Genomic DNA, 57,671 nt, shown 5'->3' with positions numbered 1-57,671 from the left:
AGTACTGGTGCGCATGGTAGTGCAGCTGGGCGCGCAAGGCCTGCAGTTGCACGTACTCGGGAGTGGGGTCCGGCGTGGCCGGCTCGGAAGAAAACAAGTCCAGCGTCGCCATACCTGACCCAGAAAAAAAATTAGCTGAACAAACGCCGTGCCAACGGTGACCCGGCGGCCAGGTCACGCTGCTCCAGCGTGTCGTACAAGGTTTGCAGCTCGGTGCCAATCACGTCCATGGTCTGCGCGGGCAGTGGCTGGCCGTTGTCGTCGGTCACCACGCCTTCCATGGCCTGGGCTAGGGCGGCGGCCGATTCGCGCATCCGCTCAAAGGCATGCTCGGCGCGGTCCACCTGCGCCACATCCAGGTGCAGGCTGATGTCGCGGATGGCCGATTGGGCCGGGTCGTCTGCCAGCGCGGCCTGCGAATCAAAGCCCAGCACCAGCACAGGTGGCAGGCCTTCCTGCGAGGCGGGCAGCACCATACGGCCTGGAATCACGCCTGGCACAAAACCCAGGCGTGCGGCGTTCTGGTGGATGTAACCGGGGCTCCACGAGGCATTGCGGGCGCGAATGGTAAAGCCCAGCTGCGCATCGTGCGCGCTGGCAAACTGGTCCAGTTCGCGGGCACGCGCCACTTCGTCCAGCATCTCGGGGAACTCGGGCGTGGCGTTGATAGCGTCGGCGAAGGCCTGGGTCTTGACCACGAACTCGGAGTATTCGATTTCGTTGAGCGCGCCCGAACGGTTGGCCAACTGCACACCGGCCTGGAAGCCGCCGTAGCGCTGACCGGGCATGGGAGATTCCCACACCATGCTGTGGAGGTTGTAGCCCTCAATCGAAAAAGGCTTGGTACCAGCACGCCGGGTGGTGGGCATGGCGGCCAAGGCCGCTTCGCCCGACACCGCAGGCACACTGGGGTCCAGCGCCACCGTGGCAATCACGTCAATCAGCGAATCCATCACCGGGCGACGCGGGGGTTGCGGCAGCGAGAAGGCGGGCGCCTCCAGTCCACTGTCAGACAGCGTGGGCTCCTGGTCCACCGGGCTGGGCGTGTCTTGCAGGGGTTCGGGTTGGGCCTGGCGCGGCGCGTTGCGGCGCGAGGTCCAGGCGCTGTGGGCCACCACGGCGGCCAGTACCACGCCACCTGCAATGGCCAGTCCGAGTTGTAAGTTGCTCATCGTTGGAATCTTGTATGGGTTGCGGGAGAGGCGCTCCGCAGGTCAGGCCAGTTCAGCCAGGGTGACAGCGGACTCCATGTCCACGGCCACGATACGGGAAACGCCCTGCTCCTGCATGGTCACGCCAATCAGTTGCTCGGCCATTTCCATGGCAATCTTGTTGTGGCTGATGAACAGGAACTGCGTGCTCTTGCTCATGCTGGAGACCAGCTTGGCATAACGTTCGGTGTTGGCATCGTCCAGCGGCGCGTCCACCTCGTCCAGCAAACAGAACGGCGCGGGGTTGAGCTGGAAGATGGCGAACACCAGCGCAATCGCGGTCAGCGCCTTTTCGCCACCCGACAGCAGGTGGATGGTCTGGTTCTTTTTGCCAGGCGGCTGCGCAATCACCTGCACGCCGGAATCCAGAATCTCGTCGCCGGTAATCACCAGGCGCGCATTGCCACCGCCAAATAGCTCGGGGAACATACGGCCAAAGTGCATGTTCACCTGATCGAAGGTGCCGGACAGCAGCTCGCGAGTTTCGGCGTCAATCTTGCGGATCGCGTCTTCCAGCGTGTTCATGGCCTGGGTCAGATCCACGTTTTGCATGTCCAGGAACTGCTTGCGTTCGCGCGCGGCGGCCAGTTCGTCCAGCGCGGCCAGGTTGACGGCACCCAGCGCGGCAATCTCGCGGTGCAAGCGGTCGATGTCGCCCTGCATGCCGAACAGGCGCACATTCCCGTCTTTGATGCTTTGCTCAATCGCTGCCAGATCGGCCTGGGCGTCCACCAATTGGGCTTCAAATTGCTCAAAGCCCAGGCGCGCAGCTTGTTCCTTCAGCTGGAATTCGGTGATGCGCTGGCGCAGCGGCTCCAGCTCACGCTCCAGTTGCATGCGGCGCTCGTCGCTAGCGCGCAGCTTGGCGGTCAGGTCGTCGTATTCGCTGCGCTTGGCACCCAGGGCCTGTTCGCGTTCCAGCTTCAGGGCCAGCGCGTTTTGCAGGCCAGCCTGGGCAGCGGCATCGGTCAGGCGCGCCATTTCTTCTTGCGCGCGTTGCTCTTCCGACAGAATATTTTGTGTTTGCTGTGCCGCCGTTTCAATGGCACGCGACAGTTCCGCGTTACGCGCCTGCAGGCTGCGCTGGGCAAACTGGGCCTCTTGCGCCTGGCGCTCCAGGCTGCGCTGCTGCTCGCGGCACTGCACCAGCTTGCGCTGGCCTTCGATCACACGTTCTTCCAACTGGGCATGGCGCTCCTGGCTGTCGGCCAACTGCATGTCCAGCGACTCGAATCGGCCCTCGGCCTCCACACGGCGTTCCTGCAGGTCGTCCAGCTGGGCTTCCACCTCGGCCATATCGGCTTCGATCTGCGCGCTGCGCGCCCGGGTTTGCTCCAGGATTTGGGTCAGGCGTAGCGTCTCTACCTGCAGCTCATGGGCGCGGCTTTGCGTTTCTGCGGCTTCGCGGCGCACGCCGACCAAGCGCTGGGCGCTCTCGGCATAGGCACTTTCGGCGCGGCTCAGGGCTACGCGAGATTCGTCGGCAATCAGCTGCTGGGCACGCAGCTGCTTTTCCAGGTTTTCAATCTCTTGCGCACGGGCTAACAGGCCTGCCTGTTCGCTGTCCTGCGCATAAAAACTCACGCTGTGCGCCGTGACCACATGGCCGGACTTCACGTAGATACTCTCGCCAGCCTGCAGCTTGTCGCGCTGGGCCAAGGCATCTTCAAACGTGGCGGCGGTGTAGCAGCCCTGCAGCCAGTCGGTCAACACGGCCTTTTGGCCGGCATCGTTCACCCGCAGCAAGTCGGACAGACGGGGCAAGGAACTGGCTCGCTCGGGTGCGGCAGCCGAGGGTGGGGTGTAGAAGGCCAACTTGGCGGGAGGCGCATCCACCGCAAAGGCGCGCAGCATCTCCAATCGCGACACTTCCAGCGCGCCCAGGCGTTCACGCAGTGCGCCTTCCAGTGCGTTTTCCCAGCCTTGTTCAATGTGGATGCGCGTCCACAGCCCCTGCAAATGGCCCAGGCCATGCTTGGCCAGCCAGGGTTGCAGCTTGCCGTCGGTCTTCACCTTCTCTTGCAAGGCTTTCAGCGCCTCCAGGCGGGCCGAGAAGTCGGCCTGCTTGGCAGACTCGTCGTTCACGGCTTGCTGCTGGGTGCGGCGGGCTTCGTCGAGTTGCGGCACCGACTCCTGCAACTCGTGCAGACGGGCATCGGCAATCTGGTTGGCTTCTTGTGCGGCTTCCAGCTGCTCCTGCAGGTTGACCAGGCGCGCTTCGTCGGGGGCGGACAGCGCGTTGCGGTCTGTCATCAGGCGGTCGCGGCGGGTGTTGAGCTGGCGGCTTTGTTCTTCGATGCTGCGTTGCTCCGCGGCCAGCACCTGGATCTGTTGCTGCACCTGCACCACGCTGCCACGCTGGTCGTTGGCAGCGCTTTGCGCCTTGGCCACGGCTTCTTCCATGTCCGGCAGCTGCATGGCTTGCTCTTCCACCTGGGCGGCCAGCAGCTCGGTTTGTTCTTCGCCCAAGGCGGCCAGTTCGGCCAGGCGTTCAATCTCGGCCTGTGCATCGTCGCGGCGCACGGCCCATTCAGCAATCTGGTCTTTCAGCGTCACCAGGCGCTGCTCCACGCGCTGGCGGCCTTCGACCACAAAGCGGATTTCGGCTTCCAGGCGGCCCACATCGGTGCTGGCTTCGTACAGCAGCCCCTGGGCCTGGTTGACCTGGTCACCGGCCGCGTAGTGGGCTTGGCGCACGGTTTCGAGGTCGGCCTCGATGTGGCGCAGGTCGGCCATGCGCGATTCGAGCGCGTTGACCGCTGCCAGCCCTTCGGACTGGACCTTGGCCTGGTCGGCCAGGGCTTCGGCACGCTTCAAGAACCATTGCTGGTGTTGCTTCTGCGTGACTTCGGATTGCAGCGCGTTGTATTTGGCGGCCACCTCGGCCTGCTTTTCGAGCTTTTCGAGGTTGGTATTGAGCTCGCGCAGGATATCGTCCACGCGGGTCAGGTTTTCGCGGGTGTCGGACAGGCGGTTTTCGGTCTCGCGGCGGCGCTCTTTGTATTTGGACACACCCGCGGCTTCTTCAAGAAACAGGCGCAGCTCTTCGGGCTTGGACTCGATGATGCGGGAAATCGTGCCCTGGCCAATGATGGCGTAGGCGCGTGGGCCCAGGCCGGTGCCCAAGAACACGTCTTGCACGTCGCGGCGGCGCACGGGCTGGTTGTTGATGAAGTAGCTGCTGGTGCCGTCGCGCGTGAGCACACGTTTGACGGCGATTTCGCCAAACTGGCCCCACTGGCCGCCAGCACGGTGGTCGGCGTTGTCAAACACCAGTTCCACGCTGGAGCGGCTGGCCGGCTTGCGCGTGGTGGTGCCGTTGAAGATCACGTCCTGCATGGATTCGCCACGCAGCTCCGACGCCTTGCTTTCGCCCAGCACCCAGCGCACCGCATCCATGATGTTGGATTTGCCACAACCGTTGGGGCCCACCACGCCCACCAGTTGCCCCGGCAACAGGAAGTTGGTGGGCTCCGCAAAGGACTTGAAGCCGGATAACTTGATGGAATTAAGGCGCACGGATCGGTGGTACCTGCTCTAAGCAGTTGATTTCATTGGATTAATCAGTCAGCGGTGGCTGACGAATGGCCCCCGATGATACTGTGTAGCAGGGGCGCCACCCGGCACGCCCGGGCTGGCAAACGTTACAGCCTGAAAACGGCGGCCTTGCCAGCGGCGCGCGGCCCGAACACGCCAGAGACTCAGGGGATAATGCCGCCCCATGAACCCGAATTTGTCGCGCCTGCAGGCGTACCCCTTTGAACGCCTGCGCCAGCTGTTCTCCGCCGTCACCCCCAACCCCGCTTACCACCCCATCAGCCTGGGCATAGGCGAGCCACGCCACCCCACCCCCGACCTGATCAAAGACGCCTACTGCGATGCCATCGGCAGTGCGGACGGCGGCCTGTCGGTTTACCCCGCCACCGCGGGTGATGCCAAGTTGCGCAATTCGATGGTGCGCTGGCTGGAGCGTCGTTATGGTTTGCAGTTGGACGCGGCCACCCAGGTGCTGCCCATCAACGGATCGCGCGAAGCCCTGTTTGCTTTTGCCCAGACCGTGGTGAACCCCGAGCTTGCCGACGCGGGCGGGCCCGTTCAAGTGGTGTGCCCCAACCCGTTCTACCAAATCTACGAAGGCGCGGCCTTGCTGTGCGGCGCCCAGCCCTACTTTGTGCCGTCGGTGCCCGAACGCAACTTTGCGCAGGACTGGGACAGTGTGCCGGCTGACGTTTGGGCTCGCACCCAGCTGCTGTATGTGTGCTCGCCCGGCAACCCGGCCGGTGCGGTGATGCCGCTGTCCGAATGGGCCAAGCTGTTTGCGCTGAGCGACCACTACGGCTTTGTGATTGCCTCCGACGAGTGTTACAGCGAGATTTACTTCCGCGATGAGCCGCCGCTGGGTGGCCTGGAAGCCGCGGCCAAGCTGGGCCGTAGCGACTTCAAAAATCTAGTGTCCTTCACCAGCCTGTCCAAACGCAGCAATGTGCCAGGCATGCGCAGCGGTTTTTGCGCGGGCGATGCCAAGCTGATCAAGCAGTTCCTGCTCTACCGCACCTACCACGGCAGCGCCATGAGCATGGTGGTGCAAACCGCCAGCGCGGCGGCTTGGGATGACGAGGCCCACGTGGTGGAGAACCGCGCGCAGTACCGCGCCAAGTTCGCTCAAGTGACCCCCATGCTGGCCGAAGTGATGGACGTGGCCCTGCCCGATGCCGGCTTTTACTTGTGGGCCAAGGTTGAGGGCAGTGATGCCGATTTCGCACGTGACCTGCTCGCTCAATACAATGTGACCGTTCTGCCCGGCAGCTACCTGGCCCGCGAGGCCCATGGCAGCAACCCGGGAGCGCAGCGCATCCGCATGGCGCTGGTGGCCGAAGCCGCCGAGTGCGTGGAAGCCGCGCAGCGCATCGTCCAGTTTGTGAAATCCCGAGTTTCCTGAGTCTTTCAACCCCTTTTCCCTTCTCAAAAGCCCTATGAGCCAACAACTGCAAACCGTTATCGAAGCCGCGTGGGAAGACCGCGCCAACATCTCCGTCGCCTCTGCCTCCGCCGAAGTGCGCGACGCCGTGGAGCATGTGCTCAACGAGCTGGACGCCGGCCGCCTGCGCGTGGCCACCCGTGAAGGCGTGGGCCAGTGGACCACCCACCAGTGGATCAAGAAGGCCGTGCTGCTGAGCTTCCGCCTGAAGGACAACGAAATCATCCAGTCCGGCGACCTGGGCTTTTACGACAAGGTACCCACCAAGTTTGCCGGCATGAGCGCCGAAGCCCTCAAGGCCACGGGTGTGCGCGTGGTGCCCCCCGCTGTGGCGCGCCGCGGCAGCTTCCAGGGCAAGGGCGTGATCCTGATGCCTTCTTACTGCAACATCGGCTCCTATGTGGACGAAGGCACCATGGTCGACACCTGGGCCACCGTGGGCTCGTGCGCGCAGATCGGCAAACATGTGCATTTGTCTGGCGGCGTGGGCATTGGCGGCGTGCTGGAACCCATGCAGGCCGGCCCCACCATCATTGAAGACAACTGCTTTGTGGGCGCGCGCTCCGAAGTGGTCGAAGGCGTGATCGTGGAAGAAAACTCGGTCATCTCCATGGGCGTGTACATCGGCCAGAGCACTCCCATTTACGACCGCGCGACCGACACCGTGAGCTACGGCCGCGTGCCTGCCGGCTCCGTGGTGGTGAGCGGCAGCCTGCCCAAGGGCGACGGCAAGTACAGCATGTACGCCGCCATCATTGTCAAGAAGGTGGATGCCAAGACCCGTTCGACCACCAGCCTGAACGACCTGCTGCGCGACTAAACCGTAGACCTGTTCCAAGAGAGGTACGCCATGGCCACCACCACACCCCAACCATCAGGAACGATGGAACGCATTCTTCGCCTGATGAGCGAGAAGAAGGCGTCGGATGTGTACTTGTCCGCGCACGCCCCGGCGCTGATCAAGATCAATGGCCAGTGTGTACCGATCAACAGCCAGACCCTGCCGGCCGACGCGCCCAAGAACCTGCTGGCCGAGGTGCTCTCGCCTGAGCACATGGCGCTGCTGGAGGCCGAAGGCGAGCTCAATGTGGGCTTTCCGATGGCGGGTGTGGGTCGTTTTCGCGTCAGCGCCATGCGCCAGCGCGGCTCCATCGCCGCGGTGATTCGTTACATCGCGGTGGACATTCCCAGCCTGGCCAACCTGCAACTGCCGCCCATTCTGGGCGACCTGATCATGGAGAAGCGCGGCCTGCTGCTCATGGTAGGCGCCACCGGTGCGGGCAAGAGCACCACGCTGGCGTCCATGATGGATTACCGCAACGAGAACGTCTCGGGCCACATCCTGACCATCGAAGACCCGGTGGAGTTTTTGTTCAAGAACAAGAAGTCGGTGGTCAACCAGCGTGAGATCGGCACTGACACACAGTCGCTGCAGGTTGCGTTGAAAAACGCGCTGCGCCAGGCGCCCGATGTGATTCTGATTGGCGAAATCCGCGACCGCGAAACCATGTCGGCAGCCGTGGCCTATGCACAGTCGGGCCACCTGTGCCTGGCCACCATGCACGCTAACAACAGCTACCAGGCGCTGAACCGCATTTTGAGCTTCTACCCCGTGGAAGTGCGCTCCACCATGCTGGGCGATCTGGCCGCCGCGTTGCGTGCCATCGTGTCGCAGCGCCTGCTGCGCACCACCGCGGGCTCGCGCATGCCAGCTGCCGAGGTGTTGCTCAACACCAAGCTGATTGCCGAGCTGATTGAAAAAGGCGACTTCTCGGGCGTGCGCGAGGCCATGGAAAAGTCCATGGCCGAGGGTTCACAAACCTTCGAGCACGACATTGCCCGCCTGATTGTGGAGGGTTCGGTCGACCGCAAGGAAGGCCTGGCCCACGCCGACTCGCCCACCAACCTGTTGTGGCGCCTGCAAAACGACTTCACCAAGGCGGCCAAGCCAGCTGCTGCGGTGGAAGAGGAAGAAGAAGCCTCGTTTACCGAAATTACCCTGGATGTGAAGCACTGATGAGCGTAGCGCTGAACCGTTTCAAGCAAGCTTGCGCCCCCTTGGGGGGCAGCGCCGCCAACGTAGTGGCTAGCGTGGGGGCTTTATGACCAAGACGTTGCAGCTTACTGAGCAGCTGCTTTCCATGGCGTCCGTCACGCCGAGCGACGGCGGTTGCCAAGCCTTAATTGCCCAACGCCTGGCGCCACTGGGTTTTGTCTGCGAGACCATCGAAAGCGGCCCGGCCGACTTTCGTGTCACCAATTTATGGGCAAAACGGGTTGCGGCACCCGTAGATACTGCGCAAGCAGCTACCAAATCAGTAGCATCCAAGACACTGGTGTTTGCTGGCCATACCGACGTGGTGCCCACCGGCCCGCTGGCGCAATGGGACAGCGCGCCCTTCGTACCCACGCACCGTGACGGCAAGCTGTTTGCCCGCGGCGCCAGCGACATGAAGACCTCACTGGCGGCGTTTGTGGTGGCCATTGAAGAGTTTCTGGCCACCACGCCCACCCCCGACCTGAACATCGCCCTGCTGCTGACCAGCGACGAGGAAGGCCCTGCCAATGACGGCACCGTGGTGGTCTGCAACACGCTCAAAGCCCGCGGCGAGGTGCTGGACTACTGCATCGTGGGCGAGCCCACCTCGGTGGAACGCACCGGCGACATGATCAAGAACGGCCGGCGCGGCACCATGAGCGGCAAGCTCACGGTCAAGGGTGTGCAGGGCCACATTGCTTACCCACACCTGGCCAAAAACCCCATCCACCTGGCCGCACCCGCGCTGGCCGAGCTGGTGGGCATTGAGTGGGACCGCGGCAACGACTTTTTTCCACCCACCACCTGGCAGGTCAGCAATATGCACGGTGGCACCGGCGCCAGCAATGTGATTCCGGGTCATGTGGTCATCGACTTCAACTTCCGTTTCTCCACCGAGTCCACGCCCGAGTCGCTGCAAAAGCGCTTGGCCAGCGTGCTGGAAAAGCATGAACTGGAATATGACCTGGCCTGGACCGTAGGCGGTCTGCCCTTCCTCACCACACCCGGCACATTGGTGGATGCAGTGCGCGACGCCATCCGCTCCGAGACCGGTATCGAGACCCAGCTTTCCACCACCGGCGGCACCAGCGACGGGCGCTTTATCGCCCAGGTCTGCCCCCAGGTGATCGAGATGGGGCCGCCGAACGCCACTATCCACAAGATCAACGAGTTTGTGGCGGTGGCGGATATTGAGCCCCTGAAGAACATTTACCGCCAGGTGCTGGTCAACCTGAACCGTCAGGCGCAGGCATGACCTTGTTGGAACTGGTGGCCCAGGCCACCCAGCAGCTCACGGACGCCCAGGTTTCCTTTGGCCATGGCACTACCAATGCGCGTGACGAAGCCGCCTGGCTGGTATTACATGCGCTGGGGCTGCCGCTGGATACGCCGTTGGACGCTGATGATTCAGAGTCAAATCGGCCTGTAGCCCCCGAGGAATATGCGCGAGCAGCTACGCTTTTAGGAGCGCGCATCAGCACACGCAAGCCTGCGGCGTACCTGACGAATGAGGCCTGGCTGCAGGGGGTGCCCTTTTATGTGGACGAACGGGTCATCGTGCCGCGTTCGCTGATTGCCGAGCTGTTGGTGGATGGCAGCATTGACTATTGGCTGAAAGAAAGCACGCACCGTGTGCTGGACCTTTGCACGGGCAACGGTAGCTTGGCTATCTTGGCAGCCATGGTGTATCCCGATGTGGAAGTCGCTGGGGCCGACATTTCTACCGATGCGTTGGCCGTGGCCCGCATCAATGTGGACAAACACAGTTTGCAGACGCGTGTGCAGCTCGTCGAGTCTGATGGCTTGACCGCCCTGCCCGGTCCGTTTGATTTGATTCTGTGCAACCCGCCGTATGTGAATGCGCAGAGCATGGCTGACCTGCCCGCCGAATACAAGGCCGAGCCTTTTATCGCGCTGGACGGTAACCAGTCTGGCGGGAGCGGGGATGGCATGGACTTTGTGCGCACTCTGTTGCAACAGGCACCGGCCCATATGGCGGACGATGCCGTGTTAGTACTAGAGATTGGTAACGAGCGCGCCTACTTTGAAGCTGCATTTCCTGCCCTGGAAGTGGTGTGGCTGGAAACCAGCGCTGGGGAAGACCAGGTGTTGTTGGTGACCAAGGAGGCATTGCTGCTTTAGCGCCTTTGCGCCGGGCTTAGGTCCTGGGCACGCAACAGGCCAGGGGCAGAGAGCTCCGTTCGTGTCCCCCGGCCTTTGGCCTCCTCCTTTACCTCACTGCGCTCCCCAACCCTACCCTGCCGCTACGAACGTATTTTTTCTTCTGGCGCAGACAATGCCACCTTTGGGATGGTGGATGGGGTATCTGGGCGCAGGCGCTGTTCGCGGTTGCCACAGCGTGTCCCCGCAAACCAAGGCGTTAACGAAATAACCACTGCGAACCCAAAGTGTTCGCCCGCGAGATGTGCCGGAGAACGGATGCCCCGTCCACCAGCCCTCACCACCATGCAGGCCTGAAACGCCTCCAAGAATTGAAAACTGAGTCTCCAACATGATTACCTTAAAAAACGTCACCCTGCGCCGCAGCGCCAAGGTGCTTCTGGACAGTGCTTCCGTCACCCTCAATCCTGGCGAAAAGGTCGGCCTGGTGGGGCGCAACGGCGCTGGCAAATCCTCGCTGTTTGCCCTGCTGAACGGTAATCTGCATGAAGACGCGGGTGAGTACTACATCCCTACCCAATGGCGCATGGGCCAGGTGGCCCAGGACATGCCCGAAACCGACCAAGGCGCGACCGACTTTGTGGTCGAAGGTGACACCCAGTTGGGCGCCGCACGTGCCGAAGTGGCAGCCGCAGAGGCCACCGACGACTACGACCGCATGGCCCACGCCTACACCGGCTTGCACGACGCCGGCGAGTACGACGCTGCCGCGCGCGCGCAGGCACTGATCCTGGGCCTGGGCTTCAAGACCACCGAGCTGGACAAACCGGTAAACAGCTTCTCGGGTGGCTGGCGCATGCGCCTGCAGCTGGCGCGCGCGCTGATGTGCCCCAGCGATCTGCTGCTGCTCGACGAACCCACCAACCACTTGGACTTGGACGCTCTGGTCTGGCTGGAAGCTTGGCTCAAGAAGTACGAAGGCACCATGGTCGTCATCAGCCATGACCGCGAATTTTTGGATGCGGTGACCAACGTGACGCTGCACATCGACGCGGGCAAGCTGGTGCGCTACGGCGGCAACTACAGCAAGTTCGAGGATTTGCGTTCCGAGCAAATGGCGCTGCAGCAGACAGCGTTTAGCAAGCAGCAAGACAAGATTGCCCACCTGCAGAAATTTATTGCCCGCTTCAAGGCCAAGGCCAGCAAGGCCAAGCAGGCGCAGAGCCGGGTCAAGGCGCTGGACCGCATGGAGAAGATTGCACCGCTGCTCAGCGAGGCGGATTTCACCTTCGAGTTCAAAGAACCCGCCAACCTGCCCAACCCGATGTTGTCCATGAGCGGCGTGAGCTTCGGCTACCCGCCGCCCGAAGATGCGCCCAAGGGCACACCGCCCACCACCATCGTGCACAACGTCAGCAAGTCGGTGCTGGCTGGGCAGCGCATTGGTATTTTGGGTGCCAACGGCCAGGGTAAATCGACCTTGGTAAAAACCGTCGCGCGTGATCTGCAGCCCTTGGGTGGCGACGTAACTGAAGGCAAGGGCCTGAACATTGGTTACTTCGCGCAGCAAGAGCTTGACGTGCTGCGACCCGACGAATCCCCGCTGGAGCACATGATCCGCCTGGTCCGCGAAATGACAGCTGCCGGCAAGATTGCCGGCCAGCAGACACGCGAACAAGACCTGCGCAGTTTCCTAGGCACCTTCAACTTCGGCGGTGACATGGTCAAGCAGGCCGTGGGCAGCATGAGCGGTGGCGAAAAAGCACGCTTGGTGCTGTGCATGATCGTCTGGCAACGCCCCAACCTCTTGCTGTTGGATGAGCCTACCAACCACCTGGACTTGGCAACCCGTGAAGCCCTGGCCATGGCGCTCAACGAGTTCGAAGGCACGGTGATGCTGGTGAGCCACGACCGTGCGCTTTTGCGCAGCGTGTGTGATGAATTCTGGATGGTGTCGCGCGGTGGCGTGGAGCCGTTTGATGGCGATCTGGACGACTACCAGCGCTACCTGCTGGACGAGGCCAAACGCCAGCGTGAGCTGGCCAAGGAAGAGGCCAAGTCTGACGCCATCAAGCCCGCGGTCGTGGCGCCGGTGGCGATTGTCAAAACCGGCCCCACACCGGAAGCGCTGCGCAAGCTGAAGAAGGAACTTGCCCAGGTGGAGGAGCGCATGGCGACACTCAACACCGAAGGTGCTGAGCTGGAGGGCAAACTCTCGACCAACCCGCACCCATCCGTGATTGCCGAAACCGGCAAGCGCCTGAAGGCCGTGAACAGCGAGCTGCAGGTGCTGGAAGAACAGTGGCTGGCACTGACCACGCAGATGGAGGGCTGAGGCCCTCTTTGGGCAGCGTCCAACACAACGCCCAATAAGAAAAAACCCCGCTACCAAAAAGATAGCGGGGTTTTCAGTATCTACGCAGTGTAGATGGTGGGAACTGAGAGATTCGAACTCTCGACCTACGGATTAAGAGTCCGCTGCTCTACCAGCTGAGCTAAATTCCCAAAAAATTTGGTGGGACCAGCGGGGGTCGAACCCACGACAAACGGATTAAAAGTCCGCTGCTCTACCAACTGAGCTATGGTCCCAACGGGATGTTGCAACATAGTTACATCATCCCGCGAAGCCTCAAATTATAGCGTGTTTTTTTCTTCCTCTTGCTCTCGCCGCGATATTTTGTCGATGATCCAGCCCGCGGCACACATACCAAAGGTGGCAGTGACCGTCACAAGCGAACCATAACCATGGCAATTGAGTGAGCCATCCGATTCCACTGCACAGGAGGCATCGGGCCCTGCGACCGCTTCTTTGCTAAAGACACAGGCAACACGCATTTTTTTGCCATTCTTGGGTGCGCTGTGCTCCTTGCGCAAACGGTAGCGCAGTTGTGCCAGCAGCGGGTCGTGGGTAGTTTCGCTCAGGTCGGCAATGTCCACGGCATGCGCCAAACGCTTGCCACCCGCAGCACCGACCGTGATGAACGGTGTTTTGGTTGTAACCGCCCATGCAGCCATTGCAGTCTTGGTACGCACTTGGTCACAAGCATCCAGTACGGCATCCACGCCCCCCGCAACGAGAGACGCCCAGTTGTCCGCGTCCGCAAAGGTATCCAGACAATGAACGTCGCAAGCGGGGTTGATGAGGGCAATGCGTTGTCGCATGGCCTCAATTTTGGACATGCCCAAGGTGGAAGACAGGGCATGCAGCTGGCGGTTGATGTTCGACTCGGAGATATGGTCCATGTCCACCAGCGTGAGCCGCCCCACCCCACTGCGCGCCAGGGCTTCGGCGGCCCAAGAACCAACGCCGCCGATGCCAACCACCATCACGTGGGCCAAGCGCACACGATCTGCAGGTGCCACGCCCAACAACCGGTCCAGGCCCGAGAAACGGCGCGCGAGATCTACAGACTCCAAGCTATCGGTCATGGAAAACGTGCGCGCCAGGCGCCTTACTTGAGACGCGCCAGGCGCTCTTTGGCTGCCGCAGCAGCCTCGGTGCCGGGGTGTTTGGCCAGCAACTCCTCTAGGGTCTTGCGCGCGGCCTTCACGTCCTTGATTTCAAGTTGGCAATTGGCAATGGCCAGGAGTGCCTCAGGGACACGCATGTGATCGGGTGTTTGCTGAACCAATGTGCGAAAGTTGGCCTGCGCCTCTTTGTAGTCCTTGGTTGCGTACTGCGCATTCCCCAGCCAGAACAACGCAGAGGGGCGATAACCGCTGGCACTGTAGCGATTCAGCAAATCGACAAATGACACTTGGGCTGCGGGGAAATCCCCTTTGCGAAAAACCGCCAGTGCGGATTCAAAGTCGCGTTTTTCCGCAGGTTCGGCAGAAAACTCACGGCCATCCACACTTACCCGGACGGGCTCCAGTTTGCGCAGGCGATCTTCCAGCGATTGCCCCGCATCCTTTTGATTGCGCTGAATCTCTGCCACGTCGCGGGCCAATTGCTCACTCTGCCCGCGCAGTTTGGCCATCTCCACTCGGCTGGCCTCCAGCTGGTTTTGCAAATCGAGCAAGGCTCGGCGTAACTGTGCAGCCTCTTCGGTTGCACGCTTGGTTTCTTCAGCCTGCTTTTGCTCCGACTCCTGCCTAAGCTGGTCAATGCGTTGGCGCAGGTCCAAGATTGCGCGGCGCGCTTCCTCGTCGTCAAACAAGCCCGCTTGCGCAAAACCTGCACTCGCCAACAACGAGAGCACCAACAGCCCTTGGCGAACCACAGCCCAAGCGGAGCGTTGTGTGACCATGGCTTAGCGGTAGCTGATTTCGGTGCGGCGGTTCTTTTCCAGCGCCGCTTCGGAATTGCCCAAAACCGCAGGCTTTTCCTTGCCAAAACTCACGGCTTCGAGCTGGTTGTCTGCCACACCTTGCAGTGCCAGTGCCTTGCGCACGGCTTCAGCACGTTTTTGACCCAGCGCCAAGTTGTATTCACGACCACCACGTTCGTCGGTGTGGCCTTCCAAAGTGACCTTGCGGGCTTTGTCAGACTTCAAGAACTTGGCATGTGCTTCGATGACGGACTGGAATTCAGAACGGATGACGAAACTGTCATAGTCGAAATACACGGTACGGGTGGTGGACTTCATGAAGGCGTCTTGATTGGCCTTATCCAGATCCACGGTGGTAACACCGCTCTTGGCAACACCACTGCCATCTGCCTTGTTGGCATCCGCAGCGGTGCCTACTGTAGCGCCAGATTTGTCTTCCACCGGCACGTTGTCCAGCTTGACAGAAGAACCGCAGGCACTGAGAACCAATGCAACTGCCAGGGACAAAACGATACGCTTCATTCAAAACTCCTTGTTAAATTTCAGATTATTTTTGGAAAGGGCCCCAATCGGGCTCCCGAATATCACCACTTTGGCCCGCCAATCGGGCCTTGATCCGTCCATCCAGGGTGCTGGTCATCAGCGCCTCGCGGCCTTGCTGCAAGGTGGCATAAATCACCAGTTTGCTGTTGGGCGAAAAACTGGGGTTTTCGTCCGCAGTAGTGTCGGTAATGGCGCTGACCGTGCCAGACACTATGTCCATCACATGCAACTTAAAGGCGCCATTCACCCGGGACACATAGGCCAGCCATTTGCCATCCGAGCTGACAGCCGGCGAAATGTTGTAACTACCAGAAAAAGTGACACGTTCGGGGTTTCCACCAGTGGCAGACATTTTATAGACTTGTGGTGAACCGCCCCGATCGCTGACAAAGTAGATCGTCTTGCCATCCGCTGTGTACACCGGTTCGGTGTCGATGGCACTAGACTGGGCCAACCGGCGTGGCTCGCCACCATTGGCGTCCATCAGGTACAACTGGGAGCCGCCATCTCGGCTCAAGGTCAGCGCAAGGGTCCGCCCATCCGGGGACCAGGCTGGTGCGCTGTTAGATCCTTTGAAGTTGGCCACCAGCCGACGACGCCCTGTGGATACATCATGGACATACACAACGGGCTTGCGTGACTCAAACGATACATAGGCAAGCTGGTTGCCATTGGGCGCCCAGGATGGAGAAATCACGGGCTCGGGGCTGTTCAGCGCACTCTGGGCATTTTCCCCATCGGCGTCAGCAACCCAGAGGTTGTAATTGCTACCCGCCTTGGTGACATACGCCACACGCGTGGAAAAGGTTCCTTTGTCACCCGTGAGCTTTTCATAAACAAAATCAGCGATGCGGTGCGCGGCCAATCGCAAATCTCCAGCAACCACGGCATGGCTTTGCGCGCCCAAGTCTTGGGTCCGTACCGCATCCCACAAACGAAAGCGAACATCAAAACGCCCATCGGCCAAACGTGTGATGCTGCCAGTGACCAATGCATCCGCACCTCTCTGGCGCCAGGCGGACATATCGGGGCGTGACACCTCATCCCAGAGACCCGCAACATTGTCTGTGCCACGGAACTGACCACTACGCTCCAAGTCAGCCATCACAATGGCGGACAGTTTTTGGGGTGATGATTCCTCGCCCTTGAAGCTGGGAACCGCTATGGGAATCTGGGTCAAGCCCACACCGGACACCTCGACGCGAAACTGTGCTGCGGCCTGCAGACTCACAAAACAAGTGATGACAGCAAGCAAAAATTTATTCGTCATGTTCCGATTATCCCCAACTGCGCACCACCACATGGGGAGCGTCTTTGCTTTCTTGGTAACCAATGGTAGAGCGTACTTGCCCTGTCTTCTGGCGCTGCCGAACCTTGTCGGCATTCACCCCTTCTTGCAGGCGGCTGGCCTCCGGATGCCACAGGTGGTAGACCTCCGTTGCACAAAATCCATTCTTGCGAATCAAGCCAGCATTGTGCAAACGAAGGACGAAATCAGCGTCTTCGTGTCCCCAGCCCACAAAACTCTCATCAAAACCATTCACCGTCAGGTAATCTGATTTCCAGACTGCCATATTGCAACTGCGTATGCCTTTCCACACAAACTGAGGCTGCAAACGGTACCGAAAATCGGGCAATCGCAGCAGACCCGTGAGTTTGCTGGCGTCTCCCCTCAAGCGCCTGCATAACCAATAGCCCGCAGATCGGGCACTGATAACGTTTTTACCAGCCAACAACTGCCTGGTAAAACTTTCACCAAGCAGGACCCGACTGCCATTTACAAAACAACCGAGCTGCATCAGCTGGCGATGGCGTGCAATAAAGTCAACATCGGGTATACAGTCGCCATCCATAAAGACGAGGTAAGCCCCTTTGGATGCAGCCACCCCTAGATTGCGTACCTGGGATGCAGTGAAACCGATATCCGGATGCCACACATGGGTGGCGGCAAGCCCTGAGGATGCACAAGCTTGTGCAACCCGGTCTCGGTGCGCCTGGGTAGAACCATCGTCCGCGACAACAATCTCAAACCCGCGATCCGTTTGCTGCTTCAAGCCATCCAAGACCAGCGCCAAGGCGTCGCTGCGGTTATAGGTGGTGATCACCACCGATATCGGATCGAAAGAAGACATTTTGGAATAGACTAGGCCGCTCGCGCGGAGGGTGTTGACAACACTTTGGCTTGCAGTAGAGCAAGCGCTGCAGAGAAAGTTCACAACACGGACGGATGTTATCACCCCATGCCATTGATTTCTGTTTATATCATCGCTTTCAACGAAGCAGAAAAGGTGCGTGCTGCGATTGAGAGTGTTCGCTGGGCGGATGAGATCGTGGTGGTGGACTCCTGGAGTACAGACGGCACTGCGGATCTGGCTGTCCAGCTCGGAGCCCGTGTCGTGCAGGTCGAATTCAAAGGCTTCGGCGACTTGCGCAACCAGGCCATTGCGGCTTGCACCCACCCCTGGATCTTCAGCCTGGATGCTGACGAGCGGTGCACGCCGGAGGCAGCAAAAGAAATCAGGCAATTGACCGAGAGTCCCGATGCGTTGGACGCTTACCATACGCCTAGACGTAATTTCTTCATGGGCCGCTGGATCAAACATTCAGGCTGGTATCCCAATTACCGCCAACCCCAGCTGTTTCGCAAGGGTGCCATGCGGTACGACCAGAAACCTGTGCACGAGGGCTACGTCCTCGAATCCGACAAGCCACTGGGCCACATGCGGCAGGCGATTTGGCAATTCCCGTTCAAGAACATGGCAGAAGTCATGCACAAAGCCAACCGCTACTCCAGCTTGGGCGCAGAAAAACTCAAGCATAAGAAGATCTCCATGTGGTCTGCACTGTTGCATGCCAAGTGGGCGTTCTGGAAACACTATCTTTTCAAGCTGGGATTTCTTGATGGATGGGCGGGTTTTGTCATCGCGGTCGGAAACTTTGAAGGCACGTTTTACCGCTATGTAAAGGCCATTGAGATTCAGAGTGGGAAAGCGTGGCGCGCCCCCACCAAGCCATCACTGTCCCAGCATGACTAAAGCAGATCGCACGCTGTATCTGCGGCTGCTGGGCTTTCTTCGCCCCTACTGGAAGGCCTTCTCTATCGCCGTGCTTTGCATGGTTTGTATTGCGGCAACTGAACCGGTGTTTCCTGCCATCATTAAGCATTTGCTCGACAGTGGATTTCGCACCACCGAAGCACGCATGGTGTGGCTGATACCTACCAGCATCGTGTTACTTTTTCTGGCGCGCGGGGTACTGTCTTTCGTGACCAACTACCTCATGACTTGGGTCTCGACTCGCTTGGTGGTAGACCTGCGGCGTGCAATGTTCGACAAGCTGTTAGGTGCCCCCACACAGATCTTTCACACCCAGCCCGCCTCGCAATGGATTGCGCGCCTGCTATACGACGTGGACAACATCAACCAGGCCGCCACCAATGTACTGGTGACGGCGGTACGCGAATCGTTAACTGCCGTGGCGCTGCTGTCCTATCTGCTCTACCTGGACTGGAAACTGACCTTGATCACGCTGACTGTGGGACCGGTAATTGCCGTTCTGATCCAAAGCTTTGGCCGCCGCATACGAAAGGCCAGCAAGGCGAGTCTGGAGTCGCTACGCGCGGTAGCCCACACCGTGGAAGAGACTACTGCGGCCAACAAGGTCATCAAGATCTATGGCGGCCAGGCGCAGCAGAAAGAGCGTTTCCACGCCGTCACCGAAAGCTTTCGCCGCAGCATGATGAAAGAGGCCGTACCCGCCTCGGCACTGACACCCATCACGCATATGACAGCCTCCATCGCCATCGCCTTCATTATCTACATGGCGCTGAGTCGCTCCATGGGCCAGGCCGGTGACACGGCGGGCGGTTTTGTCTCTTTCATCACCGCCATGCTGCTGCTGATCTCGCCGATCAAGCAACTCACCACCATCAGCCCCATCCTACAGCGCGGCCTGGCCGCCTGCGAAAGCGTCTTTGGGGTTCTCGATGCACCTGTAGAAGCCGATATAGGCCATGCCAGGTTGCCGGACTGTAAGGGTGAGATTCGCTTCGAGAAGGTGTCCTTCCGCTACCCCGGCAGCGACAAACTGGCACTGGACAAAATCACCCTCCAGGCGCAACCCGGCCAGACCATCGCCTTGGTAGGAGCGTCGGGCGGCGGAAAAAGCACGCTGGCGGCGCTGATTCCTCGCTTATACACGCCAGACTCTGGCCGCATCACGGTGGATGGCGTCGACATCGCCACACTGGCACTGACCAACCTGCGCGAACACATCGCATTGGTCAGTCAGGACATCGTCCTACTCAATGACAGCGTTCGCGCCAACATTGCCTTTGGCCAGTCGCGCGGTGCCGACGACACCAAAGTGCAAGAAGCGGCCGTTGCAGCCCATGCGTGGGAATTCATCTCCCAGCTTCCACAAGGATTGGATACGCTGACGGGGGAAAATGGTGCGGCTCTCTCTGGCGGCCAGCGCCAGCGTATTGCGATTGCACGAGCTCTACTGAAGGATGCGCCCATCCTCATCCTCGATGAAGCCACCTCGGCCCTAGATACCGAGTCGGAGCGCACGGTACAGGATGCGCTGGCTACCCTCATGCGCAACCGAACCACCCTGATCATCGCCCATCGCCTCAGTACAATTGAGCGCGCAGACCTGATTGTAGTGCTGGACCAGGGGCGCATCGTGGAATCTGGCAACCATGCCTCCCTGCTTCAACGCAACGGCTACTACGCCAACCTGCAGAGGTTGCAGACATGAAGATACCAATCCTGATGTACCACCAGATCGACGAGCCGCCACCGCGTGGCACGGCGCTGCGCGGACTCATTGTGGCGCCCTCCTCGTTTGCCTTGCAAATGCGCATGTTGCGCCTGATGGGCTACAAAGGCCTGTCCATGCGCGATCTGGAGCCCTATCTGCGCGGGGATCAACAAGGCAAGGTGGTGGGCATCACTTTTGACGATGGCTACCAGAACAACTTGGTCCACGCCCTGCCCACGCTAAAAGCCAACGGCTTCACCGCGACTTGCTATGGTGTCAGCAGCATGGTGGGAGGTACAAATGCCTGGGACGCAGGGAAAGTGGCGCAGAAGCCACTGATGACACAGCAAGACTGGCTGGCCTGGCACGGGGCTGGCATGGACGTGGGCTCGCACACGCAGACGCATGCCAACCTCACGGAGCTGTCCAACGAAGCAGCGCAGCAGCAGATTGTGCAATCCAAGGACGAGCTGCAACATGTGCTGGGCGCCGAAGTACGGCATTTCTGCTATCCCTACGGCTGGTTCAAACCCGAGCACGAAGACATGGTGCGCGCGGCAGGCTACGTGACGGCCACGAGCACACGCAGGGGCCGTGCGCAAGCGGGCGACAATCCCTATGCGCTCAACCGGATCATGGTGGCGCGGGCCACAAACCCGTTGCAGTTCGCTGCCAAAATCATGACGCGATACGAAGACTGTAGGCAATGAAGCCCTTTGCTCTCTATTGCAAGAGTTATCGCGTGGATGTCAAACGGGCCAAACGCTTGGCATTGACGATTGAAAAATACAACGCTGACGCCATTCCCTTCTATGTGTCATGCCCGCAAGCGGACCTTCCCCTGTTTCAGGAATACCTTTCCGAACTTAAGGTCACCCTGATTGCTGACGAAGACATCATCCTGAGCAACCCCATGCACACGCTTGATGCAATCAATGCAATCCCAGGGTATTTGTCGCAGCAAATAGTCAAATCCGAGTTCTGGCGCCTGGGCCTGGCCCAAGCCTACCTGTGTCTGGACTCCGACTGCCAGTTCATACGTCCATTTCATCAGCATGAGTTCTTGAATGTGCAGGGCGTGCCATACACCGTCGTCGATGAATGCCGGGAGGTACTCATTCCCGCCGCCATGGCGCGCAAACAAAAGGTCATCGACAACTTCCGCAGGGAGTCGATCCAGGTTCAACAAGAAATTGGGCGAGACGGCAAGTTTTATAATTTTGGCCCCAACTGTCCCGTATGGCATCGTGATGTATGGGCCAGTCTGGAAGAGAATTTCCTCAAGCCCCGCCAAATGAACTTTGCCGCGCTGATTGTGCAGCACCCAATCGAAATGCGTTGGTATGGTGAGGCGCTACTGAAGTACCGCGCTATTCCGCTCATACCATCACAGCCATTTTTCAAGATGTACGCCTACGCTTGGCAACTGCGCAAGGATCGTTCGGATGGTCTCAGCGAAACTGACCTCGCACAGTTTTATTGCGGCGTGACCTACCAATCTGCCTGGGAGCGCGAAATGGATTGGCCCAGCGAGGGCGGCCATCTGGCGTCCAGACTGGGGCGCAGGTTACGCCGCGCCCTAGGTCGCACCTAAGCAGCTCAAAACCATGGGTAACACAAAGATCTCCGGAGCTGTACTGGTATTTGCTGCCGCCGTCCTGTTGGCGATATGGCCTCTGCCCAACACAATGGGACTACGCCATCTTATGCTGCTCATTGGCTCCGTAGCCTCGCTATTCATCTTGGGCAAGCACTTTCAGCAACTTAAGACGCTGCAGGCATGGCCTGTTTACCTGCTGTTTTCATTTTTTCTCTGGCTTACTTTTCATATGTTGTTTCTTGCGGGCAACTATGAAGAGCAATGGCGCGAGTTAACCGGTGACTGGCTGCGCAACAGTCTGGCGGCCTGCATGGGGCTGGCCTTGGGCGTCCTAGTACGCAACCCCACACAACACCTGTCCCTTCGTCTGCAGCGAATCCACCAGTCCGTGCTGATTTGGGGCCTCGCGGGAACCACTTTAATTTTCTGCGTCCGCTACGCCTACGAGATAGCGCAAACAGGACAATGGGTACACACCAACTTCTACATGGCACCCTACTTGGGCAAGACACCACTGGTCATTTTTGGCAGCCTCTTGCTCCCCGTGATGTTCATCAAGGCTTTGTCTGCCCTGCAAAGAGCGGAGCGCCCGATCTGGTATCTGTACAGCTTTGCTGGGCTGATAGCAACCGTACTGATGTACTACTTCGCCAACACCAAGAATGGGTTTGCCATGTTCACCTTGCTGTCAAGTGGATTCCTCATCTCGGTATTGCGGCGGCGTACCCATGTCAAGATGCACCGCATAGGCCTTGGTATATCGATAATGATAGGTTTCTTGATCTTTGGTTATGCGGCCAACAAACACATTGAAACCAACCCTGCGTGGTCAAACTTGGTAGCTGATTACAAGATTAGCACCCAAATCGACCAACACAACAACTGGAAAGACAACACATCACCGTTCCCACACAATGAAAACGGCACTACGGTAGATATCAGCACCTACCAAAGAGTATCTTGGGCGCGGGCGGGGCTGGAACTGCTAAAAGACCATCCGCTGGGCTACGGACTCATCAACCACTCTTTTGGTGCGCTTGCAATCCAAAAGTGGAGTGACTTCCACAAACCCGATGGAAACAACCGAGGAGCCACACATAGCGGCTGGCTGGACTTCGCGCTTGGCTTTGGAGTACCCGGGCTATTGCTGGTTTGGGTGCCCTTGATCGCCAGCTACCTCCGAGCCCAAAAGCACACCGACTTCTGGAGCACCTATACAGTTTGGACCATTCCACTGATCGTCATCAGCTACCTCACCACCGAAGTCTGTACAGGCCATTTTATTGAACTGCTGTTTTTCCTAACCGCACTGTTCAGCGGCTTGACACTCCCCAGCGATCGCGAAACCAACGACGCAGGCGCCGACTGAACTTTAGATCTTTGATCTCATGGTCTGAGTACAGCTGCGTCGAAAGGTTTGTTTCCAAAATAGCATTTGGTGCTTGACGCTGCTCCAGCTGTGAGTAGAGCTTCTCAAGCTCGGCAAAGATGTTGTACTCATACAATATCTTGCGTTTGGCCTCCTGTCGCTGATCTAGGCTTGCATAGTCTAGTTCACTACGCAACACCTCCCGGATAGTGCCAATGGCTTGCTGCGGCTTGTCTAGATCAATGCGCGCATAACTACCTTCCGGGAAATAGTCGTCCAGATTTGGACACCCACTGTATATCGGAAAGCACCCTCGCAGGAAAGGGTCCGCCAGCTTCTCCGTCCAATAGTCCTGATGCACCGAGTTCTCCAATGCGATGTGAAATCGGTAGTCGGACAGGGCTTCATCCTTGTCTGCCATCGTCTTGGTTCCTCGACCAAAGAAATCAATCTGATCACCAAACTCCTGTTTCAATCGCTCTACAAATTCTATTCTTAGGCGATGCCCCCGTGTCACCGCATTACTAGAACAAACGACGGAACACAGCTTGGTCTTGACCGGATTACCTGCTTCAAAGTCCGAAAAATCCAACATCGATCGGAAGCGCTCAGCCCCGCCCTGGAAACGAACACCGGTAAACCAGTTGATCCCCGGTTGCATGAAGATTGCACCGGGATGTCGCGTTCCGCGCTGTGTGGTGATCACAGTCCCAAACTGCGCCAAGAACCGAGACTGATAGCGGTGAAAGCTCTCCGGCTCTCCGGCCACAAAGATGCGGCGATTGTGAGGCACCGATGTCAGCAGCGCCACATCCGGCCAAGCGGAATAGACCACCAACCAGTCATACCCCCTCGTACAATCGGTCGAGAACGTGTACGCACTCTGTCCCCAGGTGCCGCCCTCTTCTCGCAATTGCCTGCCCCAAGGCCAGGCGCCGCCAGACTCATCGACGAACAGCACCTTACGTTTTTTCATTGTTATGTCGCCCGTTTTTTCCATTGTGCTCTGCACCTACAACGCTCAGACCTATCTTGATGAATGCATCCAGAGCCTGCTCCAACAGACCTATGCCGATTTCGAGTTGATTATCGTAGACGATGGATCACACGACGGCACCTTAGCCTACCTGAATGCGCTGACGGACCCTCGCATACGCATCATTTCTCTCGAAACCAATCACGGATTGATTTTTGCGCGCAACAAGGGTTTTGATGAAGCCAGGGGCTCTTACATCGCCATCATGGATGCTGATGACATTGCGCACCCTAGGCGACTGGAGGCGCAGCTCAAAGTACTGCAGGGCGGCGCGGTCGATGTATGTGGTTCGTTTCACATCTCGCTGGATGGCCGAACTGGCAAACGGCGGGTGCGCCGATCTGCGACCTCCGACAGCGATATCCGGGCCCTGCTAAGCATTTACTGCCCGTTGTGCAACCCAAGTACCAGCGCCCGCGCCGACGTGCTGCGACAACACCGCTACAACACAGCTTACCCTCATGCAGAAGACTACGGTCTCTGGTGCGATATCGCTACCCATGGCGGCAGATTTCTCAACATTGCGCAGCACCTGCTCACATACCGCTTACATCCGGGTCAAATCAGTGTAGTAAAAAAGGAAACTGCCAATAACTCCTTTAAAACCATCCAAGCCCATTACGTACAGGCCCTCACCGGACAAGGTATAATACCTAAGTCTATGCCTGTGGCACAGAGATGGAAGCAGGCGACCGCCTTTATGCAAACCATCAATCGCAAAATACCCGGCATCTCATTTCGAACCAACTATGAGTTGTATGCGGAGTTTCAGTACCGGGGTAACGGCTGGCTCACACTCCTGACGCGCTTGGAACGTGCCATGATTGCGTGGTGGGTCACACAGTTAGGGCGTCGCGCCGGGCGCTGAAAGCCCAGGCCAGTCCGGGCCTAAGGAAGCAAACACTGTGCCTTGGTCAAGCGTGTAAGCTCTGTCAGCATCTTTTCATTAATCTCATCTTCCAACTCAAGCACCCTGGAAGCTCCACGGTAGGAGTGCCACATCCGTGGCACAAACTTGGTTTGCTCACCAAGCATGCCAGCCAGATGGGTCATGCCGCTTTTGGACCCCACCAGGATATCGGCACCAACCAGCACACGAAAGGATGCGACAAAAGGACTGTCAATCAGTTCTACAACCTTGCACCGGTCAGTTGGCAGGACACTCTGCCAATCCATTGCCAGCCCTCTCTCAGAGCAATAGCGACCATTCAAGCCTTCGCTCACGATATAAACCACGACGGGCCGCTCACCGCTAGCACCCAGGATCTGAACAAGGATGCGCTGATACCAAGCGTCGGGCAGCATGCGCTTGGACAAATCGTCAAACTGTCGCCCCGGCAGCAGATCTCCACGCCTGATATGTATGGCAACCTTCAATGCATGCGACAGACGGGGGGCGTATTGCGCAGGAAACTTGCTGCTACGAGCGGCATCGTAGCAGCGCCTGAACCAGGCCTTGCTAGCTTCGTATTCGAAGTCGCCTGTTCGCTTGTCCGGCAAACGGAATACGACACCGTCCTCGGGATGAGAGCGAATGACCGCATCCACAGCTCGATAGGCTTCGTCATCCTGTTGGGCATTAGATGGAATACTGATAGCTGTCTCTGGAAGAAGCACTAATTTGAGCGCCTTCTGCCGCAGCAAGCGCTCAACCTCGCGTCTGTCCTTGGTGTACTGCGCAAATGCAAACATCGCATTGATATCGTTTCCGATATCGTGTGTTTCATAAACCTGTCTTAACGTCAGACGACGCACCCACTGACGCAGCCGCCAACCCCAATGGCTCTTGCTGGATTTGCGAACCTGCGATTCGGCATAGGCAAACGTCAGGTCATGACGTAGACATATCTTGACTGCATTGTTGACATGGCCCAGCGAGTGCCCAATGCCTGCATCCGGATTCTCATAGTCCACCAAGTATCGACCAAGCCTACTCATGCCAATGCTTTCCCCGCACATTGCGGCACACACCTCTCTGAGGCCCTATTGAGCCCGCCCAAAGCATCATCCTATTGAAGTTCGTCATGTTCTGGACCTTAGATTCATTGCTAATCCGCTAACGAACTTGCTAGCAAAACCCATTCTATTAATGAGGCAGCGGCTGCGCCTGTGGTGTAAGGGCTCTGCTGTGTATTGTCCAGCAAGCCCCCATGGGACCAAAGTTCATACAGAGTCATCAGCATTGTGACCACACCCTTCGTTATCGGGTCACCCTGCATTTCCACCACGCTATGCCCCTGCCCCCGCAGCAGCTCTGCCATCTGCGCATTCCCATGCACTGTCGCCAAAATAGGCCGCTGCATCCATAGATATTCGTAGAGCTTGGACGGGATGTACTCGGCGCAAATAGGCTCGCTGCCGTGCAGCAGAAGCAGCACATCGGCACTGCGCATGCGGCGCAGGATCTGCTCTCGCCCGGAAAGCCCGGTCACCGGATCCGCCTCGATACGCCCCAGGTGGCGCACCAGATCACGCACGGGTGACTGGGCGATGGCGGCCTGGGACACTGCGTCCAGCGGCCCGCCGGTAAGCTGCAGCTCCAGCATGGAGCGCAACCCGGGGCGCCCGGCGACCAAGGACTCCAGTGCAGAAAGGATGGGTGTGAGGTTGCGTGTGGCAGACAGCGAGCCAAAATGCCCGATGACCATCTTGGGCCCCGGCACATACGGCGGCAACACCTTGAATGGCGCGTCAATGCCCGGCAGCATCATCTTGCCGCGTTCGCCCAGTTGCGGATGGCGACGCTTGGCACTGGCCAGGGCCTGTTCGGTGAACCAGATGGCCACATCGGCATCGGTGCAGATCTGGCGTTCCACCTCGGCCTGCATGCGCTCCTGCGCAGTCTTGGGCGTGCTGCCCGGCATCACCAGCGGGTCGTGCACCTCGGCCAGCCAACGCACACCCAGCGCCTGTTTCAAGGCGCGCCCCGCCACATGGGCAGCGAAGGCGCCACCGGTGGAATAGATGAGATCGAACTTGCGATGCCGGGCCAACGCACGCCCCTTGAGATAAGCACTGAGCCACCAGGACCATGAGCTTTCCACGGGCCGCAGCAGTTTTTCGACAAACATGAACGGCAGCAAGGGAATGGACAGCAGCACCATGACCAGGCGGTACACCTTGGGATGGGGCAAATGCTTGCGCAGCACATGGCGCAGCTCGAACCGACAGCCCGCCGCCCCCGCAGGCCAGAGTTGGTGGTGCTCGTAGTGGCGATCCTGATCGCCGGACACTCCACTCAACACGACCAGTTCAATGCCAGCCGCTTCCAAATGCGGCAACTTGTCAGTAATAGTCTGACTGGCGGCGCGACCATCCATGTTGAACGCATGGGACAGGATCAGCCAGCGCTGCACGTAGCGCTTCGCAATGCCCAAGTACATCGCCTCATACATACCCGCCGCGTGCTCCCAGGAGTGGGCTTGGGCGAATACCAGTGCTCGGGTGGACAAGTAGCCAACTAGGTCGGCATCATTTAGCAGGCGCTGCAAGGTGACAACGATCTTTGCCACATCCCGGGGATCTTTCAGCAACAACGCGTTCTCGCCATCCCGCATATCTTGCGCAATGCCGCTGTACGGCGTATCGCTCACCACCACAGGCAAACCATGCGCCATGGCCTCCAGCACCACCATGCCGTAGGCATCTTCCAGCGTGGGATGCACTAGTGCGTCTGCCGCGCGGTAGGCCAGCCCCATGTCCCGTTGGCTACCCAGAAAATGCACGCGTGCCGTCAAACCCAGCCGTTCGGCGAGCTTGCGCATGGCCAGCTCGCTCTCGGCCTTACCCACTACCGCCAACTGAGCCTGCGCTGGTAGTTGAGCCAAGGCCTGCAGCAGGGCTGGTAGCCCTTTCTTGACAAAGTCATTGCCCACGAACAACAACACGGTGGCCTCGATCGGCAGGCCCAGTTGCTCGCGGGCTGTAGCACGCTGCGTTGCAGACGCCCGGCCCGGCACCGCATCCACGCCCGGTGTCACCACTTCCAGCATCGATGCCGATGCAGGGTACGTAGCCTGCAGCACCGCCTTCAGCGACGACGAGGCGCACACCACACGTTTCTTCAGTGCCCAAGCGTAACGAAGATTTTCCAGCCACAGATAGGCCAGCAGCCGCGGACTTGTCAGCACCTTGAGCCAGCGCAGCGCCAGCGCGGCGCCCTGCCTGCCGGCAAACAGCGTGTGTTTCACCGGCAGCACATGCACGGTCTGCACATTGCCGTGCCAGGTGTTCTCATGCGAATGCACGATGTCAAAACCCGTGCGCGTGGCGCGCCAGGTCTTCCAGGCAAAGTAGATCTGGTTGATCCAGCGTGGCCGCTGTAGCGGCAGGGGAATGCGGTGGTAGCTGACGCCGGGAAAGTCGTGCGCAATCGTCTGCGCAAACACATGCACCTCGTGGCGCGCCGCCAGCTCTTCCACCAGCGCGATCGAATAACGCTCGGCGCCACCGCCCGTGGTGGCAAAGTTCCGGCTCAGTACGGCGATCCGCAAACGTTCAGTCACACGCCACCATCACAAGAGCACGATGTCGTACTGTTCTTGCGCCATGGCCGCTTCGCTTTGCAGCGACACGGGCTTGCCGATGAACTCGGAGAGACCCGCCAGGTGCTGGCTCTCTTCGTCCAGGAACAGTTCGATGACCTTGGGCGAAGCCACTACACGGAACTCGCGCGGGTTGAACTGGCGCGCCTCGCGCAGGATCTCGCGGAAGATGTCGTAGGCCACGCTGCGCGGGGTTTTGACAATGCCCTTGCCTTCGCAGGTCGGGCACGGCTCGCACAGCATGTGGGCCAACGACTCGCGCGTGCGCTTGCGTGTCATCTCCACCAGACCCAGCTGCGAGAAGCCACCGGCCATGGTCTTCACGCGGTCGCGTGCCAGCTGCTTGCGGAATTCGCCCAGCACGGCCTCCCGGTGGTCTTCGCGTGCCATGTCGATGAAGTCCACGATGATGATTCCGCCCAGGTTGCGCAGGCGCAGCTGCCGTGCAATCGCCTGCGCGGCCTCCAGGTTGGTCTTGAAGATGGTGTCGTCAAAATTGCGCGCCCCCACAAAGCCGCCCGTATTCACGTCCACCGTGGTCAGCGCCTCGGTCTGGTCCACGATGAGGTAGCCACCCGACTTCAGTTCCACCCGGCGCGCCAGCGCCTTGGCCACTTCCTCGTCGATGGAATACAGGTCAAAAATCGGACGCTCGCCCTTGTAGTGCTGCAGCTTCTCCGCTGCGGCCGGCATGAACTCCGAGCCAAAGGCCTTGAGCGCATCAAACTGCTCGCGCGAATCCACACGAATAGTCTGCGTGCCCTCGCCCACCAGATCGCGCAGCACGCGCTGCAGCAAGCTCAGGTCCTGGTGCAGCAGACTTTGCGCAGGCAGGCGCAGTGCTGCGTCCTTGATACGCGCCCAGGCCTTGCGCAGATAGGCAATGTCGTCACCCAGTTCGGTGTCCGATGCGTCTTCGCCATTGGTGCGCAGGATGAAGCCGCCGCCCTCCTTGCCCGCCAGCTTTTGCATACGGTTGCGCAGCTCGTCGCGCTGCGCGGTGGGAATTTTTTGCGACACGCCGATGTGGTCGTCCTGCGGCAGAAACACCAGCAGGCGCCCCGCAATGCTGATTTGTGTGGACAGGCGCGCACCCTTGGTGCCAATCGGGTCCTTGATGACCTGCACCATGAGCGACTGGCCCTCAAACACCTGCTTCTCAATGGGAATTTGTGGCTGCGAAGCACGCGACGCGCTCAGCGACTCACCCTCGGCCGGCGGGTGCCACACATCGGCCACATGCAGAAAGGCCGCGCGCTCCAGGCCAATGTCGATGAAGGCCGACTGCATGCCCGGTAGCACGCGCGCGACCTTGCCCAGGTACACATTGCCCACCAGCCCACGCTCCAGCGTGCGCTCCACGTGCAGTTCCTGCACCGCACCGTGTTCGACGATAGCCACCCGCGTCTCTTGCGGCGACCAGTTGATCAGGATGTCTTGTTGCATGCAAAGCCCACTTCGCGCAAGGCCTGCGCAGTTTCAAACAAAGGGAGGCCCATGATGCCAGAGTACGACCCCTCAATCCGCGCAATGAATGCCGCCGCCCTGCCCTGCACGCCATAGGCGCCGGCCTTGCCCATGGGCTCGCCGCTGGCCACGTAGTCGGCAATCTCGGCGTCGCTCATCTGGGCGAAGGTCACGCGCGATTCGCAGCAGGCCTGAGCCGTCTTGTCGCCCCAGCCGATGGTTATGGCGGTGAACACGCGGTGGGTCTGACCCGACAAGGCGCGCAACATGCGTTGGGCGTCCTCAGCATCCTCTGGTTTGCCCAGAATGGTGTCGCCCATCGCCACCGTGGTGTCGGCGCACAAAATAGGTCGATTTTGGCCTCCATCCCTTACCAGTCTTGCGCGAGCAGCTATTAATTTAAGAGCGGTTACACGCTGCACATAGACGTCGGGGGCTTCTCCTGGCAGCACCACCTCCAGGCTTTCCGCATCCTCGTCGGGCGTGGGCAGCAGCAGCTCATGCGCCACGCCAATTTGCGCCAACAGCTCACGGCGGCGCGGGCTTTGGGAGGCCAGATAGATGAAATCAGGACTGGGCATGCTCACTCGCGGTGATAAGGGTGGTTGGCGTTGACGGACCAGGCGCGGTAGAGCTGCTCAATCAGCAGCACGCGCACCATGGCGTGCGGCAGGGTCAGGTCAGACAAGCGGATACGTTCGTGGGCTGCTTGGCGAAACTCGGGGTCCAGCCCATCCGGCCCACCAATGACCAGGGCGATGTCTGTGCCGCCTAGCTGCCACTCCTTCAGACGCTCGGCCAGCGCCGTGGTCCGCAAGCTGGTGCCACGTTCATCCAGCGCCACAACCCGCGCGCCCTTGGGGATGGCTTCCTCAATGCGCTTACGCTCCGCCGCAACCAACTGCTCTACAGTTTTGGAGCCGCGCGGCTCGGTTTTGATGGCTTTGAGCTCGACCTTGAGCTCATGCGGAAAGCGCTTGGCGTAGTCGTCCCACGCGGTTTGCGCCCAATCCGGTACCCGCTGCCCGACAGCGATGATGACCAGCCGCATTGCCGGCCTCAGGCTTTACGGGGAGCGGCTTTCTTGGCGGGCGCTTTTTTAGCCGCTGCCGGCTTGGCGGCAGTCTTTTTGGCGGCTGGCTTCACTTCGGGCTTCACCACCACAGTTTTCACTGGGGCTTTGGCCGTCGCAGCTTTCTTGGCTGGGGCCTTCTTGGCCGGTGCTTTGGATGCTGCAGACTTCGCCGCGGCCTTCTTCAGTGCGGCTTTGGAGGGGAATGCTTCTTCCACACCCTTCTTGGCCGCGCTGGAGCGGCGCATATTGGGTTCGCCCACGGCTTTTTTAGCCGGCGCCTTGGCTGCGGGTTTGGCAGCTTCTGGAGCGGCTGGTTTGGCAGCACCCAGCTTCAGGCGCACAGGCTTTTCGCCCCACAGCTCTTCCAGGTGGTAGTACTGGCGGAAGTTGGGTTGGAAGATGTGCACCACGGCCTGGGCGCAGTCCACGATGATCCACTCACCGTTGGCTTCGCCTTCGATACGGGGCTTGGGGAAACCGGCTTCGCGCACGGCATCACGCACGCTGGCGGCCAGCGCCTTGGTCTGGCGGTTGCTGGTACCCGAGGCGATGATCACGCGCTCGAACAGGGAGGACAGGTGCTCGGTGTCAAACACCACAATGTCTTGGGCCTTGACGTCTTCCAGGCCGTCCACGATGGCACGTTGGAGTTTTTGGGTGTTTTTGGCAACGGTGGAAGTAGTCATCAGGTCGGTCGGTAAAGATGGTGTTGGTCAATATAACGCGCAACGGTTTCAAAAACCAGAGGGCCAATGCTTTGGCCCGTGGCGGCGCGGTGTCGGATGTCGGTGGCACTGGTGGCCACGGGGGGCATATTCAGGACCGTCAGGCCGGGCACATGTGCCTTTAAGGCATCAAATTGGCCCTTGGCCCCCGTTGAATCTGCGCGAGCAGCTACACAAATTATAGCAAGTGCTGGCAGCCGCTCCCAGCGACTCCAACTGGGTAGCGCGCGAGCTTGGTCTTCCCCAATCAGCAAGTACAGCTGCGCGCCCGGATTCGCCTGCTGTAACTCTAGCAAGGTGTCCACCGTATAGGTGGGGCCTGGACGTGCCAGCTCGCGCCCATCCACCACCACCTGCGGCAGGTCGGCAAAGGCCAGTTGGGCCATGGCCATACGGTGCGTGGCATCACTGAGCGTGCGGCTTTTGTGCCAGGCGTGGCCCGTGGGGATGATGTGCAGCGCATCCAGCTGCAACTGGGTAATCGCTGTGGCCGCCAGCGCGTGGTGGCCCCGGTGCGGCGGGTCAAACGCCCCGCCAAACACGCCAATACGCCGGGGCGGTGTGGCTGCGGTCAGCGTCACACCCAGTCCCGCGCCGTCAAGAAGTGCTCGGTCAACGCCGCTTCGGGCGAACCCGGCTCCGGCTGCTGTTGGTAGGCCCAGCTCACCAGCGGTGGCATGGACAGCAAAATCGACTCCGTGCGCCCACCCGACTGCAAACCAAAGTGGGTACCGCGGTCCCACACCAGGTTGAATTCCACATAACGACCACGGCGGTACAGCTGAAAGGCACGCTCGCGCTCGGCGTACGGTGTGTCCTTGCGGCGCTGCACGATGGGCAGGTAGGCGGTTAAAAACGCGTCGCCCACGGCCTGCAGCATGGCAAAACTGCGGTCCTGGCCTAGCTCCGAGAAGTCATCAAAAAACACGCCACCCACGCCACGCGGCTCGTTGCGATGCTTCAAAAAGAAGTATTCGTCGCACCACTTTTTGAAGCGCGGGTACTTGTCGCCCCCAAATGGCGCCAGCGCGTCTTTGCAGGTCTGGTGGAAGTGCACGGCGTCTTCGTCAAAGCCGTAGTACGGCGTCAGGTCCATGCCGCCGCCAAACCAGCACACCTCCTGCCCTTGCGGGTTCTTGGCGGCCAGCATGCGCACATTCATGTGCACCGTGGGCACATAGGGGTTGCGCGGGTGGAACACCAGCGAAACGCCCATGGCCTCAAACGGCGCACCCGCCAGCTCGGGGCGGTGCTGGGTCGCACTGGGCGGCAGCTTGGGGCCGCGCACATGCGAGAAACCGCAACCCGCGCGCTCAAACACTGCGCCACCTTCCAGAATCTGCGTGATGCCGCTGCCCTGCAGCGGCTCATGAGGCGCTTTTTCCCAGGCGTCGGACAGAAAACTGCCGCCATCCACCTCGGCAATGGCCGCAGTGATGCGGCTTTGCAGACCCATCAGGTACTGACGCACCTGGGCGGCGGTTGCCTGCACGTTCATCCCTTGAGGGCCCGGTAACCGATATCGGTGCGGTACTGCATGCCATCAAACGCAATCTCGCTGATGACCTGGTAGGCCCGTTGCTGCGCCTGCTTCACGCTGTCGGCCAGTGCCGTCACGCAGAGCACGCGCCCGCCAGAGGTTTGCAGCACACCCTCCTTGAGGGTGGTGCCGGCGTGGAATACAGCAGCGTCCTCGCTGTCCTTGGGGATGCCAGTGATGGCATCGCCCTTGCGGGGGCTCAGCGGGTAACCGTGCGCGGCCAGCACCACGCCCAGCGCGGTGCGGCGGTCCCACTGCAGCTCCACCTCGTCCAGCTTGCCATGCGGGCCAGGCTCGGTGGCGGCCAGCAGCACATCTACCAAGTCGGTCTTCAAGCGCATCATGATGGGCTGGGTTTCGGGGTCGCCCATGCGGCAGTTGAATTCCAGCGTCTTGGGCTGGCCGTTCTTGTCGATCATCAGGCCCGCATAGAGGAAGCCGCTGAATGGGATGCCGTCGGCCTCCATGCCCTTGACAGTGGGCAAGATGATCTCGCGCATGGCCTTGGCGTGGATGTCGGGTGTCACCACAGGCGCGGGCGAATACGCGCCCATGCCACCGGTGTTGGGGCCCTGGTCGCCATCCTGCAGGCGCTTGTGGTCCTGGCTGGTGGCCAGGGGCAGCACGTTCTTGCCGTCCACCATGACGATGAAACTGGCCTCTTCGCCTTCCAAAAACTCTTCAATCACCACGCGCGCACCGCCGTCGTTATGTGCCACGCCCAGGGTGTTGTCTACCAGCATGAAGTCGATGGCTTCGTGCGCCTCGGCCACCGTCATGGCCACCACCACACCCTTGCCGGCAGCCAGACCGTCGGCCTTGACCACGGTGGGTGCGCCCATCTTGTCCACATAGGCGTGGGCTGCCGCAGGGTCGGAGAAGGTGGCGTATTCGGCCGTGGGAATGTTGTGCCGGCGCATGAAGGCCTTGCTGAAGGCCTTGGAGCTTTCCAATTGGGCCGCAGCCTTGGTCGGACCAAAGATGCGCAGGCCGTGGGCGCGGAATTCGTCCACCACACCCGCGGCCAACGGCACTTCGGGGCCGACCACGGTCAGCGTGATCTTGTTCTCTTGCGCCCATACGCGCAGACCCACCACGTCGGTGATGGCAATGTTTTCCAGGTGTGGGTCGGTGGCGGTGCCGCCGTTGCCGGGGGCCACATAAACCCGCTGGATTTTGGGAGACTGGGCCAGTTTCCAGGCCAGGGCATGTTCGCGACCACCGCCGCCAATAACGAGAATATTCATAAGGTTCCTAACCAGTTGGGAGCAGCGCTGAGGAGCGGCCCCACAAGTCTTAATCGGTTGAGGACAGAGCTGAAGATCTGTCCCGCAAAATTTTCACAGAGCCGCGTTGTGGTAAATCTCTTGGGTGTCGTCCAGGTCTTCCAGAACGTCCAGCAGTTTTTGCATGCGCTCGGCATCTTCGCCGGTCAGCTCAATGGTGTTATCGGCGCGCATGGTCACACCCGCCACCTCCGCCACCAAGCCCGCCGCTTCCAGCGCGGCTTTCACGGATTCAAAGTCGGGATAGGCAGTCAGCACCTCAATCGCGCCGTCATCGCCCGTGATCACATCTTCGGCGCCGGCTTCCAGCGCCACTTCCATCAGCTTGTCTTCACTGGTACCGGGCGCGAAGATCAACTGGCCGCAGTGTTTGAACTGAAAAGCCACCGAACCTTCGGTGCCCATATTGCCGCCGTGTTTGCTGAAGGCGTGACGCACCACAGCCACGGTGCGCACCTTGTTGTCGGTCATCGTGTCCACGATGATGGCTGCGCCGCCGATGCCATACCCCTCGTAGCGGATTTCTTCGTAGGTAATGCCTTCCAGCGTTCCTGTGGCCTTGGCAATGCCGTATTTGACGTTTTCGGCCGGCATATTGGCCGCCTTGCCCTTCTCAATCGCCAAACGCAAGCGCGGGTTGGCGCTCAGGTCGCCACCACCCAAGCGGGCCGCCACCATGATCTCTCGCATGACCCGCGTCCAGATGCGCTGCCGTTTCTCGTCCTGGCGGCCCTTGCGGTGCTGAATATTGGCCCATTTACTGTGTCCTGCCACGCGATTTCCTTTGAAAATTCGTTACGCTACTCTCTCAATTGTACTTTTTGGGACTTCCATGGCTTCCATCCAAGACGAGGGCATCCTGATTGCCCAACATGGCACCGGCAACTCCACCGTCCGCTGCTTTTTGCGGCCCGACAAGGCCAACCGCCATGGACTCATCACCGGCGCCACCGGCACCGGCAAAACCATCACCCTGCAAACCCTGGCCGAGGGTTTTTCCGCCCTGGGCGTGCCCGTCTTCATGGCCGATGTGAAGGGCGACCTGACCGGCATCTCCCAAAAAGGGGCACTGGGCGAGAAACTGGGCAAGATCCTCAAAGAGCGCGGCATTGACGAACCCGCGTTTTCCACCTTCCCCACCACGCTGTGGGACGTGTTTGGCCAGCAGGGCCACCCGGTCCGCGCCACCGTGAGCGACCTGGGCCCGCTGTTGCTGGCCCGCATGCTCAACTTGAATGAAACCCAGGCGGGCGTGCTGCAACTGGTGTTCAAGATTGCCGACGACGACGGCCTGCTGCTGCTGGACATGAAAGACCTGCGCGCCATGTGCCAAGACGTGGGCGAGAACGCCAGCCAGTACACCACCGAGTACGGCAACATCAGCGCCGCCAGCATCGGCGCCATCCAGCGTGGCCTCATGCAGATCGAAGAGCAAGGCGGCGACCTGTTTTTTGGCGAGCCCATGCTCAATATTGAAGATTTCATGCAGACCGACGGCTCGGGCAAGGGCGTGGTCAACATCCTGGCGGCCGACAAGCTCATGCAGTCGCCGCGTCTGTACGCCACCTTTTTGCTATGGATGCTGTCCGAGCTGTTCGAGGCCCTGCCCGAAGTGGGCGACCTGGACAAGCCCAAGCTGGTCTTCTTCTTTGACGAGGCCCACCTGCTGTTTGCCGACGCCCCCAAGGTGCTGATCGAGCGCATTGAGCTGGTGGTGCGCCTGGTGCGTTCCAAGGGCGTGGGCGTGTTTTTTGTCACGCAAAACCCCCTGGATATTCCCGACAGCGTGCTAGCCCAGTTGGGCAACCGCGTGCAGCACGCGCTGCGCGCCTTCACGCCGCGCGACCAAAAGGCCGTCAAGAGCGCTGCCGACACCATGCGCGCCAACCCGGGTTTGGATGTCGCCACCGCCATCACCGAGCTGGGCGTGGGCGAAGCGCTGGTCAGCCTGATGGACGAAAAAGGCCGCCCCTGCCTGACCGAACGTGTGTTTGTGCTGCCCCCGGCCAGCCAGATTGGCCCGATTAAGCCGGAGCAACGCAAGACGCTACTGGCCGAGTCCATCGTCGCCGGTGTGTATGAGAAGGCCGTCGACCGCGAATCGGCATTTGAAGCGCTCAAGGGCCGTACCCAGGCAAACATGGGCCACGCGGCACCGGTAGAGGACGACTTTCCTGCCGCAGATACTGCTGCACCACGCGCATCCCGGCGGGGATCTACTCCCACGCCGACCGCAACACCCGCCCCCAGTGGCGGCGGCATTCTGGACAGCATTGGCGACATGCTGGGCGGCGGCGCCCGCCGCTCGCGTGCCAGCGTGGGCGAGCAAATGATCAAGAGCGCCGCCAGCTCCATCGGCCGCGAAGTGGGCCGCCAGATCATCCGCGGGGTGCTGGGCAGCATCCTGGGTGGTAGCCGGCGCTAAACCCCGGCGCCAAACTTGCTTTGCGACAATCGCTCCCTTTTAGAAAACAACAAGGAATAAGAACATGGTCACCCTCGATCCCGCCGCCCGTGCCAATGTCACGCTGATCGACCACCCGCTGGTGCAGCACAAGCTCACGCTGATGCGCAAAAAAGAAGCCAGCACCAGCAGCTTTCGCCGCCTGCTCAATGAACTGGCCGGTCTGATGATTTACGAAGTCTGCCGCGACATGCCGCTGCAGGACCTGGAAATCGAAACCCCGCTGGAGAAGACGACCGGCAAGGTCATTGACGGCAAAAAGCTGGTGTTCGCCAGCGTGCTACGCGCTGGCAACGGCATTTTGGACGGCGTGCTGAGCGTGGTGCCCGGCGCCCGCGTCGGCCATGTGGGTCTGTACCGCGACCCCAAAACCCTGCAGGCCGTGGAGTACTACTTCAAGATGCCCAGCAACATGGAAGAGCGCGATGTGGTGGTGGTGGACCCCATGCTCGCCACCGGCAACTCCGCCGCCGCCGCCGTGGCGCGCCTGAAGGCCTGCAAGCCCAAGTCCATCAAGTTCCTGTGCTTGTTGACCTGCCCCGAAGGCATCAACACGCTGTACAAGGAACACCCCGATGTGCGCGTCTTCACCGCCGCCATCGACCGCGGCCTGAACGACCACGGCTACATCATGCCGGGCCTGGGGGATGCGGGAGACCGAATTTTCGGTACGCAGTGAACCTAAGTCTTTGAATTCATTGAATGTTCAATGTGATTCTCAAAAATCCAGTTTTACATTGAACATGCCAGAAAGCAATCCATGCTCGACCTGCTGATCCACAACGCCACCCTGCCCGACGGACGCCAGAACATGTCGGTGGCGGTGCAGGCCGGGCGAATCACTGAAGTGGCCGAAAGGCTGAGCCCCGCTGCTGCACCCGCCAAAGAAACCGTGGACGCCGACGGCATGCTGCTTTCCACGCCCTTTGTGGACGCCCATTTCCACATGGACGCCACGCTGAGCCTGGGCCTGCCGCGCCTCAACGCCAGCGGCACGCTGCTGGAAGGCATTGCGCTCTGGGGCGAACTCAAACCCCACCTCACCTTTGACGCCCTGGTGCAGCGCGCCCTGGCCTACTGCGACTGGGCCGTCGCCAATGGCCTGCTGGCCATCCGCAGCCATGTGGACACCAGCGACGCGAGCATGCTGGCGGTGGAAGCGCTGCTAGCGGTCAAGAAACAGGTGGCGCCCTATATCGACCTGCAGCTGGTCGCCTTTCCGCAGGACGGGGTGCTGCGCAGCAAAGGCGGCGTGGACAACCTCAAGAAGGCGCTGAGCCTGGGCGTGGACGTGGTGGGCGGCATCCCCCACTTCGAACGCACCATGGCGGACGGTGCCGCCAGCGTGAAGCTGCTGTGCGAGCTGGCTGCCGAACAGGGCAAGCTGGTGGACATGCACTGCGACGAGTCGGACGATCCGCTCTCGCGCCACATCGAAACCCTGGCCTTTGAAGCCAACCGCCTGGGCCTGCATGGGCGCGTCACCGGCTCGCACCTCACCTCCATGCACAGCATGGACAACTACTACGTGAGCAAGCTGCTGCCGCTGATGGCCGAGGCGCAGATCAGTGTGGTGAGCAACCCGCTGATCAACATCACGCTGCAAGGCCGGCACGACAGCTACCCCAAGCGCCGCGGCATGACCCGCGTGCCCGAAATCATGGCCGCCGGCATGACCGTCGCCTTTGGCCAAGACTGCTGCATGGACCCCTGGTACAGCATGGGCAGCGGTGACATGCTGGAGGTCGCCAGCATGGGCCTGCATGTGGCGCAGATGACGAGCCAAGCTGCCATGGCGCAATGTTTTGACGCCGTGACGAAGAATCCTGCCCGCATCCTGCACCTGGAAGGCTACGGGCTGGAAAAAGGCTGCAACGCCGACTTCGTGCTGCTGCAGGCGCAAAACCCCGTAGAGGCCCTGCGCCTCAAAGCCACCCGCCTCAAAGTCTGGCGCCGCGGCGTGCTGGTGGCGCAAACGCCGGCCCGCACTGCGGCGCTGAACCTGCCGGGCCGCCCCGACCACACCTCGTTTTTGCATACAAAATAGGCCTCTAGCCCCCGTGGATATTGCGCAAGCAGCTACTAAAGATGTAGCAATAACCATCGCCGCCGCACAAAGCACCTCAGTGCCTTTGGATGTAGCGGCCAATGTGCAGACACACCTGCGCTTTGTAGAGGCGGCGGCCGACCACGGCGTGCAGTGGCTGGTGTTCCCCGAGTTGTCGCTAACCGGCTACGAACTGGCCGCCATGCCGGGCCTGGTGCTGCACGCGGACCACGCGCTGCTGGCGCCCCTGCGCGAGGCGACCCGCCGCACCGGCATGGCCATCACCGTGGGAGCACCCGTGGACTCAGGCAGCGCCCTGCCCTCCATTGGCGCCATCACGCTGCGGCCTGATGGCGGGCACAGTGTGTACCGCAAGTTCCATCTGCATGGCAACGAAGTCGCGTTTGCCGCACCCGGCGCACAGGCGGCACATCTGCAAACCCTGGGACCAACCCACATTGCCAGTGCCATCTGCGCAGACACCAACCACCCATCGCACGCCGCAGCGGCAGCACAGGCCGGTGCCAATGTCTACGCCGCGGGAATACTGACTTCCGAAAACGGCTATGCGGCCGAAGCACCGCTGTGGGCCAGCTATGCGTGTGACCACCGCATGGTGGTGCTCATCGCCAACCACGGCGCGCCGTCGGGTGGTTATGTGTCGGCGGGCAAAAGCGGGATTTGGGATGCGAGTGGGAACTGCATCACGCTAGCGGATGGGACTGGAGACTGGTTGGTTGTATTGACCCAAAACGCTTGAACGCACCCACACCAAATTCTTGGGTCAATCAGCACCTGAGCCAAAGAATTTACTCACAGCAAAGATTTAAGAATTGCTTGTTCTTCGTTCTTTAGATCGGACCGAAGTTGGTCCGCAGAGCGTTTTGCCTTGAGCGCAAATGCTGGCAACGAATCCTTAGTGACTATCTTGATACAAGTGGTAATGGACTCGGGAACTCTCATACTGAACAAAAACTCACTCTCCTGCACCTCACGCAAGTCCAGTTCACCATTGCTAAGAAGAGAGCATTCAAAGATTTGGGTATCGACCACGATTATTGGAAAGGCGAAGGATGCTGACGGTGAGGCCAGTTGACTTTCAGCGCGAGCAATACTCATCGAAGCCTTCATTGCGTTGCACGATGCTGTGTATGCGGCATCACCGCCATCGGCCAATGCTTGGCGAAGGCCATATCCCCCTCGGGCTGGGCGTTGTATGTGCGATTGAATCGCTCTCTCAGCAATTCTTGTTGCTAGACATTCTTTCGCCAGGTCTGACATGACTGCAAACATAGAAAGCCTGTTGAATGCAGCCCACGCATCATCGGATGTCAACACTACCCATGGCTTAGTGGATGCCTTGCACTCCAACACACATGAAATATTCACTGTCCCAATCCAGTCCTGATCCGCTGCAATGATGTCAATCTCTCGGCCTTTTCCGGTCTCTGAGTCTGTGTAAACGGTGGACTGTCGGATTTCAAAACCAGCGCGACGAAAGGCATTTGCCGCGGCCATTTCCAAAGGGAAACCCGTTGACTGAAGCCACTTTAAAACTTTTTCTTGAACCATCTTTACTCCGATCCCATTGTCTACACAGTGCACAAACCCAACGCACCCAATGCGCGAAATGAAGCAGCGGGCATTCGCTTATCGAGCCAGTTAACACGTCTCATCGTTTACTTGCCGCACTGAACAACAAATCCCAATCATCCGGCGGATGCCCACTCTCCAGCATCTTGCGAAACACCCGATATGCGTCATCGCTGCTTTCATACGCCCGCTTGGTATCTTCATCGTTCACCCACGCCAGCACGATGATCTTGGCCTGGAGGTGGTAACGAAAAAACAAGCGGTATTGCTGGAAAAACTTGGCACGAAACCAGTGTTTGTATTCGTCGCCCAAGGTGCCGCCCTGCCGGTATTCGGGCCGTGTCGGGTCTTGGGGAATGACTTCAAACGCCAGCTTTTGAATAGCAGCCAAGCGCTTGGTAGCATTCTTTTTTACGTACCCCTGCGGGTCTTTGGCTCTCAAGGTTTGCACTTGTAGCGTCAGGGCTTGCAACTGGGCCAAGAAAAGTGGATGGGCAAAGACCGACCAACCATTAACGACCCAAGGCTCGGCAGGCTTGCCGCTCATTCATCGTCGGCCGACAGCGCAGCGTCCATATCCAGTTCCACGCCAGTGGTGAGCGCTTGAATGCGTTGTAACAATTCGGAATCAATGGCTTGCAGGCGCTCCGGGTGCTGGGTCATGTCCTGCGCCAAAAAGCCCAAAAAAGCACCCAGTGCGGGGTCCGCAGTGTCCGTATTGGAGGCCCTGGTCAGCACCACCTCGCCACCAGGGCGGATGCTGTAATGGATTTTGTCGCGCTTGCCAAGGCGCAAGGCGCGGCGCACGGTTTCGGGCACCGTGGTCTGGTAGCGTTCAGTCAGGGTAGATTCGACTTCCATGGTGGCAGGCATCGTGCACTCCAGTTCAAAATTCACTTGGTTACCCATGGTAATGCATTTGCATTGCCAAGACAATGCAAATGCATTACCAGAAACATTCAAATAAAACACCCATGAAAAACTACTGGCTCATGAAAGCCGAACCCGCCGAAGCGTCTATCGACGATGTGCTGGCCATGCCCAACGCCACCGTACCCTGGACCGGCGTGCGCAACTACCAGGCGCGCAACTTCATGCGTGATGGCATGCAGGTGGGCGACGGCGTGTTGTTCTACCACTCCAGTTGCGCGGAGCCCGGCATCGTGGGCATTGCGCGGGTGGCCTCAGGCGCTTACACCGACCCCACGCAGTTCGACCCCAAGTCCCCCTACTTTGACGCGGCCAGCAAGCCGGAGGCGCCGCGCTGGATCTTGGTGGATGTGCGGGTGCTGCACAAGACATGCAACCTGACCCTACCCGAGCTGCGCGCCGACCCGGAACTGCAGGACCTGACCGTGCTGAAAAAGGGCAACCGCCTGTCCATCACGCCGGTGGAGCCGCAGCATTGGCGTACCATTCTGCAGCGGCTGGGGCAGCCGGATTTGGTATAAAAACTGCCTCTAGCCCCCGTATCTATTGCGCAAGAAGCTCCTAACTTTATAGCAACCACCATGACCATCGCCACCGACCTGGACCGCCTGGCCCTGCAAGAACAGCGCCTGCAATTCGACGCCTTTGACCAGGCCACCGCCTGGACGCTGGGTACCAACATCAAGGCGCTGTGCGAAGCGGCTGGCGTGGCGCTGTCCATCGAGATCCGCCTGAGCAAGGAGACGGTTTTTTACTACGCCATGCCCGGCACCGGCCCCACCAATGCCGACTGGGCACGCCGCAAGCGCAATGCGGTGGAGCTGCTGCACACCAGCTCTTACGCGCTGGGGCTCAAGCTGGAGCAGGAAAACAGTTCGCTGGAAGCCAAACAGGGCTTGGCACTGCGGGACTACGCCACCCACGGTGGCAGTTTTCCCATCCGTGTGCGCGGCGTAGGTGTGGTGGGCGTGGTCACCGTGTCAGGCATTCCGCAGCGTGAAGACCACGCCATGGTGGTGACGGCGCTGGCCGCCCTGTGCGGCGTGCCGCTGGCCGAGGTGGCGCTGGACTAATCGCGCCCTAGTGCCGCGTGGGGCCTGCCAGAAAGGTGGCCTCAAACTCATGCGCAGGCAGGGGCTTGGAATAGAAATAACCCTGCAACAGGTCGCAACCCTGCTGGGTGCAAAACGCGGCCTGCGCCTGGGTTTCCACCCCCTCCACCACAATCTGCATGTTCAGCGCCTTGGCAAAAGCGATGATGGCCACAAACAGTTTTTCGCTCTTGCCCCCTTCACCCACCGCGGATACAAAACCCTTGTCGATTTTGAGAATGCTGATGGGGAACAGCTTCAGGTGGTCCAGCGAGGAATAACCGGTGCCAAAGTCGTCCAGCGACATGGCCACACCCTGGGCCGAGATCTCGGACAGCAGGGACACCGTGGTGCTGGTCACCTCGATCAGCATGCTTTCAGTAATTTCCAGCTCCAGCGCGTTGGCCGGCAGACCATGTTCGGCCAGGGCCGCCATCACGGTGCGGGGCAGTTTCTCCTGCTTGATCTGCACCGCTGACAGGTTGATCGCCAAGGTCAGATCGGCCAGGCGCGGCGCATAACGCTCGCGCCAGACCTTGAGCTGCCGGCAGCCCTCCAACAACACCCAGGCGCCGATGTCCACAATCAGGCCGGTTTCTTCGGCGATGGCCAGAAAAGCCGCCGGCGACAGCACACCCAGGCGGGGGTGGTGCCAGCGCAGCAAAGCCTCCATACCGCGCAAGCCACCATCGACAGAGCGAATTTGCGGCTGGTAGTAAATTTTGAGTTCGTCTTTTTCCAGCGCGCGCTGCAGGTCATTTTTGATGAGTGAACGGAACTGCACCGCCTCTTGCAACGACACGGAATAAAAGCGGCTTTTGTTGCGGCCATCCAGCTTGGCCTGGTACATGGCCAGATCGGCGTATTTGAGCAAGTCGGCCGCGTTGTCGGTGGTGTTACCCAACACCGCAATGCCGATGCTGGTGGTGATGGTCTGTTCGGTGGACCCGATGAAGATGGACTCGCGCAGCGCAACATTGATACGGTCGGCCAGCACAATGGCCTGCTCATCGTGGTCAAAGCTGGTCATCATCACCACAAACTCATCCCCACCCAGCCGGCACAACAAGTCGCCGTCCCGTGCAATCAGCGTCAGGCGGCGCGCCACCTCCACCAGCAACTGGTCACCAGCGTCGTGCCCCATGGTGTCGTTGACGCTTTTGAAATCGTCCAGGTCCAGCAGCAAAATGGCCAAGCGGCCGTCCCGGCGGCGAGCACGGGCCAGTTGGGCCTCCAGCGCGCGCTCAAAGCCGCGGCGGTTCATCAGGCCAGTCAGGGCATCGTGCTCGGACAGGTTGCGCACCTGCTCCAGGCTGTAACGCAGCCGCTCCTCAATCTGAAACCGCTGGCGCGCCTGCATCACCACCCGGGTCAGGTGGCGGCTGTTCACCTCGTCCTTCAGCAAAAAGTCTTGCGCGCCTGCCTCCAGGCACTGTTCAGCCAGGCTCTCGTTTTCGTAACGGCTAAGCATCACCACGGCCACCCCGTCGTACGCACCGCCCCGCAGCGCGCGCAACACCTCCAGCCCGTTGTCATCGGGCAGGCGGTAGTCCAGCAGGATGGCATCAAACTTCTTGCTAGACGCCATCTCCAAGCCAGCCGCAGCGGTCTCGGCGTACGCCACCTCGCAGGGCACCGGGCTTTTGCGCAGGGTGCGCGTGATGGCGTGCCGGTCCAGCTCGTCATCGTCAATCAGCAGCAGGGAGAGTTCCGCAATCATGGGTACCTTTGTCACTACGCAATCAGCTCCACCACACGCCAGTAGCCATGTAGCATTTCCATCGCACGCATCACCCCGTCGCCCACCTGGCTCTTGATGATGTAACCCGCGATGTTGTGTTTGTAGGCAATCGCCTTGTCCTCCTCGGCCTTGGAGGTGGTCAGCACAAACACCACCGCGCTGGACAACGCCGGGTCCTTGCGGATCTCGGCCAACACCTCCAGCCCATTCATGCGCGGCAGGTTCAGGTCCAGCAGCACCAGGTAGGGCCGGTGGGACGCATTGCACTCGCGCAGTTTGGCCAGCCCTTCCATGCCGTCCCGGGCACGCACGATGGGGTTGGTAATTTGCAGCTTCTTGAGCGCACGCCGGATGCCCATCACATCTACATCGTCGTCGTCCACCAGCAGCAGGGTGACGTCCTTGTCGGTTTTGTTGGCTTGCATCGTGGCTACTCCTCAATCGGACTGCGTGGGCCAGGTAAAGCGGAAGGTGCAGCCGGCATTGCCATCCGACTCCAGCGTCACCACACCACCAACCGTTTCCACCGCTTTTTTCACAATGGCCAGGCCCATTCCACTGCCTTCCACCTCGTCGCGTGGCTTCAGGGTCTGGAAGATGGTGAACACCCGTTTCTGGTGTTCGGGTGGAATGCCGGGCCCGTCATCCTGGACCGCAAACTCATACCCACCGGGGTAAGGTCGCGCGTGCACCCATATCGTCCCCTGCGGCTTGTCCTGGTGTTTGATGGCGTTGTTGATCAGGTTGCGCAACACTAACTCCAGCGGCACTTTCTGCGTGCGCACCACGGGCATGTCCGCCGCGGCAACCAGCTTGATGTTTTTTTGCGAGGCGGCCAGCTCAAAAATGTCGCGCACCAGGTGGCCGGTGTTCACCGCCCCAATCGGGTTGTCTGACTGCCCCACGCGTGAATAGGCCAGCAAGTCATCCAACAACATTTCCATGCGGCCAATCCGGCTGCGCATCAAGCGCAGATGGTCCTGCGTTTCGCTGTTCAGTGAATCGCCCAAGTCCTCTGCAATCCAGGTGGCTAACTGGTCCACCCCGCGCAGCGGCGACTTGAGGTCGTGCGAGGCCACATAGGCAAAGTTGTTCAGATCGTCGTTGCTGCGCGTGAGCTGCCCCACCAGGTTGCTCAACTGCAATTCGGATTGTTTGCGCGCCGTGATGTCCACAATGGCGGACAGAATCTTGAGCCCTGTGGCAGTCATGATGGGGTTCAGGCCAATCTCGACCGGGAACTCGCTGCCGTCTTTGCGCAGACCATACAAATCGCGGCCACTGCCCATGGAGCGTGGGCTGGGATCGGAAAAGTAGGTGGCGCGATGGTGCGGGTGCCCGCCCCGAAACCGCGTGGGCAGCAACATGTCGATGGATTGGCCCAGCAGCTCGGAACGGGCGTACCCAAAAATGGCTTCCGCTTGGGAGTTGACCATTTCAATCACACCGGACTTGTCGATCATGACCATGCCATTGGGCGCCATTTCCACCACTTGGCGAAACTGCTCCTCCTGCCGCTTGCGTTCGGACAAATCGACAATCGCCGACACCACCTTCATGCCCTCGGCGGTTTTGATGGGGGTGAGGCCAATCTCGATGGGGAACTCGCCACCGTCCTTTCGACGTCCATACAGGTCGCGGCCAATGCCCATCAGGCGCGGGCTGGGATCGGCCACAAAGTTGGCGCGGTGGGCCGGGTGCACGCGGCGAAAGCGCTCTGGCAACAGCACCTCGATGGCCTGGCCCAACAGCTCAACACGGGAATAACCAAAAATGGTTTCGGCTTGCCGATTCACCATTTCAATCAACCCGCCCTCACCAATCATGACAATGGCATAAGGCGCCATTTCCACAATTTGTCGGAACTGCCCCTCCTGCCCTTGCACCAGCGCGTCGTCCATGCACCTCCCTCGCTTTTCTTCTGAAAAGCAATGCAAATAAACCCAACACGCTGCGTTGCTCTTTGCAGGCCCAAGCCCGTGGCAACATGGTGCTGCGCGTTGGGGTGACTATGGCGGAATCTTGATCTTTGTCAAGGCTACAAGCCCCGATAACACGGCCCCAAATTAAGGCTAGCGCCGCCGCGCCGAGCGCACGCCGCCCAGCTCGCCCACAATCTTCAGCACACGGGCCAGGCGGCCGGACTCGGCCACCTCCACGGTAAACGTCATCCACGCAGTGCCCTTGACCGACTGGGTCTGGACGCCGATGACGTTCATCTTCTCCTTGGCAAACACTTCCGAGATATCGCGCAGCAGGCCCTGGCGGTCATGGGCTTCCACTGCCACGTCCACGGGGTACACGTTGCCATCTTTGCCTTGAGGCACGCCCCACTCTACTTCAATCAGGCGGTCGCCGCTGCGGTTCACCATGTTGCGCAAATTGGAGCAGTCCGAACGGTGCACGCTCACGCCCTTGCCACGGGTCACAAAACCACTGATCAGGTCGGGCGGTGCGGGTTTGCAGCACTTGGCCAGCTGCGTCATCAGCGAGTCAATACCGACCACCAGCACGCCACCCTTGCTGCCCGCCGCACGCGGCTTTTTGAGCGGCATGTAGTCGTCTTGCGTGGTGGCTGGTTCGGGCGGGCGCAACAGCATTTCGATGTTGCGCAGCGAAAACTCGTCCTTGCCCACCACCTCAAACAGCGCATCGGCATTGTTGAAGCCTAGCTGGCTGGCCAGGTCGTCCAGTTTGATGGCGGTCTTGCCTTCGCGTTGCAGCAGTTTTTCCACCGCCTCGCGGCCCTTGGCCATGGTCTCGCCCATGGCCAGCACATTGAACCAGGCGCGCACCTTGGCGCGCGCACGGTGGCTGACCAGATAGCCCAGCTCGGGGTTCAGCCAGTCGCGCGAGGGGCCGCCCTCTTTGACCGCCGTCACTTCCACGGTCTGGCCATTCTTCAGCGGCGTGTTCAGCGGCACCATGGCGCCGTCCACCTTGGCGCCGCGACAGCGGTGGCCCAGGTTGGTGTGCACGCTGTAGGCAAAGTCCACGGCGGTGGCGCCTTGGGGCAGTTCCACGATGGCCGCATCGGGTGTCAGCACATAGATACGGTCCTCGAACATGCCCGCGCCGTCGCCCCCTGCGTGGGCGCCCGACAAATCACGCTCCCAGGCCAGCAGCTGGCGCAGCACGGCGATCTTGGCGTCGTACTCGCCCGCCGCCGTCACGCTGCCACCGTAGCCCTTGGCGCCGGCCTCTTTGTAGGCCCAGTGCGCGGCCACGCCGTGTTCAGCATGGTCGTGCATGGCCTGGGTGCGGATCTGCACCTCGATGGGCTGAGCGCCCGCATCCCGTACCACGGTGTGCAGCGATTGGTAGCCGTTGGGTTTGGGCCGGGCAATGTAGTCGTCAAACTCTTCGGTCACCGGCACAAACTGGCTGTGCACCCAGCTCAAAGCCGCATAGCAGTCCGGCACCGTGGGCACCACGATGCGCAGTGCGCGGATGTCATACACCTGGTCAAACCCCAGCGACTTGCCACGCATCTTTTTGACAATGCTGTAAATGTGTTTGGGGCGGCCCTGCACCGTGGCCTGGATGCCCTGCGCGCTTAGCTCGTCAGCCAGTTGCTGGCGCAGGCGCTCAACCGAGGCCTCGCGCTCGGCACGCTTTTCGTCCAACAGCTTGGCGACCTGCTTGTAGGTATCGGGCTCCAAAAAGCGGAACGACAGGTCTTCAATCTCCCACTTCACTTCCCAGATGCCCAAGCGGTTGGCCAGGGGGGCAAACACCTGCAGCGCCTCGGACGCTAGGCCCGGTGGCACCGGCAGCTTGGTGGCCGCAAAGTGGCGCAGCGTCTGCAGGCGCGAGGCCAGGCGCAGCATCACCACACGCAGGTCTTTGCTGAACGCCAGCAGCATCTTGCGCACGCTCTCGGTCTGCGCGGCGGCCGTCTGGGCCATGGGGGCTGCATTGCCGCTGTGGCTGGCCGAGTTTTGCGTCACGCGCGCCATACGCTGCAGGCGCACCAGCTTGGTGGTTTCCAGCGCCAGGTCGGCAAAGTTGTCGCCAAAGGCCTTGGCGATCACTTCATGTGGTTTGTTCAGGTGGTCGCAGGCGTAGACCAGGTAGCTGGCGGCCTGCATGGCCTCGGACCCGCCGATGGTGCGCAGGATGGCAGCCACGGCGTCGGCGTGCAGCAACACGTTTTCGCCGGTGTCCAGGGTCTGGGTGGCCAACAGTGGCTCGGCAAAGGCGCGCGCACGCGCCAGAGCACCGGCCTGTTCGGGCAGGTTGTCCGCGGTGGCCGCGATGACCTGCGGGGTGGCCGAGGCACTGTGCTCGGCGTACAAACTTTTCATGCAAGGCTCACATCATCCGGGGCATCTCACCCCAGTAAAAAACTCGTTACGGTGTCCACCTGGTCGGCGGCAATCAAGGTAGGGGCATGGCCCACATCGGCAAACTCCACCAGCTGCGCCTTGGGGCCACGCTGGGTCATGGCCTGCGCCGTGGCGGGGGACAACAAATCAGAATTGGCGCCGCGCAGCAGCAGCGTTTGTGGCGTCAGGCTGTCGTACAGCTGCCAAAGCTGGGCTTCGCCCTGCGCGGCAATCTCTTGCGTCACCGCGCCAAAGGGCACGGCAATGGCGGGGTCGTAATGCAGGGCCACAAGGCCGTTGGGCGTAGTCTTAACCATGTGGCGCGACAACTCCAGCCACTGGGCCGGCGTGTGCGGGCCAAAGCTTTGCGAAATGGCCCACATGGCGTCGGCGGCCTGCTGCAGGGAGTCGAAGGTTTGGGCCTTGCCCAGGTAGGTGCCAATGCGGGCCAGGGCTTGCCACTGGATGGTCGGGCCCACGTCGTTGAGCACCAGGCGGCGCACCGTGGCGCCCACGGCCTGCGCATGGGCGCACACCGCCATGCCAATCAGGCCACCCATGCTGGTGCCCAGCCAGTCCAGCGTGGCGGGTTTCAGGTGGGCCAGCAGCGCCAGCATGTCCGCCGCATAGGTGGGCAGCTGGTAGCCCTGGGGGTCTTTGAGCCAGTCGCTCTGGCCACGGCCCACCACGTCGGGGCAGACCACGCGCAGCGGCTGCGGGCTGCGGGCCAGCAGCGCCTGGGCCAGCACATCAAAGTCGCGCCCCTGGCGCGACAGGCCGTGGGCACAGACGATGGTGTGGGCTGCGTCGGCCGCGCCCCACTGCCAGTACGCCATGCGGTGCCCGCCGTTGGCGTCAGCGCAGGGTACGTAGTTCAGCGTAGGGTCAGCCATGGTGGAATCACTCGTTTGATAATGACCACATCCTAATGGAAACCCCCCTACTCTTTTGGAAGGACGCAGCATGTTGAAAGGTAAAACCGCCATCGTTACCGGATCCACCAGCGGCATCGGTTTGGGCATCGCCAAGGCGCTGGCCGCCCAGGGCGCCAACATCGTGCTGAATGGCTTTGGCGATGTGGACGGCCCCAAGGCCGAAATTGCGGCGCTGGGCGCCCAGGTGGGGTACCACGGGGCCGACATGAGCAAGCCCGCCGAGATCGAGGCCATGGTGCAGTACGCCGCCGCCACTTTTGGCGGTGTGGACATTCTGGTCAACAACGCCGGCATCCAGCACGTGGCGCGGGTGGAGAACTTCCCGGTGGAGAAGTGGGACGCCATCATCGCCATCAACATGAGCAGCGCCTTCCACGCCACGCGCCTGGCCCTGCCCGGCATGTTGACCAAGAACTGGGGCCGCATCATCAACGTGGCCAGCGTCCACGGCCTGGTGGGCTCTGCCGAAAAGTCGGCCTATGTGGCGGCCAAGCACGGCGTGGTGGGCCTGACCAAGGTGACTGCGCTGGAAAACGCCACCAGCGGCGTGACCTGCAATGCCATCTGCCCCGGCTGGGTGCTCACACCCCTGGTGCAAAAACAGGTGGACGCCAAGGCGGCGGCCCAAGGCATCAGCAACCAGGATGCGACCAAACAGCTGTTGGGTGAGAAGGAGCCGTCGATGCAGTTCACCACGCCCGAAGAGCTGGGCGCGCTGGCCGTGTTCTTCTGCTCCCCCGCGGGAGACAACGTGCGCGGCGTGGCCTGGAACATGGACGGTGGCTGGGCCGCTCAGTAAGAGATTTTTAAAGCCTTTTAGGCCTCTAGCACCCGTGGATGCTGCGCAAGCAGCTCCTAATTCAATAGCATTTACGCCGCGGGGCTGAGGCTGACATGGGGCCGCTGGCGCGTGGCCCACCAGCTCATGGCCATGGAGGCCACCAGGCCGGCCAGCGCAAACCAGTGCAGCGAGCCCATGCCGTCATGGGCAATCAGCCAGCCGCCACTGCCCGCCCCCAACGCCTGGCCCGCGTACATGGCGGAACTGTTGAGTGCAATAGACCCCGAGGCCAGGGCCGGCGCAATGCCCACCAACCGCGCCTGCTGCGCTGAATTCGACGAGAAGCACCCCAGCGCCCAGGGAATCAAGACCAGCGCCACCAGCACCAGGTTGGTCCCCAGTGGCCACAGCACCAGGCTCAGCGCCATGGCACCCACGCCCCACATCACGGCGCTGGGCGCGCCCATGCGGTCAATGCGGCGCGACATGAGAATGTTGCCCAGCAGGCCAAACGCGCCAAACCAGGCAAACAACAGGCTCAGTTGCAGCGGCGTGATCGCCAGCATCACCTTGAAATACGGGGCGAAGTAGGAGAACAGCACGAACTGCCCGGCCGAGTACAGCAGCGTGACCGCCACACACAGCATCAGCGCGGGCGAGCGCAGGGCCTCACCCCAGGCCGCGCGCGACAGGGCCGGGGGTTTGATGCCATCGGGCATGGCACGCCACACCCAGGCCGCACTCACCAAACTCAGCACGGCAACCACGGCAAAGGCCGCGCGCCAGCCCAGCGTGCCACCAATGAGGGCACCAATGGGCAGCCCCAGCACCGAGGCCACCGACCAGCCCAAAAACACAAACGTGATGGCCCGACCACGCTGCTCCGGTGGCACCAGCAGCCCCACGCAGGCGGCAGCCTGGGGCGTGAAAATAGCCGGCGACACGACGGTCAACACACGCACGATCAGCAAGGAACCAAAGCTGGGCATCAACGCACTGAGGCCCAGAAACACCGCGTACCAAAGTAACGACAGGGTGAGCAGGCGGCGCCGGTCCCAGCCCGCCACCACACTGGCCAACAAGGGTGCGCCAACGCACATAACGGCCGCGGCCGCAGCAATCAGCTGCCCCGCCGTAGCCACCGAAACATGCATCGAGGCGCTGATGTCATTGAGCGTGCCCGGCACCACCATGACGCCCGTGCCGATAACAAAGTTGCCAAACAGCAAGGGCCAAAGGACCGGGGGCAGCGACGCAGTGGCCGCTGGAGGGGACGTAGAGGTCATGGCCCCATTCTCACCGCCCCCTGCCGCGAGCGCTGTCACAAGGGCAATAACAAACGCAGTGACCCTAGCTGGACTGCTTGAAGGCCATCACCGCCTGGTTGCGCAGCGTGCGCAGCAGCGCCAGCTCTTTCTCGTCCAGCTCCAGGGAGCCGTGGCGCACCTTGTCGGCATAAATCAGGCCAAACGGGGCGTTTTTGATCTGCAGCGGCAGCAGCAAAAAGGTGGGCGCATTCAGGCTTTGCGGGTACCAGGCTGGCAGGCGCTGCACGATGCGGGGCTCAGTGGCGTCGGTGATCATGGTGTCCGCGCCCTTGAGGCAAACCACACCAAACAGATCGGGCGTGGCGGCCTTGAGGTGGGTCTTGAAACCTTTGACATGCGCCTCCACCCCCTGGCCCAGGCCAAAACGGCCAGACATCATTTCGGTTTTGGGGTCGCGCATGCAGAAAATGATGCGGTCAAACTCCAGCGCACGGTACATGGTTTCCAGAATCATGCGCAACACGTCGGTAAGTTTGAAGTCCTCCACCATGGCATTGGTGATGTCCTGAATACCCGCTGCCAGCGTTTCGGCCACCTGGCCGGCGCGGGCCATGGGGGCTGCCGCGCTGTCCAGCGGGGCCGACTGGGTGGCCTGCAGCTCAAAGCGCCCCAGGTTGCCATCGGTGTCCGATTGCAGAGCCGCAGGCCGGCTGCTCAACTCATCCGGCATGCGCAGCAGCTTGGCCGCGGCCGAGCCGGGGCTCACCCGAATCTCCATCGCAGCAGCCAGATCGATCAGCTTTTGCCGCGCCTTGATGGTGGCAGCCATCACCTGCTTGCCGCTGCTGCCCATGGCCTGGGCGTACTTCTTGGTGATCAGGGCAATGCGCGCCTCTACGTCCTTGGGGTCGCTCTTGAGCAATACGTCGGCAATCTCGTTAGACGCCAGGGCAATCCAGCGGATGCGCTCACCCGAATCCGTCGGGGCCTGCGAGGGCGGTGCACCCGTGGGCTTGGCCATGCAGCGCTGGATGCCCACCGGCAGGCCCCAGGCCTTGGCAATGCCCACGCCCAGGTCTTCATAGCTCAGCCCCAGCACGCTGCTGGAGGCGGCCCGTTCGGTCATGGGTTCGCGTGCGGACTGCACCAAGGTGCGCACACGCGTGGCCTCTTCGGGAAAATAAAACTGGGCCAGTAAGCGGCCCAGGTTCTGGAACATGGCGCCGATAAAGGCCTCTTCGCTGTCCTTGAGTACCGGGCACAGCTCGCCGCCAATGGAGCCCGCCATCAGCGAGCGCAAAAACTCTTCCTTTAACTGGCCAGCATGGGCCTTGTCCTGCATGTGCTCCAACAGCACCAAGCTCAGCGCCATATTGCGAATGCCGTTAAAGCCCACCAGATTGACCGCCCGCGACACGGTGCTGATATTGCCGCCGCGCGCAAAGTGGGCGCTGTTGACCAGGCGCAGCAGCTTGTTGGTCAGCGCCACGTCTTTCAGGATTTCGTTGGTAACGCTGCCCACGCTCTCGGTCTCGGAGCTGGCCATGCTCTGGATGCGGCCCACCGAGTCGGACAGGGCCGGGAAATCGCTTTTGTGCCGCATGCGACGCAGCAAAAACTCCAGCGTGCTGTTGTTCACGCTGCCGCCCTCGCCGCCCGACTCCCCTTGCAAGGACTTGCTCCATAGCTCCAGTTCGCTCTGAAAGGCGCGTGCGCTCACAAAGCGCTGCTTGGCGTCCTTGGCCAGGGCGCGCTGCACAATGGCCCGCAAGCGGTCGTCCACCCCGGCAGGCAGCACCTTGGGCAGCTCCAGCTGCTCATGCAGGGTGCGGTAAATGGCCCGATGCGGGTCCGACTCCATGATCAGGGGCCGCCCCATCAACAGTTCGGCCAGCACCAGTCCGGACGAAAAAATGTCCATCGCGGGCGCAGGCGCGTCGCCATTGGCAGCCTCGGGCGACAGGTAGCCCACGGTGCCGGCGCTGTCCGGGGCCGGGTCTTTGCTCTGGCTGTCACGGATGCGGGCGGCAATGCCGAAGTCCATGACCCGGGCACGGCCTGCAGAGTCCACCACCACATTGGAGGGTTTGAGGTCACGGTGCACCACACCGGCGGCATGGGCCACGGCCACCGCGTCTAGCACGTCCATCATGAGGGCTACGGCCTCTGCCGCGGGCAAAGCCCCGCGCTGCTGCAGATGCTGGTCCAGGGTGTTGCCGGGAATGTATTCAAACACCAGGTAGGGCTGGCGGCCGTGCACATCGGCCTCGTACACCGGCACGATGTTGGGGTGGGTCACGCGGCTGGCATTGCGGGCCTCTTGCAGCCACTGGCTTACCGCCTGGTCGTCGGAGCCCGCTGCAGGACGCATGACCTTGATCGCGACCTCGCGCTCCATGCGGGGATCAAAGGCAAGCCAGACCGTGGACTGGCCGCCCTGACCCAGCACCCTTCGCAGCTCAAACCGCCCCAGTGTGGTGCCTGCCTCAGCGACGGGAGGGCGGCTGTTGGCAAAGGAGACGGGATCTGGCATGTCGCGGGCTCTGTGGGTGGTGCGTCAGTCGCAATGTCTTACCCCAAGTATGGCACTGCGATGGCGGTTCTACCCGCAAAAATACAGATCGTTTTCCCTCAAATTGCGGCCTTGCCCGGCTAGCGCTGCAATTCCTGCGCACGGCGCACAAACGCGACAAACTCCGGCACCGCAATGGGTTTGCTAAAGAGGTAGCCCTGAAAGATGTGGCAGTCGTTTGCCACCAGAAAATCGCGCTGGCCCTGGGTTTCCACCCCCTCGGCCACCACAGCAAAGCCCAGGCTCTTGCCCAGGGTGATGATGGTGTGGGCAATGGCCGCATCGTTGGGGTCGCTCAGCACGTCGCGCACAAAAGACTGGTCGATCTTGAGCTGCTCCAGTGGCAGCTTTTTGAGGTAGGTCAGGGACGAGTAACCAGTGCCAAAGTCGTCCAGCGAGCAGCCCACGCCCAGGGCACGTAAGGATTCCATCTTGTGCACGATGTCGTCCATGTCCTCCACCAGCATGCTTTCGGTCAGCTCCAACTTGAGACGCCGCGGGTTGGCCCCAGTGCGCTCCAGCACCGCCTCGACCTGGCCCACGAAATCGCTTTGGCGAAACTGCCGAGCGCTCACGTTGACCGACAGGCTCAGGTGCGACAGCTCGGGCATCTGAGCCCAGGTCACCAGCTGGGTGCAGGCGTTGCGCAGCACCCAGGCGCCTAACGGCAGAATCAGGCCGGTTTGCTCGGCCATGTCGATAAAGTCACCGGGCGCCACCAGCCCCATTTTGGGGTGGCGCCAGCGCAACAAAGCCTCGGCACCCAGCACCTCGCCACTGTGGGTCACCTGGGCCTGGTAGAGCAAAAAGAATTCATCCCGCGCAATGCCCTTGCGCATGTCCACTTCCAGCGCACTGGACTCCGAGACCTCGGTCACCATGATATGCACCAGCGCATACAGCCCCAGCATGGCCAGCGCCGTGTTGACCCAGGTACCGCTGATACGCACCTCGTGCGGAATCAGGTATTGCGTCTGAATGCCCCAGGTAGTGCTGCTCAGCGCGACATACGACACAAACAGCAGGCCCACCACGCTGTGGCGCATCCAAGCCGACTCATCGCGCAGCACCAGCATGGCCGCCAACGCCAGTACCAAAATGAAGTGATGGGTGGAGCGTGGTACTTGCGCATCCGGAATATCAAACACCAGACCAAAGGCGCAGATGGATGAATACACGGTAGCCAGCATGACAAAAAATGCCAGCCGGGTGCGGCGCTGCTGGGTCAACCAGGCCACCACTAAGCCCAGCACCGCCATGGCCCCCTCCACGGCCACAATCACCCAAGCACCGCGCGCAAAAAAGAAGACGGCCCAGCCCAACCCAATGCCCATCATCAGTACCGCAGCCACCCACAGCATCATGCGCACACGGCGCAGGTGCAATTGACCAGGCGCTGGCTGCGGCGCACTCATGCGGGCTCTCCCTGGCTCTGCTGGGCGTACAAATAGGCTGCAAAAGCGCCCGCAGCCAATGGACGGCTGAAGAAATAGCCCTGGTAGGCGCGGCAGCCACTGGCGAGCAAAAAGTCTCGCTGCTGGGCGGTCTCCACCCCTTCGGCAATCACGGCCAGCCCCAGGCTGTGGCCCAGGGCGACAATGGTTCTGGCAATGGCGGCATCGTTGGGGTCGCTCAGCACGTCGCGTACAAATGACTGGTCAATCTTGAGCTGGTCCAGCGGCAGGCGCTTGAGGTAACTGAGCGACGAGTACCCGGTACCAAAATCGTCCAGCGAAAAGCCCACACCACGCGCCCGCAGCGCGGTCATCTTGGCAATCACGTCCTCCACGTTGTCCACCAGCAGGCTCTCGGTCAACTCCAACTTCAGGCGCCTGGGGTTGGCGCCGGTGTAGTCCAGCATGGCGAGCATGTGATCGGCAAAGTCCTGTTGGCGGAACTGGCGTGAGCTGACATTCACCGCCAGGGTCAGGTGCTCGGTGGCCGGATCTTGCGCCCAAGCCACCAGCTGCGCACACGCCGTTTCCAGCACCCAGCTGCCTAGCAGCACAATTTGGCCCGTTTCCTCAGCCACGGGAATAAAAGAGGCTGGCGACACCATCCCCCGCACCGGGTGCTTCCAGCGCAACAGGGCCTCGGCCCCCTGTACCCTGCCCTGCGCGTCCACCTGCGGCTGGTAGTGCAACTCGTACTGGCCAAACAGCAGCCCCTGGCGGATGTCAGCCTCCAGTTCGGCGCGCTGGGTGACGGCTGCCTGCATCAGCGGGTCGTAAAAGCGCAACGCATTGCGGCCTGCGTTTTTAGCCTGGTACATGGCCAGGTCCGCCTGTTTGAGCAGCTCGTCCAGCACCACCTCGTGTCCGCTGAACAACGTGAGCCCAATGCTGGGTGTGCTGTGGTACTCGTGCCCGGCAAGCCGGTAGGGCGCGTTGAGCGCAGCGATGATTTTTTCGCCCACCTGGGTGGCCTGCCCCGCCGCAACCGTGCGCTGCGCGTCCAGCCCCTCCAGCATCACCACATATTCGTCCCCCCCAAGGCGAGCCACGGTGTCTTCTTCGCGCACGGCGTCCATCAGCCGATGCGCCACTTGCTGCAGGAGCAAATCGCCTTTGTCATGGCCCAAGGTGTCGTTCAGGGTTTTGAAATGGTCCAGGTCGATAAACAGCAAGGCCCCGCAGGCCCCCGAGCGCGCGCTGCCAGCCAGTGCGTGCTGCAAGCGGTCCATCAGCATACGGCGGTTGGGCAGCCCGGTCAGTGGGTCGTAAAACGCCAGCTGGCGGATCTGGTCTTCGGCCGCCTTGCGCTGGGTAATGTCGATCAAGGTGGCCACATAGTGGGTGACCCGGCCATCGTCGTCCGACACCGAGGAAATGTGCATTTGCTGGGGGTAGATATCGCCGTTTTTGCGGCGGTTCCAGATTTCCCCCTCCCAGTGCCCCTGCTGCTCCAGCGTCTGGTTCATCTCGGCATAAAAGGCGTTGTCATGCCAGCCAGAACTGAACATGCTGGGGTTCTGACCGATCACCTCATGGTCTTCGTAGCCGGAAATGCGGGTAAAGGCTTGGTTCACGCGCAGGATCTCGCGGCGTGCATTGGTGACCATCATGCCCTCTTGCGCTTCGAAGGCGGTCGCTGCCACACGCAGTTCGGCCTCGGTGCGGCGCCGCTCTGCCAAATCCATGTCGAAGCGAAAAAACTCCGCCACCGCACCATGGGCGTACACCGCGGTGTGGCTGCAGTACACCGGCACTTCCTGCCCATTTTTGTGGACCAGCGTGAGCTCCTGCGAGACAAAGGCATCCGGGCTGGTCTGCATCTCCAGCAGCACTTCTTGCAGCGCATTGCGCAAGGTGTGCGGCACCACCAGCATGAAGAGGTTGCGGCCCACCGCCTCC

At 60.8% G+C, this 57,671-nt stretch carries 50 protein-coding genes and 2 tRNA genes (2 of these 52 running past the window's edge); 19 read left to right on the top strand and 33 right to left on the bottom strand.

Annotated features, from left to right (window positions below; all coding sequences use genetic code 11):
- The 3 genes in view from ligA to smc are tightly spaced (at most 42 nt apart) and all read right to left on the bottom strand, a layout consistent with a single transcriptional unit that may run on beyond the window.
- Positions 1 to 112 carry the 5' portion of an NAD-dependent DNA ligase LigA gene (ligA, locus tag C5F53_RS08255; protein WP_105260871.1) on the bottom strand. Its footprint begins 1,976 nt before the window's first position, so the window shows 112 of its 2,088 coding nt (coding positions 1-112); it begins with the start codon at positions 110 to 112; its stop codon lies beyond the left edge, outside the window.
- A 19-nt stretch (positions 113 to 131) separates the two neighbouring features.
- The gene (locus C5F53_RS08250; protein WP_105260870.1) at positions 132 to 1,172 is read right to left on the bottom strand and encodes a cell division protein ZipA C-terminal FtsZ-binding domain-containing protein; all 1,041 of its coding nucleotides are present in this window, start codon (positions 1,170 to 1,172) and stop codon (positions 132 to 134) included.
- A gap of 42 nt (positions 1,173 to 1,214) precedes the next feature.
- Positions 1,215 to 4,730 (bottom strand): chromosome segregation protein SMC, encoded by a 3,516-nt coding sequence (gene smc / locus C5F53_RS08245; protein WP_105260869.1) that lies wholly within the window; start codon positions 4,728 to 4,730, stop codon positions 1,215 to 1,217.
- Between the two features lie 202 nt (positions 4,731 to 4,932).
- Between smc and dapC the strand changes: the two genes are divergently transcribed.
- From dapC to C5F53_RS08215, 6 genes are all read left to right on the top strand, one after another.
- Entirely contained in the window at positions 4,933 to 6,150 is a 1,218-nt protein-coding gene (gene dapC, locus C5F53_RS08240) for a succinyldiaminopimelate transaminase (RefSeq protein WP_105260868.1), read from the top strand.
- A gap of 34 nt (positions 6,151 to 6,184) precedes the next feature.
- Positions 6,185 to 7,009, top strand: a complete 825-nt coding sequence (dapD, locus tag C5F53_RS08235; protein ID WP_105260867.1) for a 2,3,4,5-tetrahydropyridine-2,6-dicarboxylate N-succinyltransferase — start codon at positions 6,185 to 6,187, stop codon at positions 7,007 to 7,009.
- Positions 7,010 to 7,039: 30 nt separating this feature from the next.
- On the top strand, positions 7,040 to 8,206 hold the full coding sequence (locus C5F53_RS08230; RefSeq protein ID WP_105260866.1) for a PilT/PilU family type 4a pilus ATPase: 1,167 nt from the start codon (positions 7,040 to 7,042) through the stop codon (positions 8,204 to 8,206).
- Positions 8,207 to 8,291: 85 nt separating this feature from the next.
- Complete coding sequence (gene dapE / locus C5F53_RS08225; RefSeq protein WP_105260865.1) at positions 8,292 to 9,482, top strand: succinyl-diaminopimelate desuccinylase; 1,191 nt, start codon at positions 8,292 to 8,294, stop codon at positions 9,480 to 9,482.
- Entirely contained in the window at positions 9,479 to 10,369 is an 891-nt protein-coding gene (gene prmB, locus C5F53_RS08220; RefSeq protein WP_105260864.1) for a 50S ribosomal protein L3 N(5)-glutamine methyltransferase, read from the top strand. The genes dapE and prmB overlap by 4 nt, the downstream gene beginning before the upstream one ends.
- A 370-nt stretch (positions 10,370 to 10,739) precedes the next feature.
- A complete protein-coding gene (locus C5F53_RS08215; RefSeq protein WP_105260863.1) occupies positions 10,740 to 12,683 on the top strand; it encodes an ABC-F family ATP-binding cassette domain-containing protein in 1,944 nt (647 codons plus the stop codon).
- A gap of 94 nt (positions 12,684 to 12,777) precedes the next feature.
- On the opposite strand, the gene C5F53_RS08210 is transcribed toward C5F53_RS08215, so the two are convergent.
- The 7 genes from C5F53_RS08210 to C5F53_RS08180 form a co-directional block, all read right to left on the bottom strand.
- Positions 12,778 to 12,853 (bottom strand) — tRNA-Lys (locus C5F53_RS08210).
- Positions 12,854 to 12,861: 8 nt separating this feature from the next.
- Positions 12,862 to 12,937, bottom strand: a tRNA-Lys gene (locus C5F53_RS08205).
- 45 nt (positions 12,938 to 12,982) lie between these two features.
- A complete protein-coding gene (locus tag C5F53_RS08200) occupies positions 12,983 to 13,777 on the bottom strand; it encodes a ThiF family adenylyltransferase (RefSeq protein WP_105260862.1) in 795 nt (264 codons plus the stop codon).
- A 23-nt stretch (positions 13,778 to 13,800) separates the two neighbouring features.
- A complete protein-coding gene (gene ybgF, locus C5F53_RS08195) occupies positions 13,801 to 14,598 on the bottom strand; it encodes a tol-pal system protein YbgF (protein ID WP_105260861.1) in 798 nt (265 codons plus the stop codon).
- Positions 14,599 to 14,601: 3 nt separating this feature from the next.
- Complete coding sequence (gene pal / locus C5F53_RS08190; RefSeq protein ID WP_105260860.1) at positions 14,602 to 15,141, bottom strand: peptidoglycan-associated lipoprotein Pal; 540 nt, start codon at positions 15,139 to 15,141, stop codon at positions 14,602 to 14,604.
- A 25-nt stretch (positions 15,142 to 15,166) separates the two neighbouring features.
- Complete coding sequence (tolB, locus tag C5F53_RS08185) at positions 15,167 to 16,432, bottom strand: Tol-Pal system beta propeller repeat protein TolB (protein WP_105260859.1); 1,266 nt, start codon at positions 16,430 to 16,432, stop codon at positions 15,167 to 15,169.
- Between the two features lie 7 nt (positions 16,433 to 16,439).
- Positions 16,440 to 17,294: a glycosyltransferase family 2 protein gene (locus C5F53_RS08180; RefSeq protein ID WP_105260858.1), complete on the bottom strand. Its 855-nt coding sequence runs from the start codon at positions 17,292 to 17,294 to the stop codon at positions 16,440 to 16,442.
- Positions 17,295 to 17,402: 108 nt separating this feature from the next.
- On the opposite strand from C5F53_RS08180, the gene C5F53_RS08175 reads away from it, so the two are divergent.
- Genes C5F53_RS08175 through C5F53_RS08155 form a run of 5 tightly spaced genes read left to right on the top strand, consistent with a single transcriptional unit; the run spans position 17,403 to position 22,895 of the window.
- On the top strand, positions 17,403 to 18,197 hold the full coding sequence (locus tag C5F53_RS08175; protein WP_105260857.1) for a glycosyltransferase family 2 protein: 795 nt from the start codon (positions 17,403 to 17,405) through the stop codon (positions 18,195 to 18,197).
- Positions 18,190 to 19,923, top strand: coding sequence for a lipid A export permease/ATP-binding protein MsbA (gene msbA / locus C5F53_RS08170; protein ID WP_105260856.1), 1,734 nt, complete (start codon positions 18,190 to 18,192; stop codon positions 19,921 to 19,923). The genes C5F53_RS08175 and msbA overlap by 8 nt, the downstream gene beginning before the upstream one ends.
- A complete protein-coding gene (locus C5F53_RS08165; protein WP_105260855.1) occupies positions 19,920 to 20,636 on the top strand; it encodes a polysaccharide deacetylase family protein in 717 nt (238 codons plus the stop codon). Before msbA ends, C5F53_RS08165 begins: the two co-directional genes overlap by 4 nt.
- Positions 20,633 to 21,520, top strand: a complete 888-nt coding sequence (locus C5F53_RS08160; protein WP_105260854.1) for a DUF6492 family protein — start codon at positions 20,633 to 20,635, stop codon at positions 21,518 to 21,520. The genes C5F53_RS08165 and C5F53_RS08160 overlap by 4 nt, the downstream gene beginning before the upstream one ends.
- Before the next feature lie 13 nt (positions 21,521 to 21,533).
- The gene (locus tag C5F53_RS08155) at positions 21,534 to 22,895 is read left to right on the top strand and encodes an O-antigen ligase family protein (protein WP_105260853.1); all 1,362 of its coding nucleotides are present in this window, start codon (positions 21,534 to 21,536) and stop codon (positions 22,893 to 22,895) included.
- On the opposite strand, the gene C5F53_RS08150 is transcribed toward C5F53_RS08155, so the two are convergent.
- Positions 22,840 to 23,871: a glycosyltransferase family 10 domain-containing protein gene (locus C5F53_RS08150; RefSeq protein WP_161499903.1), complete on the bottom strand. Its 1,032-nt coding sequence runs from the start codon at positions 23,869 to 23,871 to the stop codon at positions 22,840 to 22,842. The genes C5F53_RS08155 and C5F53_RS08150 overlap by 56 nt on opposite strands.
- A 4-nt stretch (positions 23,872 to 23,875) precedes the next feature.
- On the opposite strand from C5F53_RS08150, the gene C5F53_RS08145 reads away from it, so the two are divergent.
- Positions 23,876 to 24,799, top strand: coding sequence for a glycosyltransferase family 2 protein (locus C5F53_RS08145; protein WP_105260981.1), 924 nt, complete (start codon positions 23,876 to 23,878; stop codon positions 24,797 to 24,799).
- Positions 24,800 to 24,819: 20 nt separating this feature from the next.
- Here the strand turns inward: C5F53_RS08145 and C5F53_RS08140 are convergent, their stop codons facing one another.
- From C5F53_RS08140 to C5F53_RS08095, 10 genes are all read right to left on the bottom strand, one after another.
- Positions 24,820 to 25,845, bottom strand: a complete 1,026-nt coding sequence (locus C5F53_RS08140) for a hypothetical protein (RefSeq protein ID WP_146097325.1) — start codon at positions 25,843 to 25,845, stop codon at positions 24,820 to 24,822.
- Positions 25,846 to 25,979: 134 nt separating this feature from the next.
- Positions 25,980 to 28,436: a glycosyltransferase gene (locus C5F53_RS08135; protein WP_105260850.1), complete on the bottom strand. Its 2,457-nt coding sequence runs from the start codon at positions 28,434 to 28,436 to the stop codon at positions 25,980 to 25,982.
- A gap of 9 nt (positions 28,437 to 28,445) precedes the next feature.
- On the bottom strand, positions 28,446 to 29,921 hold the full coding sequence (gene rng, locus C5F53_RS08130; protein WP_105260849.1) for a ribonuclease G: 1,476 nt from the start codon (positions 29,919 to 29,921) through the stop codon (positions 28,446 to 28,448).
- Entirely contained in the window at positions 29,903 to 30,523 is a 621-nt protein-coding gene (locus tag C5F53_RS08125; RefSeq protein WP_105260848.1) for a nucleoside triphosphate pyrophosphatase, read from the bottom strand. The genes rng and C5F53_RS08125 overlap by 19 nt, the downstream gene beginning before the upstream one ends.
- A 2-nt stretch (positions 30,524 to 30,525) precedes the next feature.
- Positions 30,526 to 30,993 carry a 23S rRNA (pseudouridine(1915)-N(3))-methyltransferase RlmH gene (rlmH, locus tag C5F53_RS08120; protein ID WP_105260847.1) on the bottom strand — a complete coding sequence of 156 codons (468 nt, stop codon included), beginning with the start codon at positions 30,991 to 30,993 and terminating at the stop codon, positions 30,526 to 30,528.
- An 8-nt stretch (positions 30,994 to 31,001) separates the two neighbouring features.
- Positions 31,002 to 31,703: a ribosome silencing factor gene (rsfS, locus tag C5F53_RS08115; protein ID WP_105260846.1), complete on the bottom strand. Its 702-nt coding sequence runs from the start codon at positions 31,701 to 31,703 to the stop codon at positions 31,002 to 31,004.
- Positions 31,703 to 32,329, bottom strand: coding sequence for a nicotinate (nicotinamide) nucleotide adenylyltransferase (nadD, locus tag C5F53_RS08110; protein ID WP_105260980.1), 627 nt, complete (start codon positions 32,327 to 32,329; stop codon positions 31,703 to 31,705). Before nadD ends, rsfS begins: the two co-directional genes overlap by 1 nt.
- Positions 32,320 to 33,240: an oxygen-dependent coproporphyrinogen oxidase gene (gene hemF, locus C5F53_RS08105; protein WP_105260845.1), complete on the bottom strand. Its 921-nt coding sequence runs from the start codon at positions 33,238 to 33,240 to the stop codon at positions 32,320 to 32,322. The genes nadD and hemF overlap by 10 nt, the downstream gene beginning before the upstream one ends.
- Positions 33,237 to 34,529 carry a phosphoribosylamine--glycine ligase gene (gene purD / locus C5F53_RS08100; RefSeq protein WP_105260844.1) on the bottom strand — a complete coding sequence of 431 codons (1,293 nt, stop codon included), beginning with the start codon at positions 34,527 to 34,529 and terminating at the stop codon, positions 33,237 to 33,239. Before purD ends, hemF begins: the two co-directional genes overlap by 4 nt.
- 93 nt (positions 34,530 to 34,622) lie before the next feature.
- A complete protein-coding gene (locus C5F53_RS08095; protein WP_105260843.1) occupies positions 34,623 to 35,342 on the bottom strand; it encodes a YebC/PmpR family DNA-binding transcriptional regulator in 720 nt (239 codons plus the stop codon).
- Between the two features lie 58 nt (positions 35,343 to 35,400).
- Here C5F53_RS08095 and C5F53_RS08090 point away from each other — a divergent pair, with 58 nt between their 5' ends.
- From C5F53_RS08090 to C5F53_RS08075, 4 genes are all read left to right on the top strand, one after another.
- The gene (locus C5F53_RS08090; protein ID WP_105260842.1) at positions 35,401 to 36,993 is read left to right on the top strand and encodes a helicase HerA-like domain-containing protein; all 1,593 of its coding nucleotides are present in this window, start codon (positions 35,401 to 35,403) and stop codon (positions 36,991 to 36,993) included.
- Positions 36,994 to 37,057: 64 nt separating this feature from the next.
- Entirely contained in the window at positions 37,058 to 37,711 is a 654-nt protein-coding gene (gene upp, locus C5F53_RS08085) for a uracil phosphoribosyltransferase (protein WP_105260841.1), read from the top strand.
- A gap of 81 nt (positions 37,712 to 37,792) precedes the next feature.
- Positions 37,793 to 39,079, top strand: coding sequence for an amidohydrolase family protein (locus tag C5F53_RS08080; RefSeq protein WP_105260840.1), 1,287 nt, complete (start codon positions 37,793 to 37,795; stop codon positions 39,077 to 39,079).
- Between the two features lie 13 nt (positions 39,080 to 39,092).
- Complete coding sequence (locus tag C5F53_RS08075; RefSeq protein ID WP_236635293.1) at positions 39,093 to 39,839, top strand: carbon-nitrogen hydrolase family protein; 747 nt, start codon at positions 39,093 to 39,095, stop codon at positions 39,837 to 39,839.
- Positions 39,840 to 39,892: 53 nt separating this feature from the next.
- On the opposite strand, the gene C5F53_RS08070 is transcribed toward C5F53_RS08075, so the two are convergent.
- The 3 genes from C5F53_RS08070 to C5F53_RS08060 form a co-directional block, all read right to left on the bottom strand.
- Positions 39,893 to 40,651 (bottom strand): hypothetical protein, encoded by a 759-nt coding sequence (locus C5F53_RS08070; RefSeq protein WP_146097324.1) that lies wholly within the window; start codon positions 40,649 to 40,651, stop codon positions 39,893 to 39,895.
- 100 nt (positions 40,652 to 40,751) lie between these two features.
- Entirely contained in the window at positions 40,752 to 41,219 is a 468-nt protein-coding gene (locus C5F53_RS08065; RefSeq protein ID WP_105260838.1) for a type II toxin-antitoxin system YhaV family toxin, read from the bottom strand.
- Positions 41,216 to 41,545: a type II toxin-antitoxin system PrlF family antitoxin gene (locus C5F53_RS08060; RefSeq protein WP_105260978.1), complete on the bottom strand. Its 330-nt coding sequence runs from the start codon at positions 41,543 to 41,545 to the stop codon at positions 41,216 to 41,218. The genes C5F53_RS08065 and C5F53_RS08060 overlap by 4 nt, the downstream gene beginning before the upstream one ends.
- A gap of 101 nt (positions 41,546 to 41,646) precedes the next feature.
- On the opposite strand from C5F53_RS08060, the gene C5F53_RS08055 reads away from it, so the two are divergent.
- The gene (locus tag C5F53_RS08055; RefSeq protein ID WP_105260837.1) at positions 41,647 to 42,123 is read left to right on the top strand and encodes an EVE domain-containing protein; all 477 of its coding nucleotides are present in this window, start codon (positions 41,647 to 41,649) and stop codon (positions 42,121 to 42,123) included.
- A 60-nt stretch (positions 42,124 to 42,183) separates the two neighbouring features.
- Entirely contained in the window at positions 42,184 to 42,675 is a 492-nt protein-coding gene (locus C5F53_RS08050; protein WP_105260836.1) for a heme-degrading domain-containing protein, read from the top strand.
- Between the two features lie 7 nt (positions 42,676 to 42,682).
- Here the strand turns inward: C5F53_RS08050 and C5F53_RS08045 are convergent, their stop codons facing one another.
- From C5F53_RS08045 to C5F53_RS08025, 5 genes are all read right to left on the bottom strand, one after another.
- Complete coding sequence (locus tag C5F53_RS08045) at positions 42,683 to 44,413, bottom strand: EAL domain-containing response regulator (protein ID WP_105260835.1); 1,731 nt, start codon at positions 44,411 to 44,413, stop codon at positions 42,683 to 42,685.
- Between the two features lie 14 nt (positions 44,414 to 44,427).
- Positions 44,428 to 44,859, bottom strand: a complete 432-nt coding sequence (locus C5F53_RS08040; protein WP_105260834.1) for a response regulator — start codon at positions 44,857 to 44,859, stop codon at positions 44,428 to 44,430.
- Positions 44,860 to 44,871: 12 nt separating this feature from the next.
- Positions 44,872 to 46,335, bottom strand: a complete 1,464-nt coding sequence (locus C5F53_RS08035) for a PAS domain S-box protein (protein WP_105260833.1) — start codon at positions 46,333 to 46,335, stop codon at positions 44,872 to 44,874.
- A gap of 171 nt (positions 46,336 to 46,506) precedes the next feature.
- Entirely contained in the window at positions 46,507 to 48,741 is a 2,235-nt protein-coding gene (locus tag C5F53_RS08030; protein ID WP_105260832.1) for a bifunctional (p)ppGpp synthetase/guanosine-3',5'-bis(diphosphate) 3'-pyrophosphohydrolase, read from the bottom strand.
- Between the two features lie 26 nt (positions 48,742 to 48,767).
- The gene (locus tag C5F53_RS08025; protein ID WP_105260831.1) at positions 48,768 to 49,655 is read right to left on the bottom strand and encodes an alpha/beta fold hydrolase; all 888 of its coding nucleotides are present in this window, start codon (positions 49,653 to 49,655) and stop codon (positions 48,768 to 48,770) included.
- A gap of 70 nt (positions 49,656 to 49,725) precedes the next feature.
- On the opposite strand from C5F53_RS08025, the gene C5F53_RS08020 reads away from it, so the two are divergent.
- Positions 49,726 to 50,496 (top strand): 3-hydroxybutyrate dehydrogenase, encoded by a 771-nt coding sequence (locus tag C5F53_RS08020; RefSeq protein ID WP_105260830.1) that lies wholly within the window; start codon positions 49,726 to 49,728, stop codon positions 50,494 to 50,496.
- 71 nt (positions 50,497 to 50,567) lie between these two features.
- On the opposite strand, the gene C5F53_RS08015 is transcribed toward C5F53_RS08020, so the two are convergent.
- From C5F53_RS08015 to C5F53_RS08000, 4 genes are all read right to left on the bottom strand, one after another.
- Positions 50,568 to 51,764, bottom strand: a complete 1,197-nt coding sequence (locus C5F53_RS08015) for an MFS transporter (protein WP_105260829.1) — start codon at positions 51,762 to 51,764, stop codon at positions 50,568 to 50,570.
- Positions 51,765 to 51,828: 64 nt separating this feature from the next.
- Positions 51,829 to 54,279: a serine/threonine protein kinase gene (locus C5F53_RS08010; protein ID WP_105260828.1), complete on the bottom strand. Its 2,451-nt coding sequence runs from the start codon at positions 54,277 to 54,279 to the stop codon at positions 51,829 to 51,831.
- A 119-nt stretch (positions 54,280 to 54,398) separates the two neighbouring features.
- Positions 54,399 to 55,733, bottom strand: a complete 1,335-nt coding sequence (locus tag C5F53_RS20765; protein ID WP_105260827.1) for a bifunctional diguanylate cyclase/phosphodiesterase — start codon at positions 55,731 to 55,733, stop codon at positions 54,399 to 54,401.
- Positions 55,730 to 57,671, bottom strand: partial view of an EAL domain-containing protein gene (locus tag C5F53_RS08000; protein ID WP_161499902.1) — the 3' portion only. The gene runs 1,088 nt beyond the window's last position; only the last 1,942 of its 3,030 coding nucleotides appear in the window; its start codon lies off the right edge, out of view; its stop codon occupies positions 55,730 to 55,732. The genes C5F53_RS20765 and C5F53_RS08000 overlap by 4 nt, the downstream gene beginning before the upstream one ends.

It is taken from the genome of Rhodoferax sp. TS-BS-61-7, from assembly GCF_002943465.1.
Taxonomy (GTDB): Bacteria; Pseudomonadota; Gammaproteobacteria; order Burkholderiales; family Burkholderiaceae_C; genus Allorhodoferax.
This window is presented reverse-complemented; position numbering and strand designations above follow the sequence as displayed.

Bases quoted from the DNA above. Each gene is read 5' to 3' on its own strand.
- C5F53_RS08165 (WP_105260855.1), top strand. From the start codon at position 19,920: ATGAAGATACCAATCCTGATGTACCACCAGATCGACGAGCCGCCACCG.
- C5F53_RS08040 (WP_105260834.1), bottom strand. From the start codon at position 44,859: ATGCAAGCCAACAAAACCGACAAGGACGTCACCCTGCTGCTGGTGGAC.
- tolB (WP_105260859.1), bottom strand. From the start codon at position 16,432: ATGACGAATAAATTTTTGCTTGCTGTCATCACTTGTTTTGTGAGTCTG.
- C5F53_RS08250 (WP_105260870.1), bottom strand. From the start codon at position 1,172: ATGAGCAACTTACAACTCGGACTGGCCATTGCAGGTGGCGTGGTACTG.
- C5F53_RS08090 (WP_105260842.1), top strand. From the start codon at position 35,401: ATGGCTTCCATCCAAGACGAGGGCATCCTGATTGCCCAACATGGCACC.
- C5F53_RS08145 (WP_105260981.1), top strand. From the start codon at position 23,876: ATGTCGCCCGTTTTTTCCATTGTGCTCTGCACCTACAACGCTCAGACC.
- C5F53_RS08070 (WP_146097324.1), bottom strand. From the start codon at position 40,651: ATGGTTCAAGAAAAAGTTTTAAAGTGGCTTCAGTCAACGGGTTTCCCT.
- C5F53_RS08010 (WP_105260828.1), bottom strand. From the start codon at position 54,279: ATGCCAGATCCCGTCTCCTTTGCCAACAGCCGCCCTCCCGTCGCTGAG.
- dapD (WP_105260867.1), top strand. From the start codon at position 6,185: ATGAGCCAACAACTGCAAACCGTTATCGAAGCCGCGTGGGAAGACCGC.
- C5F53_RS08125 (WP_105260848.1), bottom strand. From the start codon at position 30,523: ATGCCCAGTCCTGATTTCATCTATCTGGCCTCCCAAAGCCCGCGCCGC.
- C5F53_RS08065 (WP_105260838.1), bottom strand. From the start codon at position 41,219: ATGAGCGGCAAGCCTGCCGAGCCTTGGGTCGTTAATGGTTGGTCGGTC.
- msbA (WP_105260856.1), top strand. From the start codon at position 18,190: ATGACTAAAGCAGATCGCACGCTGTATCTGCGGCTGCTGGGCTTTCTT.
- C5F53_RS08080 (WP_105260840.1), top strand. From the start codon at position 37,793: ATGCTCGACCTGCTGATCCACAACGCCACCCTGCCCGACGGACGCCAG.
- hemF (WP_105260845.1), bottom strand. From the start codon at position 33,240: ATGAACGTGCAGGCAACCGCCGCCCAGGTGCGTCAGTACCTGATGGGT.
- C5F53_RS08215 (WP_105260863.1), top strand. From the start codon at position 10,740: ATGATTACCTTAAAAAACGTCACCCTGCGCCGCAGCGCCAAGGTGCTT.
- C5F53_RS08045 (WP_105260835.1), bottom strand. From the start codon at position 44,413: ATGATTGCGGAACTCTCCCTGCTGCTGATTGACGATGACGAGCTGGAC.
- prmB (WP_105260864.1), top strand. From the start codon at position 9,479: ATGACCTTGTTGGAACTGGTGGCCCAGGCCACCCAGCAGCTCACGGAC.
- C5F53_RS08180 (WP_105260858.1), bottom strand. From the start codon at position 17,294: ATGTCTTCTTTCGATCCGATATCGGTGGTGATCACCACCTATAACCGC.
- dapC (WP_105260868.1), top strand. From the start codon at position 4,933: ATGAACCCGAATTTGTCGCGCCTGCAGGCGTACCCCTTTGAACGCCTG.
- rlmH (WP_105260847.1), bottom strand. From the start codon at position 30,993: ATGCGGCTGGTCATCATCGCTGTCGGGCAGCGGGTACCGGATTGGGCG.
- ybgF (WP_105260861.1), bottom strand. From the start codon at position 14,598: ATGGTCACACAACGCTCCGCTTGGGCTGTGGTTCGCCAAGGGCTGTTG.
- rsfS (WP_105260846.1), bottom strand. From the start codon at position 31,703: ATGACTACTTCCACCGTTGCCAAAAACACCCAAAAACTCCAACGTGCC.
- C5F53_RS08025 (WP_105260831.1), bottom strand. From the start codon at position 49,655: ATGGCTGACCCTACGCTGAACTACGTACCCTGCGCTGACGCCAACGGC.
- C5F53_RS08035 (WP_105260833.1), bottom strand. From the start codon at position 46,335: ATGGACGACGCGCTGGTGCAAGGGCAGGAGGGGCAGTTCCGACAAATT.
- C5F53_RS08020 (WP_105260830.1), top strand. From the start codon at position 49,726: ATGTTGAAAGGTAAAACCGCCATCGTTACCGGATCCACCAGCGGCATC.
- upp (WP_105260841.1), top strand. From the start codon at position 37,058: ATGGTCACCCTCGATCCCGCCGCCCGTGCCAATGTCACGCTGATCGAC.
- dapE (WP_105260865.1), top strand. From the start codon at position 8,292: ATGACCAAGACGTTGCAGCTTACTGAGCAGCTGCTTTCCATGGCGTCC.
- pal (WP_105260860.1), bottom strand. From the start codon at position 15,141: ATGAAGCGTATCGTTTTGTCCCTGGCAGTTGCATTGGTTCTCAGTGCC.
- rng (WP_105260849.1), bottom strand. From the start codon at position 29,921: ATGCAACAAGACATCCTGATCAACTGGTCGCCGCAAGAGACGCGGGTG.
- C5F53_RS08200 (WP_105260862.1), bottom strand. From the start codon at position 13,777: ATGACCGATAGCTTGGAGTCTGTAGATCTCGCGCGCCGTTTCTCGGGC.
- C5F53_RS20765 (WP_105260827.1), bottom strand. From the start codon at position 55,733: ATGAGTGCGCCGCAGCCAGCGCCTGGTCAATTGCACCTGCGCCGTGTG.
- C5F53_RS08050 (WP_105260836.1), top strand. From the start codon at position 42,184: ATGACCATCGCCACCGACCTGGACCGCCTGGCCCTGCAAGAACAGCGC.
- C5F53_RS08155 (WP_105260853.1), top strand. From the start codon at position 21,534: ATGGGTAACACAAAGATCTCCGGAGCTGTACTGGTATTTGCTGCCGCC.
- purD (WP_105260844.1), bottom strand. From the start codon at position 34,529: ATGAATATTCTCGTTATTGGCGGCGGTGGTCGCGAACATGCCCTGGCC.
- C5F53_RS08055 (WP_105260837.1), top strand. From the start codon at position 41,647: ATGAAAAACTACTGGCTCATGAAAGCCGAACCCGCCGAAGCGTCTATC.
- C5F53_RS08230 (WP_105260866.1), top strand. From the start codon at position 7,040: ATGGCCACCACCACACCCCAACCATCAGGAACGATGGAACGCATTCTT.
- C5F53_RS08060 (WP_105260978.1), bottom strand. From the start codon at position 41,545: ATGCCTGCCACCATGGAAGTCGAATCTACCCTGACTGAACGCTACCAG.
- C5F53_RS08030 (WP_105260832.1), bottom strand. From the start codon at position 48,741: ATGAAAAGTTTGTACGCCGAGCACAGTGCCTCGGCCACCCCGCAGGTC.
- C5F53_RS08150 (WP_161499903.1), bottom strand. From the start codon at position 23,871: ATGAAAAAACGTAAGGTGCTGTTCGTCGATGAGTCTGGCGGCGCCTGG.
- C5F53_RS08175 (WP_105260857.1), top strand. From the start codon at position 17,403: ATGCCATTGATTTCTGTTTATATCATCGCTTTCAACGAAGCAGAAAAG.
- C5F53_RS08015 (WP_105260829.1), bottom strand. From the start codon at position 51,764: ATGACCTCTACGTCCCCTCCAGCGGCCACTGCGTCGCTGCCCCCGGTC.
- C5F53_RS08160 (WP_105260854.1), top strand. From the start codon at position 20,633: ATGAAGCCCTTTGCTCTCTATTGCAAGAGTTATCGCGTGGATGTCAAA.